This window comes from Paenibacillus marchantiophytorum (assembly GCF_014640555.1).
GTDB lineage: Bacteria > Bacillota > Bacilli > Paenibacillales > NBRC-103111 > Paenibacillus_E > Paenibacillus_E marchantiophytorum.
On sequence record NZ_BMHE01000051.1, the window covers coordinates 1 to 49,114 of the forward strand.

The 49,114-nt window shown below is 47.4% G+C and carries 47 protein-coding genes, 16 tRNA genes, 1 pseudogene and 1 riboswitch; of the genes and pseudogenes, 10 read left to right on the plus strand and 54 right to left on the minus strand.

The window, feature by feature from the left end; genetic code table 11:
• Position 1: 1 nt before the first annotated feature.
• A pseudogene (locus IEY34_RS38190) lies at positions 2-160 on the plus strand (IS4 family transposase); the annotation flags it as partial.
• Positions 161-936: 776 nt separating this feature from the next.
• Here the strand turns inward: IEY34_RS38190 and IEY34_RS29965 are convergent.
• Together IEY34_RS29965 and IEY34_RS29970 are read right to left on the minus strand one after the other, a co-directional pair.
• A complete protein-coding gene (locus IEY34_RS29965) occupies positions 937-1,728 on the minus strand; it encodes a TrmH family RNA methyltransferase (RefSeq protein WP_189019085.1) in 792 nt (263 codons plus the stop codon).
• A gap of 26 nt (positions 1,729-1,754) precedes the next feature.
• Positions 1,755-2,414, minus strand: coding sequence for a potassium channel family protein (locus IEY34_RS29970; protein ID WP_189019011.1), 660 nt, complete (start codon positions 2,412-2,414; stop codon positions 1,755-1,757).
• A gap of 159 nt (positions 2,415-2,573) precedes the next feature.
• Here IEY34_RS29970 and sspI point away from each other — a divergent pair, with 159 nt between their 5' ends.
• Positions 2,574-2,777: a small acid-soluble spore protein SspI gene (sspI, locus tag IEY34_RS29975; protein WP_189019013.1), complete on the plus strand. Its 204-nt coding sequence runs from the start codon at positions 2,574-2,576 to the stop codon at positions 2,775-2,777.
• A gap of 355 nt (positions 2,778-3,132) precedes the next feature.
• Here sspI and IEY34_RS29980 read toward each other — a convergent pair whose 3' ends face one another.
• Genes IEY34_RS29980 through IEY34_RS29995 form a run of 4 tightly spaced genes read right to left on the minus strand, consistent with a single transcriptional unit; the run spans position 3,133 to position 7,176 of the window.
• A complete protein-coding gene (locus IEY34_RS29980; protein ID WP_189019014.1) occupies positions 3,133-4,227 on the minus strand; it encodes a Gfo/Idh/MocA family protein in 1,095 nt (364 codons plus the stop codon).
• Positions 4,228-4,246: 19 nt separating this feature from the next.
• On the minus strand, positions 4,247-4,876 hold the full coding sequence (locus tag IEY34_RS29985; protein ID WP_189019015.1) for a ThuA domain-containing protein: 630 nt from the start codon (positions 4,874-4,876) through the stop codon (positions 4,247-4,249).
• A gap of 33 nt (positions 4,877-4,909) precedes the next feature.
• Complete coding sequence (locus tag IEY34_RS29990; RefSeq protein WP_189019016.1) at positions 4,910-6,076, minus strand: Gfo/Idh/MocA family protein; 1,167 nt, start codon at positions 6,074-6,076, stop codon at positions 4,910-4,912.
• Between the two features lie 53 nt (positions 6,077-6,129).
• Positions 6,130-7,176 (minus strand): LacI family DNA-binding transcriptional regulator, encoded by a 1,047-nt coding sequence (locus tag IEY34_RS29995; RefSeq protein ID WP_189019018.1) that lies wholly within the window; start codon positions 7,174-7,176, stop codon positions 6,130-6,132.
• Positions 7,177-7,438: 262 nt separating this feature from the next.
• Here IEY34_RS29995 and IEY34_RS30000 point away from each other — a divergent pair, with 262 nt between their 5' ends.
• Positions 7,439-8,800 (plus strand): putative bifunctional diguanylate cyclase/phosphodiesterase, encoded by a 1,362-nt coding sequence (locus IEY34_RS30000; protein ID WP_189019020.1) that lies wholly within the window; start codon positions 7,439-7,441, stop codon positions 8,798-8,800.
• Here the strand turns inward: IEY34_RS30000 and IEY34_RS30005 are convergent.
• The 5 genes from IEY34_RS30005 to zwf all read right to left on the minus strand — a co-directional run bounded on the left by IEY34_RS30005 (position 8,795) and on the right by zwf (position 15,220).
• A complete protein-coding gene (locus tag IEY34_RS30005; RefSeq protein WP_229757911.1) occupies positions 8,795-9,556 on the minus strand; it encodes a YheC/YheD family protein in 762 nt (253 codons plus the stop codon). The two genes, IEY34_RS30000 and IEY34_RS30005, sit on opposite strands and share 6 nt — an antisense overlap.
• Entirely contained in the window at positions 9,462-10,733 is a 1,272-nt protein-coding gene (locus IEY34_RS30010; protein ID WP_189019022.1) for a glycosyltransferase family 4 protein, read from the minus strand. The genes IEY34_RS30005 and IEY34_RS30010 overlap by 95 nt, the downstream gene beginning before the upstream one ends.
• Positions 10,734-10,883: 150 nt before the next feature.
• Complete coding sequence (locus tag IEY34_RS30015) at positions 10,884-12,467, minus strand: peptide chain release factor 3 (protein ID WP_189019023.1); 1,584 nt, start codon at positions 12,465-12,467, stop codon at positions 10,884-10,886.
• A gap of 43 nt (positions 12,468-12,510) precedes the next feature.
• A complete protein-coding gene (locus IEY34_RS30020; protein ID WP_189019025.1) occupies positions 12,511-13,581 on the minus strand; it encodes a metallophosphoesterase family protein in 1,071 nt (356 codons plus the stop codon).
• A 103-nt stretch (positions 13,582-13,684) separates the two neighbouring features.
• Positions 13,685-15,220, minus strand: a complete 1,536-nt coding sequence (zwf, locus tag IEY34_RS30025) for a glucose-6-phosphate dehydrogenase (RefSeq protein ID WP_189019027.1) — start codon at positions 15,218-15,220, stop codon at positions 13,685-13,687.
• Positions 15,221-15,412: 192 nt separating this feature from the next.
• Between zwf and IEY34_RS30030 the strand changes: the two genes are divergently transcribed.
• A complete protein-coding gene (locus tag IEY34_RS30030) occupies positions 15,413-15,769 on the plus strand; it encodes a hypothetical protein (RefSeq protein ID WP_189019029.1) in 357 nt (118 codons plus the stop codon).
• A gap of 53 nt (positions 15,770-15,822) precedes the next feature.
• Here IEY34_RS30030 and IEY34_RS30035 read toward each other — a convergent pair whose 3' ends face one another.
• Entirely contained in the window at positions 15,823-16,269 is a 447-nt protein-coding gene (locus IEY34_RS30035; RefSeq protein ID WP_189019031.1) for a GNAT family N-acetyltransferase, read from the minus strand.
• Between the two features lie 164 nt (positions 16,270-16,433).
• Here IEY34_RS30035 and IEY34_RS30040 point away from each other — a divergent pair, with 164 nt between their 5' ends.
• On the plus strand, positions 16,434-17,153 hold the full coding sequence (locus IEY34_RS30040; RefSeq protein ID WP_189019033.1) for a hypothetical protein: 720 nt from the start codon (positions 16,434-16,436) through the stop codon (positions 17,151-17,153).
• 62 nt (positions 17,154-17,215) lie between these two features.
• Here IEY34_RS30040 and lepB read toward each other — a convergent pair whose 3' ends face one another.
• The 6 genes from lepB to IEY34_RS30070 form a co-directional block, all read right to left on the minus strand.
• Positions 17,216-17,764, minus strand: coding sequence for a signal peptidase I (lepB, locus tag IEY34_RS30045; RefSeq protein WP_189019035.1), 549 nt, complete (start codon positions 17,762-17,764; stop codon positions 17,216-17,218).
• Between the two features lie 32 nt (positions 17,765-17,796).
• Positions 17,797-18,444: a response regulator transcription factor gene (locus IEY34_RS30050; RefSeq protein ID WP_189019037.1), complete on the minus strand. Its 648-nt coding sequence runs from the start codon at positions 18,442-18,444 to the stop codon at positions 17,797-17,799.
• 42 nt (positions 18,445-18,486) lie between these two features.
• Positions 18,487-19,548: a sensor histidine kinase gene (locus tag IEY34_RS30055; protein WP_189019039.1), complete on the minus strand. Its 1,062-nt coding sequence runs from the start codon at positions 19,546-19,548 to the stop codon at positions 18,487-18,489.
• Positions 19,549-19,573: 25 nt separating this feature from the next.
• Positions 19,574-20,236 carry a cell wall-active antibiotics response protein LiaF gene (gene liaF, locus IEY34_RS30060; RefSeq protein ID WP_189019041.1) on the minus strand — a complete coding sequence of 221 codons (663 nt, stop codon included), beginning with the start codon at positions 20,234-20,236 and terminating at the stop codon, positions 19,574-19,576.
• A gap of 166 nt (positions 20,237-20,402) precedes the next feature.
• A complete protein-coding gene (locus IEY34_RS30065; protein WP_189019042.1) occupies positions 20,403-21,047 on the minus strand; it encodes a PspA/IM30 family protein in 645 nt (214 codons plus the stop codon).
• A 28-nt stretch (positions 21,048-21,075) separates the two neighbouring features.
• Complete coding sequence (locus IEY34_RS30070; protein WP_189019045.1) at positions 21,076-21,372, minus strand: hypothetical protein; 297 nt, start codon at positions 21,370-21,372, stop codon at positions 21,076-21,078.
• A gap of 160 nt (positions 21,373-21,532) precedes the next feature.
• A riboswitch (cyclic di-AMP (ydaO/yuaA leader) is annotated at positions 21,533-21,684 on the plus strand.
• 4 nt (positions 21,685-21,688) lie between these two features.
• Between IEY34_RS30070 and IEY34_RS37615 the strand changes: the two genes are divergently transcribed.
• The gene (locus tag IEY34_RS37615) at positions 21,689-22,480 is read left to right on the plus strand and encodes a stalk domain-containing protein (protein ID WP_308423067.1); all 792 of its coding nucleotides are present in this window, start codon (positions 21,689-21,691) and stop codon (positions 22,478-22,480) included.
• Between the two features lie 130 nt (positions 22,481-22,610).
• Positions 22,611-22,937: a hypothetical protein gene (locus IEY34_RS30080; protein WP_189019047.1), complete on the plus strand. Its 327-nt coding sequence runs from the start codon at positions 22,611-22,613 to the stop codon at positions 22,935-22,937.
• A gap of 202 nt (positions 22,938-23,139) precedes the next feature.
• Here the strand turns inward: IEY34_RS30080 and IEY34_RS30085 are convergent, their stop codons facing one another.
• The 3 genes from IEY34_RS30085 to IEY34_RS30095 all read right to left on the minus strand — a co-directional run bounded on the left by IEY34_RS30085 (position 23,140) and on the right by IEY34_RS30095 (position 24,918).
• A complete protein-coding gene (locus tag IEY34_RS30085; RefSeq protein WP_189019049.1) occupies positions 23,140-23,355 on the minus strand; it encodes a hypothetical protein in 216 nt (71 codons plus the stop codon).
• Between the two features lie 196 nt (positions 23,356-23,551).
• Complete coding sequence (locus IEY34_RS30090) at positions 23,552-24,343, minus strand: anti-sigma factor (RefSeq protein ID WP_189019089.1); 792 nt, start codon at positions 24,341-24,343, stop codon at positions 23,552-23,554.
• On the minus strand, positions 24,340-24,918 hold the full coding sequence (locus tag IEY34_RS30095; RefSeq protein ID WP_189019051.1) for an RNA polymerase sigma factor: 579 nt from the start codon (positions 24,916-24,918) through the stop codon (positions 24,340-24,342). Before IEY34_RS30095 ends, IEY34_RS30090 begins: the two co-directional genes overlap by 4 nt.
• A gap of 178 nt (positions 24,919-25,096) precedes the next feature.
• Here IEY34_RS30095 and IEY34_RS30100 point away from each other — a divergent pair, with 178 nt between their 5' ends.
• Positions 25,097-26,698 (plus strand): copper amine oxidase N-terminal domain-containing protein, encoded by a 1,602-nt coding sequence (locus IEY34_RS30100; RefSeq protein WP_189019053.1) that lies wholly within the window; start codon positions 25,097-25,099, stop codon positions 26,696-26,698.
• A 68-nt stretch (positions 26,699-26,766) separates the two neighbouring features.
• On the opposite strand, the gene IEY34_RS30105 is transcribed toward IEY34_RS30100, so the two are convergent.
• The 10 genes from IEY34_RS30105 to IEY34_RS30150 all read right to left on the minus strand — a co-directional run bounded on the left by IEY34_RS30105 (position 26,767) and on the right by IEY34_RS30150 (position 36,654).
• Positions 26,767-28,029: a molybdopterin molybdotransferase MoeA gene (locus IEY34_RS30105; RefSeq protein ID WP_189019056.1), complete on the minus strand. Its 1,263-nt coding sequence runs from the start codon at positions 28,027-28,029 to the stop codon at positions 26,767-26,769.
• 25 nt (positions 28,030-28,054) lie between these two features.
• Positions 28,055-29,059, minus strand: coding sequence for a GTP 3',8-cyclase MoaA (gene moaA, locus IEY34_RS30110; RefSeq protein ID WP_189019058.1), 1,005 nt, complete (start codon positions 29,057-29,059; stop codon positions 28,055-28,057).
• Between the two features lie 82 nt (positions 29,060-29,141).
• A complete protein-coding gene (gene mobA, locus IEY34_RS30115) occupies positions 29,142-29,759 on the minus strand; it encodes a molybdenum cofactor guanylyltransferase (RefSeq protein ID WP_189019059.1) in 618 nt (205 codons plus the stop codon).
• Entirely contained in the window at positions 29,756-30,400 is a 645-nt protein-coding gene (locus IEY34_RS30120; RefSeq protein WP_189019061.1) for an MOSC domain-containing protein, read from the minus strand. The genes mobA and IEY34_RS30120 overlap by 4 nt, the downstream gene beginning before the upstream one ends.
• 96 nt (positions 30,401-30,496) lie before the next feature.
• Positions 30,497-31,807 (minus strand): molybdopterin-dependent oxidoreductase, encoded by a 1,311-nt coding sequence (locus tag IEY34_RS30125; protein ID WP_189019063.1) that lies wholly within the window; start codon positions 31,805-31,807, stop codon positions 30,497-30,499.
• Positions 31,808-32,825: 1,018 nt separating this feature from the next.
• A complete protein-coding gene (locus tag IEY34_RS30130) occupies positions 32,826-33,068 on the minus strand; it encodes a DUF2269 family protein (protein WP_189019065.1) in 243 nt (80 codons plus the stop codon).
• A 65-nt stretch (positions 33,069-33,133) separates the two neighbouring features.
• Positions 33,134-34,150, minus strand: coding sequence for a HAMP domain-containing sensor histidine kinase (locus IEY34_RS30135; protein ID WP_189019067.1), 1,017 nt, complete (start codon positions 34,148-34,150; stop codon positions 33,134-33,136).
• 14 nt (positions 34,151-34,164) lie between these two features.
• Positions 34,165-34,884 carry a response regulator transcription factor gene (locus tag IEY34_RS30140; protein ID WP_189019069.1) on the minus strand — a complete coding sequence of 240 codons (720 nt, stop codon included), beginning with the start codon at positions 34,882-34,884 and terminating at the stop codon, positions 34,165-34,167.
• A gap of 28 nt (positions 34,885-34,912) precedes the next feature.
• On the minus strand, positions 34,913-36,160 hold the full coding sequence (locus IEY34_RS30145) for an MDR family MFS transporter (RefSeq protein WP_189019070.1): 1,248 nt from the start codon (positions 36,158-36,160) through the stop codon (positions 34,913-34,915).
• 110 nt (positions 36,161-36,270) lie between these two features.
• Positions 36,271-36,654 carry a hypothetical protein gene (locus IEY34_RS30150; protein ID WP_189019072.1) on the minus strand — a complete coding sequence of 128 codons (384 nt, stop codon included), beginning with the start codon at positions 36,652-36,654 and terminating at the stop codon, positions 36,271-36,273.
• A 233-nt stretch (positions 36,655-36,887) separates the two neighbouring features.
• Between IEY34_RS30150 and IEY34_RS30155 the strand changes: the two genes are divergently transcribed.
• Entirely contained in the window at positions 36,888-37,682 is a 795-nt protein-coding gene (locus IEY34_RS30155; protein ID WP_189019074.1) for an alpha/beta fold hydrolase, read from the plus strand.
• On the opposite strand, the gene IEY34_RS30160 is transcribed toward IEY34_RS30155, so the two are convergent.
• Both IEY34_RS30160 and IEY34_RS30165 read right to left on the minus strand, forming a co-directional pair.
• Positions 37,672-38,886, minus strand: a complete 1,215-nt coding sequence (locus IEY34_RS30160) for an ROK family protein (protein ID WP_373291373.1) — start codon at positions 38,884-38,886, stop codon at positions 37,672-37,674. The genes IEY34_RS30155 and IEY34_RS30160 overlap by 11 nt on opposite strands.
• A gap of 74 nt (positions 38,887-38,960) precedes the next feature.
• Entirely contained in the window at positions 38,961-39,731 is a 771-nt protein-coding gene (locus IEY34_RS30165; RefSeq protein WP_194455271.1) for a class I SAM-dependent methyltransferase, read from the minus strand.
• A gap of 186 nt (positions 39,732-39,917) precedes the next feature.
• On the opposite strand from IEY34_RS30165, the gene IEY34_RS30170 reads away from it, so the two are divergent.
• The gene (locus tag IEY34_RS30170) at positions 39,918-40,028 is read left to right on the plus strand and encodes a YjcZ family sporulation protein (RefSeq protein WP_189019092.1); all 111 of its coding nucleotides are present in this window, start codon (positions 39,918-39,920) and stop codon (positions 40,026-40,028) included.
• Between the two features lie 83 nt (positions 40,029-40,111).
• Here the strand turns inward: IEY34_RS30170 and IEY34_RS30175 are convergent, their stop codons facing one another.
• From IEY34_RS30175 to IEY34_RS30275, 21 genes are all read right to left on the minus strand, one after another.
• On the minus strand, positions 40,112-41,680 hold the full coding sequence (locus IEY34_RS30175; protein ID WP_189019078.1) for an ABC transporter substrate-binding protein: 1,569 nt from the start codon (positions 41,678-41,680) through the stop codon (positions 40,112-40,114).
• Between the two features lie 69 nt (positions 41,681-41,749).
• Positions 41,750-42,661: a carbohydrate ABC transporter permease gene (locus tag IEY34_RS30180; protein ID WP_229757910.1), complete on the minus strand. Its 912-nt coding sequence runs from the start codon at positions 42,659-42,661 to the stop codon at positions 41,750-41,752.
• Positions 42,662-42,696: 35 nt separating this feature from the next.
• Positions 42,697-43,671, minus strand: coding sequence for an ABC transporter permease (locus tag IEY34_RS30185; protein WP_189019079.1), 975 nt, complete (start codon positions 43,669-43,671; stop codon positions 42,697-42,699).
• A gap of 194 nt (positions 43,672-43,865) precedes the next feature.
• Positions 43,866-45,482: a response regulator gene (locus IEY34_RS30190; protein ID WP_189019081.1), complete on the minus strand. Its 1,617-nt coding sequence runs from the start codon at positions 45,480-45,482 to the stop codon at positions 43,866-43,868.
• Positions 45,457-47,253: a sensor histidine kinase gene (locus tag IEY34_RS30195; RefSeq protein ID WP_189019083.1), complete on the minus strand. Its 1,797-nt coding sequence runs from the start codon at positions 47,251-47,253 to the stop codon at positions 45,457-45,459. Before IEY34_RS30195 ends, IEY34_RS30190 begins: the two co-directional genes overlap by 26 nt.
• Positions 47,254-47,383: 130 nt before the next feature.
• Positions 47,384-47,462 (minus strand) — tRNA-Leu (locus tag IEY34_RS30200).
• A gap of 18 nt (positions 47,463-47,480) precedes the next feature.
• Positions 47,481-47,569 (minus strand) — tRNA-Leu (locus IEY34_RS30205).
• A 13-nt stretch (positions 47,570-47,582) separates the two neighbouring features.
• Positions 47,583-47,656, minus strand: a tRNA-Cys gene (locus IEY34_RS30210).
• A 10-nt stretch (positions 47,657-47,666) separates the two neighbouring features.
• A tRNA-Gly gene (locus tag IEY34_RS30215) sits at positions 47,667-47,741 on the minus strand.
• 8 nt (positions 47,742-47,749) lie between these two features.
• Positions 47,750-47,821 (minus strand) — tRNA-Gln (locus IEY34_RS30220).
• A 24-nt stretch (positions 47,822-47,845) separates the two neighbouring features.
• Positions 47,846-47,918: transfer RNA gene (locus IEY34_RS30225), tRNA-His, on the minus strand.
• Between the two features lie 25 nt (positions 47,919-47,943).
• Positions 47,944-48,017 (minus strand) — tRNA-Trp (locus IEY34_RS30230).
• Between the two features lie 12 nt (positions 48,018-48,029).
• Positions 48,030-48,111: transfer RNA gene (locus IEY34_RS30235), tRNA-Tyr, on the minus strand.
• Between the two features lie 25 nt (positions 48,112-48,136).
• A tRNA-Thr gene (locus tag IEY34_RS30240) sits at positions 48,137-48,212 on the minus strand.
• A gap of 16 nt (positions 48,213-48,228) precedes the next feature.
• Positions 48,229-48,304 (minus strand) — tRNA-Phe (locus tag IEY34_RS30245).
• Positions 48,305-48,326: 22 nt separating this feature from the next.
• A tRNA-Asp gene (locus IEY34_RS30250) sits at positions 48,327-48,403 on the minus strand.
• A 35-nt stretch (positions 48,404-48,438) separates the two neighbouring features.
• Positions 48,439-48,515: transfer RNA gene (locus IEY34_RS30255), tRNA-Met, on the minus strand.
• Positions 48,516-48,574: 59 nt separating this feature from the next.
• Positions 48,575-48,647, minus strand: a tRNA-Val gene (locus IEY34_RS30260).
• 15 nt (positions 48,648-48,662) lie between these two features.
• Positions 48,663-48,737: transfer RNA gene (locus IEY34_RS30265), tRNA-Glu, on the minus strand.
• A 15-nt stretch (positions 48,738-48,752) separates the two neighbouring features.
• A tRNA-Ser gene (locus IEY34_RS30270) sits at positions 48,753-48,844 on the minus strand.
• A 3-nt stretch (positions 48,845-48,847) separates the two neighbouring features.
• A tRNA-Asn gene (locus IEY34_RS30275) sits at positions 48,848-48,923 on the minus strand.
• Between the last annotated feature and the right edge of the window lie 191 nt (positions 48,924-49,114).

Genomic DNA, 49,114 nt, shown 5'->3' on the forward strand with positions numbered 1-49,114 from the left:
TATGATAGAGCAAAAGCAGTCCTGCAATCAACTCCCCAAAGAAATTAAGCCCGCATTCGAAGAACTTCGTGTGCTAAAGCACTTAAAAGACGCGAAAATCAACAAGAAATTCGGTTATACGGCTGCCTATTTGTTTCAGCTTGTATTCGTGCTTTTGTTTATAAGCCCACAGTAATTCTCCACAACAATTCGTCCGTAACCAAAGATTCAAACCCATAAAAGTTCAGTTCCCCCATGTCCCAACTATTGGATCAGTCAAAACTCCACAACGTTTACATTGCATAATATAACCGAATTTCCCATCCACTCTTTTTAATCCTTTGGCACATTTCATACAATGAGGACACTCTATGAGAATGTCGTATTTGAATAGAAAGTCATATATTCTTTCACCTGTATCTCTAAATCTTGAAATAGTCATATTTTAAATTCCTTCATAATTCTTGATAAAATCATTCTTTCAAAGCCAATAATCACTACCGCCCTCATCTTAGTATATCAGAGCTAACAAACACACTCTCGAACAACAGGAACATATTGCCCCATTAATCCAGAAATCATCGAAATTGCTGAAGGATTTGAAAATCAAGTGGATGATACTGCTCAAGGTATTCTGTTGGAGTGGGAAGATGCCGTTCAGTATCTGCATTCGCCTGAAAAGGAAACGTAAAGTTGAGTTGGATTCCTAAGGTAATTTATAAGATAGAAGTCCATCAAGATGGGCTCTATCACATATGTGGAGTCGGTGACCCAATTAACTTAGCAAATTCAATTTGATTTAGATTATGTGTTTTCCTCAGTCTTTTTACATTTCCCCCTATGAATTTCAAAGAAATCCCTCGAAAATGATTATTTAAAAATTCAACTTCTAAAATATAAAAATCCCGATGTCTCATGGCTTTGAGCCACATCGGGACTGTCTTAGTTATAAAATATCTACATTCCACCCAACCGCTGCCGCGAAGCCTCAAACAGCAGCACCGTCGCAGCCATCGCAACGTTCAGCGACTCCGCCTTGCCCTGCATCGGGATGATCACCTGCACATCCGACTGCGCGGCAACCTCCGGCGACACGCCCTTGCCTTCGTTGCCGAGGATCAGCCACGTCGGCTGCCGCAGGTCCGTGTCGTAACACGAGCGCTCCGCTTGCAGGCTCGTGGTCACAAGCCGCACGCCGCGCTCATGCGCGAGCGGCAGCAGCACCCCCAGATCTGCCTCGACAATCGGCAGATGATACATCGATCCCATCGTCGAGCGGATTGTCTTGGGGTTGTACAGATCGACCGTGCCGCGGCCGAGCACAACAGCATTAGCCCCGACGGCATCCGCGCTGCGGATAATCGTGCCGAGGTTGCCTGGGTCCTGAACGCCGTCCAGGACCACAACCAGATCATGCTCGCCAGCGAGCAGCTCATCAATGCCGAGCTGCGGCCGAGCGACGATGGCCAGCACGCCTTGCGGGGTCTGCGTGTCCGAACATTTCTCCAGCACGGCTGGGCTGACGCCAACCCATTCCACTGAAGAAGCCTGGTCAAGGTCATCCCACCCAGCTGGCGCGCCCTTTTCCAAACTATACACGATCGTTTCCACCATAGCCCCAGCACGAAGTGCCTCTTCCACCAGATGATAGCCTTCAATCAGATATTTTCCTTGCTTGTCCCGGCCGCGACGCTCCAGAAGCTGCGCCCACTCTTTGACTCTGGCATTTTGGACAGACATGATTTGGATATGTATATTTTTCATTTTCATTCAACCTACTCCGCGAAAGTCACTTCAAAAGCTTGAAGATTCGAATTTTTACCAACTAATACGAGGATATCTTCTGATCGCAGGATTTCTTCCGCACTCGGTGGAATGATCAGTTTATCATTTTGTTTGATCGCGATGACATTGCAGCCATATTTGGCCCGAATATCAAGCTGTATAAGGCTTTTGCCAACCAATTGTTTCGAAACTTTAATTTCCACAATGCTGTAATCAGCAGATAATTCGATGTAATCAACAATATTAGATGAAATTAAATGATGGGCTACGCGCTGTCCCATATCTCTTTCGGGATATACGACTTTATCTGCGCCAATTTTCTTCAAAACTTTGCCATGCAGATCATTAACGGCTTTCACGACAACCGTAGGTATGCCCATTTCTTTAAGGATTAATGTAGTCAGAATACTCGCCTGAATATCTTCGCCAATCGCCACTACAACAACGTCAAAATTGCGAATACCCAGTGCTCTCAATGCTTCCTCATCGGTCGAATCGGCTTGTACGGCATGTGTGACAATCGAGGAAATTTCCTGTACAGTGTCTTCCCGAGAATCAATCGCCATCACTTCGAAACCTAGCTGTGACAACGTTCTTGCGACACTGGAGCCGAATCTTCCCATGCCAATAATGGCAAATTGCTTTCTCATCAGCTTATGTTTCCCCCAAATTCCAAGTTAATGTTCAAAGTATAACATAGAACTGTCCCCCATCTCACTCTCAGCCAAAGGTGGTGAAGTGTGGGAGGATGAACGGGCGGCATCTTGCACATATTAATAGCGATAACGACATGGAAGCGAGGTCCACATATGAATATTACTTTAAGACAGGCCATCGTCCAGCGAGTCCAGAATAAATCGAATGATGAACTTCAAGAAGTTATTGAAGATTCCATCGGCGGAGAGGAACGGGTATTGCCGGGGCTTGGTGTGCTTTTCGAAATCATATGGCAGCATAGTGAATCTAATATTCAAAACCAACTGGTCGAAACGCTTAAAGATCATCTCGAATGAAACGATGTCATTGGTTAGCCAGGGGACTGCTTAGGCAATCCCTTGGCTGCTTTATCCCAACACATCTGGGAATTGGCAAGCAGCCGGATATCTTCCACTCCATCTTCCCGCCGCAGTGCCATCTAGATAAGAAGGCCAGTTTGATTGAATTTGCTCCAGAATATCATGAAAAGTCTCAAACGGATAATAGGCCGTACCTTCCTCCTTCAATTACTTCGCCAAACTCGCTCAATGTTCCATCTTGAATCCAAGAAGCCCAAACTCATGTTAACCCTAGCCTTGCCAGATAGCAACAAAAAAGAGGTTATCCCCAGGTAGTGAACCTAAGTGGACAGCCTCGTCTTTGTACGACAACTTATAGAATAGCATCTATTTTCAGCGGAGATGGCCTCTCGCAGCTGCTTTGCATCACATAGTGCTTGCCTGAATCTGACGCATCATGGAAGCCATGCATCGCTTCCAGTACATGGTAAGCCAATTCGCCGTTGGCACGATGAGCCTCTTTCTCACCGGTAATCAAGGCTTCAGCCATAGCGGCAACGCCAAGGCCGCGACTATTCTCCGTGTAACCATGTGACAGCGGAATAGGTTCCCAATCAGAGCCATGCTTGCGAATCATGACTTGACCGCCGAACGTGTTCGGGTCCGGGATGCGCAGAGAGCCTTGACTGCCATACACTTCAAGGTTTGGCAGCTGAGTGCCTCCCATAATATCGAAACTTGTCACGAGTGTGGCAATCGCTCCGTTATGGAAATCGAGCACGCCAGCAATATGAGTAGGTGTTTCTACTACGATTTTTTGCCCACGCTTCTTCTCGCTCATGATCGTTCGCTCCGCGAAGCTAATATTCGTGGAGCCCGTCACTCGGCGAATCGGGCCCAGCAAAGCCACGAGGGCTGTCAGGTAGTAAGGACCCATGTCGAACATCGGGCCGCCGCCCTTGGCATAGTAGAATTCAGGATCCGGATGCCAATGCTCGTGCCCTTTTCCCATCATGAAGGCCGTTGCGGCGATTGGCGTACCGATCCAGCCGTCATTGATAAGCTTCACGCATGTTTGAATGCCACCGCCAAGGAACGTGTCCGGCGCACTGCCCACTAGCAATCCTCGAAGGCGGGCAACCTCCAGAATCTGTTGTCCTTCTTCACGCGTGACCGCTAACGGCTTCTCCACATAGACATGCTTGCCAGCTTCAAGCACTTGCAAACAGACTTCTGCATGCACAGCTGGGATCGTCAGGTTGATCACAATATCAATATTGGCATCCTGCAGAAGCTCTTGAACAGAGTAGGCATGCGGAATGTTGAATTCCTCAGCTCTGGCTCTGGCGCGGTCTACATCAATATCTGCACAGGCCAGCAGTTCCAAATGCGCAAAGTTAGGGATATTTTTCATATACGCTGCACTAATATTCCCACAACCGATAATACCGACTTTCTTCTTGCTCATTCCTTTGTTCCCCCTAATGTTATCTAGTCGCCCACAATAAACCGCGACGCATGAGTTCAAGTGTTTCCGGCATGCGGACAATATTGGCCTGATGCCCTAATGAATTATAATAAACTTTGCCCGCTCCATAGGTTTTGGTCCACACAACAGGCATCTCCACATCGCCGAAATCCGTTACCGCATGAACCTGAATGGCGGGGTCCACATGCATATAATACTTCTCAGACACGACCACGAAATCTGCCATTCCCGCTGTAAGAATATGTCCTGTATCCTTCATCCGAACCGTATAAGTCACACCGTCATTGCCAGGATGCGCTACCCACTGCCCACCTACCATGTATTGATACTCCACTTCATTACGGAAAGAATCGCCCATACCGCCGTGGCAGCCTGCGATGCCTGTTCCGCCTTCCTTGACCGCAGCGATCAAGGGTTTCAGTTGTTCGCTTTCAATTGTTCCCATCGTCCACACAGGCACAATGAGATCAACACCTGCAAGGCGTTCCGCATCTCTGAAGCTGTCCAGGGTATCGGAGACCTCGACCCCATACCCTTCGTTGCGCAGCACATCCGCCAATATCCCTGCTACCTCTTCCGGCTGATGGCCATCCCAGCCTCCCCAGACGATTAATGCCTGTTTACCCATACACAGCTTGCTCCTCTCATTTGCCTATCTCTCTTACACTTCACTTATGCTCACCCAACGACGTTCTGCAATCGATTGATCCACGGCTTCCAGCACTTCCTGGCATTTCACGCCATCATGGAAATTGGGAACCGGCTGGCGGTCCTCTGATATCGCAGTCATTAACTCCACAACCTCATGAACAAAGGTATGCTCATAGCCAATTGTATGTCCCGCAGGCCACCAAGCATCCATATAAGCATGAGGGGCATCTGTCGCCAGCACACGTCTGAAGCCCTGAACATCCTCGTCATCACTTGTAAAATACACCTGCAGTTCATTCAAACGCTCAAAATCAAACTTCACACTACCCTTACTGCCATTAATTTCAAAAGAATTCGTGCACCTGTGCCCTGGCGCAAACCGAGAAGCCTCGAAGCTGCCGAGCGCGCCATTCGCAAAACGCGCCATAAACAGCGTCGCATCATCCACCGTAACAGGACCGGTTGGAGCATCCTTGCTTCCCTTGGCGCTGAGACCGGTCATCTCGGTAGGCAGCGGGCGCTCTTTGACGAACGTTTCACTCATTCCGATCACTTCCTTCATGTCGCCAATCAAGAAATGAGCCAAATCGATCAGATGCGCACCCAAATCTCCATGCGCCCCGGAACCGGCGATTTCCTTCTGAAGGCGCCAAACCAAGGGGAATGTTGGATCTACGATCCAATCCTGCAAGAACCAGGCGCGGAAATGGTAGATATCGCCGAGGCGGCCGCTCTCGACCAACTTCTTCGCGAGCTGCACCGCTGGAGCGAACCGATAGTTGAAGCCCACCATGTGCTTCACCCCGGCTGCTTCCGCCGCCTCCAGCATTTCCCTCGCATCCGCAAGGGTCAACGCCAGCGGCTTCTCACAGAACAGATGCTTGCCGGCCTTGGCGGCGGCCAGCGCAATTTCCTTGTGCGCATCACTGGGCGCATTGATATCGACAATGTCGATCTCGGGATGCGAGACCAGATCGCGCCAATCGGTGACATACCCGTCCCAGCCGAATTTCTCGGCCGCTTCATTAACACCGTTAACATCTCTGCCGCAGATGAGCTTCATCTTCGGCACCGCTGTTTGTGGGAAGAACATAGGCGTATCTTTGTAGGCATGGCTATGCGCCTTCCCCATAAATTTATAGCCGACCATGCCAATATTGAATGATTTCGTAATCATGATTAAATGCCTCCTTATAATCGTGTTATTCCTTCACTCGCTATTACCCAATTTCAAGACTTTTGACTTCGATTGGCCTGATTTCCTTTGGATGATTGTCTGACAACCACTTGGGTCGGCAGCTTAATGCGCGCTGGATGAACCGCTTCTCCATGAAGAACGCCCGCCAATACGCCACGGGCGGCTTCCTTGCCCATTTCGAAGAAAGGAACGCTTATGCTGCTTAGCGGAGGATCACTAAGTTTGGCCGCATCGGAGTCATCGCAGCCAATCACGGCGAAGTCCCGTCCGCCTACCCAGCCTCGCTCTCGAAGCGCTTGCATCAAGCCGATAGCCATGCGATCATTGGCAGCGAATACCGCTTCAACTTGATCTCGCAGCTCCCATAAGCGCGAGGCTGCTTCATAGCCGCTTTTGCGGCTGTAATTACCTTCGAGCAGCAGTTCTGGAGCGACTTCCAGCTTCGCATCCTGCATGGCCTTCCTATATCCCTCAAGTCGATCGACGGAATTCGAGTATCCCAGCGAGCCGTTCAAGAAGGCAATCTTTCGGAAGCCCTCATCCTGCAAGTGCCGAACGGCTTGATAACTGCCTTCCACATGATCAGCATCTACCTCATGGAAAGACAACCCTTCGAATCGCTGATTAACCAAACAGAAGGGATATCCTTGTTCTTGCAAGTGCATAAGCGATTCCCGCTGACCTGGCGTGTCTCTGGCGCCCAGAATCACACAAGCGTCTACTTTCTGAGAACGATAAAGCGAGGCGTAGTCCAAGCTCTCATCCGGTTTCATTAGCGACAACAGCAGGTCATAGCCCAGTTCCCGCACTTGTTCGGCGATGCCGCTTAATATTTCGGAGAAATAATAAGCAGAGAACAGATGCACTTTAGGCATATACGGCAGCACTACGCCAAGATTCCCGCTGCGTCTTCTCGCGAAACTTTGGGCAATCGCGTTCGGATGATATTTCAACTGCTCGGCGGCTTCCAGAACTCGCGCCTTGGTAGTAGGCTTCATCGGTCCGATGCCATTAAATACACGAGAAACGGTCGCTTCAGATACCTTAGCCAGCTCTGCTACCTCTTTTCTTGTTACCATGAATAACCCTCCTTTCATTGCTATGTTCGTCCGTTATGTACACGCGTACATTTTCTCATTTTCCAGGCTTCATTGTCAACAACTAATGTTCGTCGATCTTTTTCGTCATAATTCGACATTTTCATTAAAGTTTCACAAAGGCATCTTGCGAATTATGCTATTTTTTGGAAAATAAACTAATTTATAATATTGTCTACAGCTTGCCTTTCGTTTTATGATAAAAGATAAATGAACAACTATGATGTGGGAATGAGTGATCGCAATGAAATCAGTCTGGCGCCTTTTTCACTTGGCCACAGCAACAACCTTAGGTACTCTGCGGAGTACCCATCAAGTCACTCGTATTCACCATCGCCATAATCTTCAAGACCTGATTCATAAAGCGATTCGCCCTCCCAGAAGTGTCTCTAGCGCATCGTCCTCCTGTGTCCTTCTCATGCTCGACATCGATCGTTTTCGACACATCAATGCCTCCTTCGGCTATCGATATGGTGACCTTCTGCTTCACCAAGTAGCGGAGAGGCTGCAAACCGTTCCACATTGTGACCTTGTTGTTCAAACAGGCGATGATGAATTCGGACTTCTTTTATGTACAGAATCGCAAGAACAGATGGCTTCACTTACCTATCAAGTCCAACACCTCTTTGATAAACCCTTTCTTTTTATGGAACAGATTTGCTATATTAACGTCAGCATAGGGACAAGCCAGATTAATCCCCCTGTTTCCATCGAACAAGCCATGCAACAGGCAGATCGAGCTTTGTTAGCGGCCAAACAGACAGGCAAAAACAAACTGGTTGCATACCACTCACTGCTTCAACAACCATTCACCAACCAAGTTCAAATGGAAACCGAACTGCGCCAGGCTATTATAGAAAATCAGCTCATGCTCTACTATCAGCCGCGTCTTGAGCTTTCGACAGGGAACATTATTTGCCTGGAAGCTTTGGTGCGCTGGAATCATCCTACACTCGGCCTGATTCCTCCGAACGAGTTTATTCCGCTTGCAGAAGAGAGCGGCTTAATTCTATCGCTTGGCGAGTGGGTCCTTCGGGAAGCTTGTCTACAGAAAGTGAGATGGCTAGAAGCAGGTATCCTGAACTACCAGATTGCCGTCAATATCTCTCCTTGTCAGTTTCAAGATGAAGGCTTCTCTGATAAAGCCATTCATATTATCGAAAAGACAGGCATTGATCCTTCTTACTTGGAATTCGAAATTACTGAAAGCTCCATTATGCAGAATATGGAGACAACCATTGCAGTCTTGGAAAAACTATGCAATAAAGGCATTTCCATTTCAATCGATGATTTCGGAATCGGCTACTCATCCCTCAATTACTTAAAGCATTTTCCTATTCATTGCTTGAAAATAGATCGATCCTTTGTCCAAAATATCCAATGCAACAAGGACGACTTGGCCATTACTAATGCCATTATCCATCTTGGACATGCCCTTAACGTACAAGTTGTTGCCGAAGGCGTAGAAGAATTAAGCCAGCTTGAAATATTGAAAGAAACGACCTGTACGACCATTCAAGGCTATTTGTTAAGCCCTCCCGTTTCTGTCTACGAAATCGAGCGAAGCTTTGACCAATACAACAACAGGCCGGTTATGATTTCATAACCGGCTGTAAGATCTGGAATAGCGTCTGATTTTGGCAAAAATGCGTTTGTCTGTTAAGCGACGGAAAATGAATGGATCTGGACTCGTATTGACTTCGAGAATCCAAGGATGCAGGTCATGATCCAGAGCGACATCGACTCCGATTTCCTTAACCCCTTTATATCGCGCATTCATTGCATTCGCTATTTGGACCCCGAGCGTACGCAGCTTCTTGATGTAACCCTTCCGTTGACTTCCTGGCAAATAACTGTGCAGCAGCGTTTCTACGGATTTCAAAGTGCCTCCGTTATGGAAATTCGTCACAATCTTGCTCGGATGCGCTACACGGCCAATAATCCCCGTTGTTTCCCACGTTTGAAGCGGCGTTTTCTGCACCATAACCCTCAGATCAAATCGGTTCCCTCTGTATTTGAGCAAATGAATCCCTTTTTGTGCCAAATAGGGTCGACTCTTCGTCACTCGGCTGATAGAAGCATACATCTCTTCGAACGTTTTAAACTTTCTTACCGTTACGCCGGACTGATACGAAAAAAGCTGCTCTTTTTCCTTCTCTTTTTCTTCTGCTTTCCCGGATTCAGCTTGTTCTACGCGGATAACACCATTTCCAAACATCCCGACATTCGGTTTGATATAAACCATTTTATACTGTGCGAGCATTTGTTTAAGTGTCTCTAACGTCATCCGTTTCGTCGTTGGCACATATTGCCTGAGCGATGCCCTCGCTTCCACAGCCTTCGTCTTGCCAATCTTGCTCATAATATACCGGGGATAACGGATCCCGCTCCGTTTCTTGGGAGTCTTCTTCATGTTCTGCCTCCAGCTTCAGTCTATACAAATCGGCCAATGATTGTGCTGTGGCCTGCCAGCTGAATTGCTTCACGACATCTTGCCGCGCCTGTCTGGCTAAGCATATCGCCCGTTCCTTTTGCTTCGCGATGGCCACAATTCCCTCTGCGAATGCCTTGGGACTTCGGAACGAACGTATCAATACACCGTTATGCTCATGCCGTATCACTTCTTTGATACCGCCATTGGCTGAGGCAATAACAGGCAGCCCAGATGCCATTGCTTCCACATTGACAAGTCCGAACGCCTCATGCTGTTGGGATGGACAGACGAAGCAATTCGCAAGCCCATAGACATGATGCATCCTGCGATGCGGGATATTCCCTAAGAACTTCGTGGGCACCGCAAGCTTCTTGGCCTTTTTCTGCAGCGCTGCTTTGAATCCTTTGCTTTGCTCTCCGCCTGCGATTAGCAGCTTCATGTCAGGAACGGATTTCCTGGCCAAATGGACAGCGCGAATCAGCAGAGAAATCCCCTTGCGCCTAATCAGTCTACCTGCGTACAAGACCTGAAAACCGCTGCCAACGCGGTATTTCTTCCTAAGTCGTCTGATCGCATCCGTCGATCTTGGACTAAACCTGTCTACATCGGTGCCCAGATAGATCTTGTGAACCTTGCCGCTTTGTTTAGGGTATAACCTTACTAACTCTTGTTCCAGTGAGCTGCTATTCGCTACAATCCAGTCCACTTTGTCTAAATGCTTGGCACACCTCGCCATTGACGCATAAGGCGGCTTCATGAAGGTCAAAGAGTGCATGAAGAGCGAGACCGGTATACGGGGAAAATGCTTCTTCACCATAGCCGCATAGTAGGGTCTATTATCAACTTGAATCCAATCATACGTCTTTCCGCGAGTGGCCTTGAGTACTTCATGCAAATACCGGTTTTTGCTCCCTGTTGGAACTCTAACGATCGTGAGCTGACCCTCCCGCGTCACATGAGCGTACTTCATATGCCGCCTTGAGATGACGGTTACATGGTGCTCTTTGGCAAGCTGGCGTGCGATAGCGTGTATGCATATTTCGACGGAACCACCCAAAACTGGGGGTACTGGAATCTGTTCAGGAGCAACAATCAAGACGTGCACGTCTGAGTTCACTTCCTTACCTGCCAGTGTAGGATTACTTGATTACCCGTACCTATTGTATGAAGCGAACCGACCATTGGCGACTAAAATGCAAGAAGAGGCCATCCCCCAGATGATCATCTGGGAAAGGCCTCTTCTTGCTATTCACGCTTATGGAGCACTCGTTAGAAACTTCGCGGTCGGATTCTTCTCAACGGAAGATCTGAGTGCATATTCACTCTCGAACAAACCTACATAGTTGCCCTTTTTGTCTTTCACCAACTGGGAGTTAATCCGGAACTTGCTTGGATCAATCTTCTCGTCCACAATCCAACGCGCGAACTGATAGTTCTGGCGCTGTAATAGGATGTCCACGCCATATTCCGATTTCATCCGGTGCTCAAGCACCTCGAATTGCAGTTGGCCGACAACACCAAGGATCATATCTTCGAACCCAAATGTCGTGAACACCTGGATCATACCTTCTTCTGTCAACTGATCAATCCCTTTGAGGAACTGCTTTTGCTTCAAAGCATTTTTGATCGAAACCTTACTGAAGAGCTCCGGCGAGAACGTTGGCAGCTCGTCGAAAACAATCTCTTCGCCTTCGCTGAGCGAATCTCCAATTTGGAAAATACCAGGGTCGAACAACCCGATAATATCTCCAGGATAAGCCGTCTCCACGATATCGCGATCTTGGGCCAAAAATTGCTGCGGCTGAGCGAGTTTAATATCTTTGCCGATACGAACATGCTTCACGGACATCCCGCGTTCGAACTTGCCGGAAACGATCCGCAAGAAGGCAACACGGTCGCGATGGGCCGGGTTCATATTTGCTTGAATTTTGAACACATAACCGGAAAACTTCTCTTTCGTAGGCTCAATTAAGCCTGCTGTACTGTTCCGCGGCTCCGGCTTGGGCGCAAGTTGCAAGAAATTCTCAAGGAACGTCTGAACACCGAAATTGTTCACCGCACTGCCGAAGAAGACAGGCGTAAGCTCACCCTTAAGCACTTTCTCCATGTCAAAAGGATCTCCCGCGACGTCGAGAAGCTCGATATCCTGGCTTAATTGCTTGTGCAGGAATTCACCGGCAATTTGTTTCACCAAGGGATCATCAACGCCATCCACTTTGCGAACTTGAATATCTTTGTGATCATCGCCTTGATACAGCTCCAATTGCGATTTGCCGCGATCGTACACGCCGCAGAACTGTTTGCCCGAACCAATCGGCCAGTTCATTGGGTAGGAACGAATACCGAGTACTTCCTCCAATTCTTCCAACAGCTCAAAAGGATCACGGCCTTCGCGATCCAATTTATTGATAAAGGTGAAAATCGGGATACCGCGCATCCGGCACACCTGAAACAGCTTCTTCGTCTGTGTCTCTACCCCTTTGGCCACGTCAATAAGCATCACTGCGCTATCCGCGGCAGTCAGTGTCCTATACGTATCCTCACTGAAATCTTGGTGACCAGGCGTATCCAGAATGTTGACTCGATGACCTTCATAATCAAACTGCATCACACTGGAAGTAACCGAGATACCACGCTGCTTCTCAATCTCCATCCAGTCTGATGTAGCATGTTTACTGGCTTTACGACCTTTGACCGTACCTGCCATCCGAATGGCTCCCCCGAATAGAAGGAGTTTCTCAGTCAGTGTTGTTTTCCCCGCATCCGGGTGAGAAATAATCGCGAACGTCCGTCGTTTAGCGACTTCCGTCTCGAGAAGTTTAGAGAGTTGCGTTGTCATTTGTTAGTTTATTCCCTTCTGCTTTTACATGAATACAATTTCTTCAGACCTGCGCTTTTTGCAAATCGATGCTCCAGTTCGCTTCATCAAGGAACGTACGATTGCTGAATTCTCGCCCTCGCACGACGACCTTATCCGCAAATACCTGCACATAGATACCTTGCGTTTTCATCTTGGCTTCCTGCTGATAGGCACGGTTTAACGTCCTTCCAACCGAAGCATTGTGGAAAAAATGAAACGTTTCTTGCACGTAATGAGGCGTTCCATTCTGGAAATCCTGATGACGATGTCCGCAGAACACGAATACATTTTTGTAGGGCTTTAGAATTTCGCGGAATTTAATAGCTCGGATTAATTGATGCGATCCCCCGTCTGCGCCGTTAGGCGGCAAAGGTTGATGCGTCATGACGAACAAGGGTCTTCCCGGCTGGTATAAACTTTGGACACGTTCTTTGAACCAAGCCAACTGTTCATCGGAATACCATGCGCCTTCCCCGACTTCCGGTTTCTCTTGCACATAGGCTTCTTGCGACAGCAGCAGGATCGAGTGCCCCTTGGTCGTGAAATCATTATAAACTTGCGAGTAGCCAAAAAATTTCTTGAACTGCTCTCTGCTCATCTGATCACTTTTGCCATTCGGAACGGCAGCTTGATCCCAGCTATTCGCTTTATTGATCCAGATCGTGTAGTAATCATGATTCCCCATATTCGCATGAACAGGCGGAAGTTTATATTCACTTACAATGGTACGCAGCTCTTTATAATCTCGTTCCGTCCCCGTATCCGTCAAGTCACCCGTCAACATAATCGCATCGACAGGACCGTCGAACTGCTTAATATCATCCAATGCTTGCCGCAGCTTCTTCCCCGTCGATGGATCACCGACACTGACATGCAGATCGCTTAATATAAAATAGGACATAAGCGGGCCTGTTGGCAGCGGCTCAGTCGTCGTTTGCGCCACTGGTTGCGCGGGTTCAGGCTTGATCGATGAGACAGCAGGCTGATTTGCCTGCATAAATTTGTTCTTCACCTTTTGACTGAAAAAGGCACTTAATCCAACCAATGCAGCCCCAATGGCAAGCAGCCATCTGATAAAAGCTCTCCGCGACATAAAAGCACCCCAAGTATACTAATAAGATTTACTCCGTACTTGCTATTATACCATAAAAAATCCAACAGGCAGAGTCGCCTGTTGGATTTTATGCAGTGTTGTCTTAGGTTAAAACCGTTGTCTTCTGTACGGCAGCCCAATCCACTTCCCCTTCATGTTGACCGTTAATCGGCCACCACTTGAAGCCATCCTGACTCAGCAGCTCAGTTGCTTCAACAGGACCCCACGATCCGGCTGAGTAATGCTTGAGATCAGCGGATTGCTCCGTCCAAGCTGCTGCGATACGATCAACATAAGACCAAGCGAGCGCAACTTCATCCCAACGGGTGAAATACGTCGAGTCACCGCGCGTAGCATCATGCAGCAAACGTTCATAAGCTTCCGGCGTGTTGATGCCGATCTGACAGCTTTGGCAGAAATCCATAGCAACCGGAACAATTACGCCTTCAGAACCTGGCTGTTTCGCATTCATCTTCAGATAAATGCCTTCCATCGGATTTACGCGGAATACCAGCAAATTCGGTTCAAGCTCGTGCTTTTTGGCTAAGTAAACATTATTCGGAATGTTCTTGAATTCGACCACGACTTCCGTCGTTTTGACCGGGAGCCTTTTCCCTGTTCGGATGTAGAATGGCACTCCCGCCCAGCGGAAGTTGTCCACATGCACTCTTGCAGCAAAATACGTTTCTGTCGTCGATTCCGGATTAACCGAATCTTCCTCACGGTAAGCCGGCAAATCCTTGCCGCGGCTCGTTCCGCTCGCATATTGCCCACGCACCACATTCGCACGCACGTCGTCACCGGATTCGAACAGACGCAAGGAGCGAAGCACCTTCACCTTCTCGTCGCGGATATCTTCCGGATGCAAGCGGCTAGGCGGCTCCATCGCCATCATCATCAGCATTTGCAGCATATGGTTTTGACCCATATCGCGCAAAGCTCCGGAGTGGTCATAGTAACCACCACGCTCTTCGACACCAACGGTTTCGCTGAGCGTAATTTGAATATTAGCTATGTATTTATTATTCCAAAGCGGTTCAAAGAAAGCATTCGCAAAACGTACGAATTCGATATTTTGCACCATTTCTTTGCCTAAGTAATGATCGATGCGGTAAATATCTTTTTCTTCGAACACTTGGCGAAGTTGTCCATTCAATCGTTCTGCGGACGGCAGATCGTAGCCAAATGGCTTTTCAATCACAAGACGGTGCCAACCTTTGGTTTCCAGCAAGCCGCCTTCGCTTAAATTGTAAGACACGTTGCCGAAGAGCTCTGGCGCCAAGGCCAGATAGAACAAACGATTGCCGCCTGTTTCGTATTTCTCATCCAGCTTGCTTGTGAGCACATTCAATTCGTGGAATCCAGCCACATTGTTAATGTCCAGCGACATATATTCAAAGCGCTCTGCAAAACGTTCCCACTCGGCCTCGTCTGCAATTTTGTAACGCGCAAAATCTTGAATCGAGTTTTTCACGTCATCGCGAAACTGCTCATTCGTGCGCGGTCTGCGGGCCAGACCTACAACTGCAAAATTTTCTCCTAATTTACCCTCGCGATAAAGGCTATAGAAGGCTGGAAACAGCTTTCTTTTCGCCAAATCACCCGTTGCTCCGAAAATATAGAATACAGCTCCACTCATCTATGCATCATTCTTTCTCTATTAGAATAAAGTCAATATGCTTAGCATACCTAAAATTGTCAAGCTATTCAACTTTTCTGAGTATTTTTACTAATAACATTTTCTTATACCAAACTAGACATTTGTCTATACCGATCGCACTAGCACCGAATAGGCTACAGTACACAATACTACGGAGGTGCCCTTAACCTTATGCAGCCCATTCATCCGATTACTGAAAAATCCTGCCGCAGCTTTTGCGGAAAGCCTGTTCTCATTTATTTGACCAATGGTTCCGAAATCTATGGTGTCCTAAGTCGTCTAGAAAAAAACAGCTTAATTCTCAATGAAGAAACTCGTCCCAAACTCAGCTCGACTGCCAAAAAAGTTAAACCGAGCAAGTCTGTAAAAACGAAACAAGCGAAATCAACAAGTCATAATCCGTCTCCGAATCCTATCCCTACCGGCTTTTCATCCTTCGGTCTTCCGCTCTTTGGGGGCGCAGCCCAGGCACCGTTGGGAGCCCTGAACATTCCGCTGAGCCAAGTTTCAGCCATCTTCAGCCCATAAAAAAAACGGCTGTTTTCAGGTAGATACGTCTACTTGAAGACAGCCCCTCTCACCTATCGGCCGATCCGTTTACTCATTCGGTAGCAGCTCAACTCTGCAAGGTATTCTTTGATCTCATATCCCTGTCTGGCATAGAAACCGATGGCGTTAGGGTTGCTGTCATCGACAAAAAGCTCCGCGGAATGGCAGCGCTCACTTTTCCCAAAGTCTTCAGCCATCTTCATCAGTTCGCGCCCCCTGCCTTTGCCCTGTTCACGGGCGTCAATGGCCAGCATATCCACGAACAAGACATGCGATTTGCGGGTTACCGAGATGAAACCGAAGGGCTGTTTCAGGCCTTTGGCAAGGACAAATGTTTTGTTGTGATTCAGCCGCTTGCGTATTTCCGCAAAAGTTATAGAAGCACCTGTGTCATATAACCTGGAAAAGGGTACTAACTGTTCAACAACCAATCGATGGATTGCCCGGTCGTCAACAGAAGGCAATCGTTTGCGAATCATAGGGCACCGCCTCCACAAGAAGCAATAATGCTATCTTATGTTGGTAATTCGTGAAATGACCCCCTCTGCAAACGCACATCTTAATTGTTCCATCGCAGCAAGTACCAATTTACCCCAGTGCCTGCGAATGGTATACTATACATAAGCGAAATGAGGTGTTTTGAATGATCAATGCCTATCCACCAATCACAGCGATAAGCAGCTATCAGACCCATAAGGATTATTACCGTGTCAGCGCCGTCCGGGCGACCTCCGGTGGGAAATCAACCACCATAAGGGAATCTCTGAACATGCCCTTCGAGGGACTGCCTTACAAGCAATTCGCCCAGAAAGCCGCCAAAGGGGTGGCCGGATTTGTTCAATCCGCCCAAGTGGTCAAACAGTCCGCACAATCCTTAATGAACGCTCGCCTATCCGCGGCTGCTTTCCCAGCTACTTCCAACCTTGCAGATGCCGATAGCGAAGCTATCCTAGAGCCTATCCGTCAATTTGTTGATACTTATAATGAATTTCAAAATAGCTTAAAGAGTTCACCTGAATACTTGAACCGTTCATTGCTGAACGGCTTTGAGCAAGCGGCTAAGCCTTATTCTTTGCAAGAGATCGGCATTACCAAGCTCGATGACGGCACCTTGCAGCTGGCGGAAGATGAGCTGCATAATCAGCTTATTAGCCCGTCAGGATCACTGCGCAGAAGCCTAGGCAGCATGACGAGCTTCGCAGCGTCCTTAGCGAACTCACTTGGCCAGCTGCAGCAGTTGCCTTCCGAGTCTCTCTTTCAGCTCTCCAGCTCGCCGCTGAAGCCCTACGGGCAATATCGCGCGCAGCTGCAGGCGTACTTGCCGGTACCGATGAGCGGATTGCTGCTCGACGCTCAGATGTAAACCAAATAACGGCCCTCGCGATGCTCATGCGCCTGCATGCTCACCTCGAGGGCCGTTTGCTGTTAAAATAACTTTTTGCCTAAAACATGATCCAGTGGAACAAAGCCGATCACACGGCTATCCATGCTGTTATTGCGATTATCTCCCATCACAAAAACATGATCATCCGGGACTTTCCATTGCTTGTTGCCGTTTGCCCGCATAGCCTCATTGATATAGGGCTCATCGAGAAGTTGCCCATTGCGATACATTTTATCATCTTTGAGCTCTAATTGATCTCCCGGCTTGCCAATTATGCGTTTGATCCAGACATGATTGTCATCGCCTTTGGTGAACAAACTAAGCAGCGGACTGTCGAGCAAATCGTTCTTGAACGTGCGTTTCATGTCAACACGCGAATCGATGATGACAATATCACCATAGTTGGGTTCATAATTAAACGTATGAGACAGCTTAGACACGTACACGCGCTGAGTGTCATGCAGCGTAGGGTCCATCGAATGACCCATAACCTTCGTGGATTGGAACACAAACACACCAAGAAACACGACTAGCACAAACGAAATGGCAATGGAACCGAACCAGCTCCAGATTTGCTTTAATAAATTCATCCTTATCGCTCCTTGTAACTTAGCTGCTACTGCTACTCTGCCAACCCATGCTTAAATGCGTAAATCGCCGCTTGCGTGCGATCTTCAACACCTAATTTGGCAAGTACATTCGTAACGTGAAATTTCACGGTCTTCACACCAATGAACAAATCGTCCGCCAACTCTTGGTTCGACTTGCCCTTCGCAATCAACCGCAGCACTTCCATCTCGCGATCCGTCAATTCCTCATGCGGCGCCGCGACAGGCTTTGGCTGGCGAAACCGATTCATGATCTTGGAGGCCACTTGCGACTCCAGAATCGACTGCCCCTTGGCGGCCGCTCTGATCGCTTGCGCGATCTCAGAAGCGCGTGACGTTTTGAGCAAATAGCTGAAAGCTCCTGCTTCTATGACTGGATACATTTTCTCATCATCCAGGAAGCTCGTCAACACGATGACTTTGCAATCCGGGTACAATTGCAGCAGCTTCCTCGTCGTTTCAATCCCGTCCATGCCTTCCATAACTAGATCCATCAGTACGACATCAGGTCGATATTCCTGAGCAAGCCGAATGCCGTCATGGCCATTGCTTGCCTCTCCGACCACTTCAATGCCATCCTCTGTTCCTAATACGGCTGCGAGTCCGATTCTTACCATTTCATGGTCATCGACAAGCAAAACTTTAATCAAAGCGTCGTCCATTTGCTTCTCCTCTCACTCCACAATGATTTCTTGACTCCTCAGCTAGCCTTCAACAACAAGTTCAGAAGCAAGTATAGGCACCCTGATTTCTATCCGTGTTCCACGATCCGGTGCCGTAATAATGTCTACGGAGCCGCCAATTTCGTTGACCCGCTCCTTCATCGATACGATGCCATAAGAAGTGAGCTTCTTCGCATCCAGTTCAAAGCCGACGCCATCATCACGAATTGCCAGACGAACACCGTCCGGACGATGCAGCAGCTTCACTTCCAGCTTGTTCGCTTTGGAATGACGCAGTGCATTCGAGAGAGCCTCCTGCACAATCCGGAATAAATGATCTTCAATTCCTTTATTTAAACGAATTTCTTCGTCCATATCCCACGTGATCGCCATCGGGACCTTCGCAGCGAGCTCCTTCAGCAGCTCCACAAGCCCTTCTGACAGCCGTTTGCCTTCCAGATGAATCGGTCTTAGATGGAGCAGCAAAGCCCTCATCTCGGACTGCGCCACAGAGGCCATTTCCTCAATCAAATGGATTTGGCGCTTGGCCTTCTCGAAATCCTTGTCCAACGTCCGCCCAACCGCCGTTGCCGTCATCGAGATCGCAAACAACTGCTGGCTCACCGCATCATGAAGCTCCCGCGCCAACCGCTGCCGCTCTTCAATAACCGCGGATAATTTGGCCTTCTCTGCGAGCTCGGCATTATCGTTGGACAATCGCTGCAAGGAAGTAACCTGTTCTTCCCAGCGCTTCATAATCCGCCCCAATTGCTCGCTGAGACGACCGATTTCATCTTCCCCATATTCGAAGCCTTCACGGGAAAATGTGCCTTTTTCCAATAGAATCATCGTTTCCATCATCGGCTCAAGCCGCCTTGTTATGCGACTGCTATTCCAATAGCCATAGCCTGCTCCTATGCTGCCGATGATCAAGATCGCCATAAAGGTAAACTTCACGCCTTCCTGCCAGTTCGCAAACGGCACGATCAAATTGCGTGATTGCAAAAAATAAATAATAGCGCCTAAGACAAAGAAACTAAAGATGATTGATTCAGCCATACTGCGCCATATCATGTTGGTTAATCGCCGTTTATAGCCGTCCAATAGGTACTGAACCTCCTCCACTACGTTACATTACTTTAATCTTGATATCTCCTACGATGTAAGAAAGAACTAGTTTCACACGATGATCACAGTGCTCATAGTTGGGTGATTGCCATGTTAATTTGTTCATTACGCCGGATTCCTTCTCATTGGCCACCTGAATTTGTCCAAAGGTCACGGAAGTAGCTACGGAGACACCGATATCATCAGGCACTTTAATGTCCACATCACCGACGACCCCTTGTAGAATCAGCGTGGTTTCTTTTTGTTCCAGGATCGCAAGGGAGAGATCAATATACGTTTCACCGATAATGTACCAGGTCGAGCTGTTGCGCAAAATCCACGGCTCGCGGCCCAAGCGGACGCTGTCCATCAGCTTTTGCTTTTGAATATACGTATCGTCCTTGTGCACTTGTTTCGATCGTATAAAAAACAGGCCTAGTGAAATTAAAACAATAGAAAACACAATTGTAATGTGATCTCCGAATAAGATGACCGCCCCGATGCCGATCAACACATAGCCCTTGCGTTCTTTACGTGAACGAACCCGATGAATACCAAGCAAGACGAGGATAATCGCAAGAATGGGGAAAAAGCCTATCGTATGATCTAGAAGCAAAAAAAGACCGGCTCCAATCAGCACAAGTGCTGTATTCCGGCTGCGGTTGTTTTTGGTTTCTTCGCCCATCGCTGCACCTCCTCTGGCTGCCTAATTTAAGTAGTTGATATAGAACCCTAGCATACCATAAGAATGGACGACCTCCAAGATGCAAATCCTTGATCGGCAAGGCTTTTTCGTGAATCTTGAAGGTCACGCCGTGCGCCGTGTCTCCGGCGCTGACGATGATTCGCGGCTATTTCTTGCCGCTCGAGTCCTTCTCATCGCTGAAGCTCTGATGCTGCCAATCCTGCTTGAGCTTGCCGCGCAGCGAGCGCAGCTCCTGCTGGAGATTGCCGCCGGCTTCCTTCAGCGTCTCACGCGACAGGCGGCCCGCGACGCGGAGGCCCTGCAGCGCTTCCCGGCCGAGCTCGCGGCCGGTCACTTCGAGCTCGCGCCATGTGTCGCGAGCCTCCTTCGGCGGCAGCCCGCCTTCCGGCTGCCGTTCACCTGCTGCGTGCCCGGCACGCAGCCCGCGCAATTCATCCGCAAGCGCCAGGCACAAGTCCTGGCTGCTTGCGTATTGCGCGCGGAACTGCTCGCTAGCGGCTTCCTCGCGCAGCTTCTCTTGCAGTGCCATCCGCGCGAGGTCCTCTTCGCCGGCGCGCATCGCCAGCTCGGCTTGCTCGCTCCGCAGCTGCGCCATCTCCTCGGCGTTCACACATAGCCGTCTCAGCTCTATCGTATGCTGCAGCGCCTCCTCATAGCGCTGCTCCAGCGCCTTGATCCCGCGCTGCCCCGATTCTGAGGCGCTGCCTCCCCGCTCATGCTTATCCAGCTTGCATGCAGCATCTTGCCAGGCCGTCTCAGCCATTTTACCAATCCGATTCAATATGCTCATTATGCCACACCTCCTATTTTCTCATCGATTAAAATTCATGATTAGACGAAACATCCTGTTTCTTCAGCATGCGGAAGCCATAAACCAACATCCACACAGCCAAACCGAGAATCAGGAGTCCAGACAATTTGAACGTCAAGATCAAAGCGCCTATGCCAAAAATCAACCATCCTATTTTCTTGTCATTCTTTATGCCGACATAGCCCAGCACCACCATGGACACCGGAACCAGCCATCCCATTAAATGACCAAATTGATGTAAACAAATCAGTAACCCTACTGTAATAAAAAGCAATGCAATACTTTTTGATCGATCCAACCTCATCTTGCCAACCGCCCTTCGTGTTTGCTTCATGTCTTCATTCTAGCTGAAACAAGTACCGCTCAAAACGGACTCGCGACTGTTTTGTTCCTAGACCTAAGTCCAGTATGGATTTGCGACCAACCATATTTTGGTCGTTGTTCCGCCTGAATGTTCGATGGTAAACTATTTAAAGCCGAGTCCGGTGCACAGACAAAGTGCCGGTACGGGGGACGATTTACTTGGGGTGAATATTTGCTCTTTCGCGGAGCAGACTAGGGAGAACCTTCTTCCCGAACCCGTCAACTAACCTCGAAGGCTCATGAAGGAGGCTCACCAATTGAATAAGCTTACAAAAGGGTTAACTAGCCTTGCTGTGTCTTTAACAGTCTTGGCAGGAGGCTTTCTTTCCCCATTTTCCGCCCATGCGGCCGAGATGGATGTGAAAGTGCAAGTCAATGATGATCTGGTCCAATTTCCGGATGCACAGCCCTATCTGGATGGCAATCATGCCACGCAAGTACCCGTGCGTTTCGTAACAGAGAAATTAGGTTATGACGTGCAATGGCACAAAGAAGGCAATCAAATCAAAGTCGTACTGAACAATGACAAGCACACCATCACTTTGGTTTCGGGTCAAAAAGAAGCTGAAATCGATAATAACACCGTCATGATGGATACCCATGCTGAATTCCAAGATGGCCGCGTTTATGTGCCTCTTCGTTTTCTTAGCAATGCTTCCGACATACCCGTTCAGTGGGACGCTAGCAGCAATATAGCGATACTTAGCAAGGATGGCAATAACCATGCACCCGATTATGAACTCTTTCAATCGACGGTCTATTCCGCAGATCCGGCTGAAAATGGCGGATATGCAGCTCTAGATTTTCTCGGCAATCCTCTTTCCGTTGGAACTGTAGCTGTTGATCCATCTGTAATCCCGCTTGGATCAAAGCTCTATATAGAAGGTTATACCTTCAATGGGTTACCAGCAGGCGGCATGTATGCCTACGCAACAGATACTGGCGGTTCTGTTAAAGGAAAGCACTTGGATATCTTTGTTCCTGGTTCCCAGACGACATTAAGAAAATTCGGCATCCAAACCATTAAAGTATATAAATTATCAAATTAAACAAATAAAAAGTTGGATTTGTGAGATCTTTTTTCACAAAATCCAACTTTTTTTATATATACCACTTGAATTTCTGATAATTCCTAGTATAATACTCGGTATAAGGTTTTAAAAAAAGGAGCTGTTCAAGATGTTCACCTACAAACACCCCATTGCCCAAACCTGGATTAATGATCATCTTGATCTATACAATTATGCTCTAGCACTAGGAGATACGGAATGGCAGCAACAAATCCTCCAAACATTAAAACAATTTGAGCTTCATTTGACTCGTCAATTTGAATTTCAACTATGGCAAATGTTTGATTCCATCAACCGAAATATGCTGAAACTATTTCAACAATTAAAAGATCACAAGCAGAACTCCACCGAAGAAGAGCAACTGCGGGAGAAAGTATGGGAGCTAAAGCTGAGACGACTTGAGATTGTGAAGTTAATTAAAGCAAATAAGGTTTAAGAATGTAGGATTGTGTTTAAATAGAAGATTCGGACGGTTAGAAACGAAGGAGAATATGGCATACAGAGGACTGCTTTGCCATGAAGTTTAACATTGTGTTCAGCCCCACTGGCATGGTTGGCTGATTACGTTCTAAGGCATGCAGATGACTGCTCTGCCGATTGGTTCTCATAAGAATTGGGAGATTCTTATGTCAATCCTTTTACATGGAAGTTTGTTTCATTTCACGCATCATATTCATCATCATCGTCATCATTTCATCGCACTCTTGCATGTTCATCATCATGTTGTCCATATCCATGCTTTCCATCATGTTCATGTCTTTCATTGTGCTCATCATCATTTTCATCGATTTCATACGGCTCATCATGTCGTCCATACACATATTCATCATCATTTGCATACACATTTTTTCCATTTGAATTCCTCCTCTGATTTTTACTCTTCTAAAAATTACTATACTTTTGACTATTATGCAATCTTTTTCTTGCAATCCCTTCTTCATCTATGCTATTATTTTTAATTACCCTATATTCCTATTAATCTTATCGGTTTATCCTGAAGTAAGGCTGCTCACTAGGTTTATAACCTTTTGAGACAGCCTTTATTTACATTTAGCTTTTTACTAGATTAGCAGCTAGTATCGGTTTCCCTCTCGGCTTATCCCCATGCGCATCAGGCTCAAGCGTAATGGCAATCGTGTCATAATTATTAGGATCGAAGGTATAATATAATCCGCCTGTTCCATTGTATGTCAGGAATGTTCCTGCATTGACAGGGGTATCTTTCCCTTTGATCAACCAGACTTGATAGGCCTCGTTATTGTTCAGTTCCGGCAATTTTTCTGCTTGGACGAGCAGGTGTGTGCCTTTTGCGTCAATCACGATCGTAGCTAAGCCCTTCGCTACAATATCTTGCGCGGTGCCGCTCAAGGTGACAACGTCATTGACTTTAACCGCTTCTGGCGGCCGATCCAGCAATGCGATGCGTAACTTCAAATCCCGGTTATCCTGCTGCAAATGATAACTATAAACACCGAGAATAAGCACGGCAGCTGAAAGTCCTCCATAAATCCAAGGCTTCCATGGACTTCTCTTGGTACCTCTTCGCTTTCGGCCTACAGCAAATCCACTCTCTACTTCTTTTGGCACCTCTACTTCTTTTGGCACCTCTACAGAATCATCACTGAAAATATGACCAAGCACGCGTTCCTTCATACCAACGGGAATTTGCACAGGTTCCGCGGCCATCGGCAAAAGGTCGACAAGTTCGATAAGCTCGGCCAGTTCAGCGGTACATGCCGCACATTCTTGCAAATGCCTTTCAAATTCAGCCCGCTCTTCCAGGTCTAGTCCACCTACTGCATACATCTCTAGATTTTCACATCCGTTTGCCGGCTTATTCATCCTTGAAGTTCCTCCTTTCCTACCCCTGCAAGCCGCCCCTTCAATTGCTTCAAGGCCAGCCTCACTCTGCTTTTCACCGTACCTAACGGAATTGCCTGATTATCGGACACTTCTTGCTGGGTGTAGCCTTGATAATAGATAAGCTCTAGCACTTGCTTTTGATCGGGATTAAGCTCATGCAGCGCCTCGCGTATTTCTTGCCCTCTCCAGCCATCCAGCGCTGCATCTTCCGTACTTTTGCCCATGTCGGGAATGCGGCTTAATTGTTCCATATCCGCTGTTTGCCCTGTGGTTCGATTTTGCTTTTTGCGCAGCAAATCGATGGCGATGTTGCGAGATAGCGTAAACATCCAACTGGTTAGCTTCCCCTGTTCGGCATCGTACCGCTCAGCAGCCTTCCAGATACGCAGGAATAATTCCTGCACCACTTCTTCTGCCATCATCGTATCTTGAACAATGCGGTAAGCAAATGCATAGATCGGTTTTTCATACTTCTCATATAGAAATTTGAGCGCATCGGCATCTTTAGCCACGATTTGCCTCATTAGTTCTTGGTCGGTATTCGTACCATTCATGAAGGATCCCCTTTCCCAAAGTCTCCTGTCTATTATATACTTCGCAAAATCTCTTGTATTGGATGATATGAAAAAAAACAAAAATTTGTTTGTGATCCTTGTGATCCATATCTGTTTATCCCTCGTTCTATTAACCGAGAGCAACAAACAATCCCCCAATTCAAAGGAGCGAACGATTATGAAACCTATGATCAAAACATTAGCAACAGCTGCACTGGGCCTTACCCTTATCTTCCCAACAATGGCGAGCGCTCATTCGATTACTGTGAAAAGCGGCGCTGCCGATTTACGTGTCACTCTGGAAAGCCTGCTCGGTGAGCATGCTGAACTAGCCGTCATCGCGATGCAAAAAGGCATCGACGGCGCTGCTGACTTCAATGATGTGGCGGCCGCACTAATCGCTAATGGCGATGATTTATCCAAAGCCGTTGGTTCCGTCTACGGAGCCGATGCCGGCAAGGCGTTCAGCGGACTATGGAACACGCACATCGGATTTTTCGTAGATTATGTTACTGCTACTGCCAAAAAGGATGAAGCAGGTCGTGCCGCAGCCTTAGATAAGCTAGCCAAATATGGCCCTGATTTCGGTGCGTTCCTCGAAAGCGCTAATCCAAACCTCAAAGCAGCTGACGTCGCTGAAGGCTTGAAAGCTCATGTCAGTCAGTTAATCACCGCCTTTGATGACTATGTGAACAAAGACTACACGGGTGCTTACAAAAGCGAACGCGAAGCTTATGCCCATATGGTGCATTTCGGACAAATTCTAGCAGACGCAATTGTGAAACAGTACCCGGACAAATTCACGAATGTAGGAGCTTCCGCTGCTTCCGTCAATCTCCGCTCAGGTTTGGACCGCTTGCTAAGCGAGCATGGGGGTTTAGCCGTTCTAGCTATGCAGAAGGGAATCAATGGAGCTCCTGATTTTGATGCGGCAGCTGGCGCACTTCTTGCGAACAGCGATGATTTAAGTGCGGCCATCACGTCTATCTATGGAGATGACGCAGGCAAAGCATTCAAAGGTTTGTGGAACACACACATTGGCTTTTTCGTGGATTATGTGAAAGCAACAGCAGCCAAAGATGAAACCAAACGCAAAGAAACCCTGGATAAACTAAACCAATACGGAACCGATTTCGGTGCCTTCCTAGAGGGAGCCAATCCGAATAACTTCAAAACAGCTGATATCGCAGCTGCCCTGAAGCCTCACGTCGCTCAATTAATTAGTGCGTTCGATAATTACGTCAATAAAGACTACGCCAAAACCTATGCAAGCACGCGTGAAGCCTACGCGCATATGGCCCATACTGGCGATTATTTAGCTGGAGGAATCGTCGCTCAATTCCAAGATAAATTCCATGACCCTAAAGCGCCTGCCGCGATGGATATGAAAATATGGATGAAAATTGGCAGCAGCGATTTTACGATTAACGACAAAATAACAAAAATGGATACTGCGCCATTCATGTGGGAAAGCAACACCTATGTACCTCTGCGCTTCCTGGCTGAAGGCATCGGCGCTGTCGTAACTTGGGATCAAGCCTCCCAAACAGCATGGGTCAAAGCAGGAAACGATACCTTAACATTCTGGGTTGGCAAAGACTATATGGAAGTGAATGGCGTGAAAAAGGAAATCGGCGCTGGTGTCGTCCTGAAAGACGGCCGCACACAAGTTCCGCTTCGCTTCATCACTGAATTATTGGGATGGAATGTTCAATGGAGTGAAGCAGACTGGTCCATCACATTGACCAAGGCTATGGCTATGAGCACACACACGCATTAAATGATCAAAAAGCCGCAACCGAGTTGAACTCTGGTTGCGGCTTTTTGCTGTGAAGAACGATCAGCCCTTCACACAATAGGGTAAACAATAACGGGCTCTTCGCGATGGAACCCTTTGCCGCCTGCCGGCAAATAGATCAAGCAATCCGCGTCTTTAATCGATACCATAATACTCGATTTATCAATACCGGAAGGCTTAACCCGCAAGCAGCCGTTCTCAACATGCGTAATCCCTCTGACATATCGAGGATAGGCAGAACCTTTGTCGTAATCCACGTCTAGAAAGGCTGATATGGCTTCTGGGTAAGGTTCCCTTGAGCCTGCCATCGCTTTGATCAGCGGTTTGGCGAACAGCTCAAAGCCAACGAAAGATGCGCCTGGATTCCCCGATAAAGCAAGCAGCAGCCGATTGTTCCACACAGCCGCGCTCGTTGGCGTACCTGGCCGCATTGCGACTTTATTGAAGAGCAATTTGCCATCGAACCGCCCAAAAACATCTACTAGCACGTCGTAGTCCCCTACAGAAACACCACCGGAAGTTAAGACCAAATCCACATCGGCAAGGGCGTCCCGCAGAGCGGATTCCACCTCTCCTGCGTCATCAGAGAGAGCTTGCATAATAACGGGGCTTCCGCCTGCCGCTTCCACTTGCGCGGCTAACATATAACTGTTGCTGTTGCGAATACGTCCCGGCTGCAGCTGATCCCCCACATTCAACAACTCTGATCCTGTCGAGAAAATGCCCACTCGCGGCCTTCGATAAACAGCTACAACGGAGTAGCCGAAAGTTGCCAATATCGCGGCTTCTCCTGGACCTATTCTTGTTCCTTGCGCTAGCAATAAGTCTCCAAAACCGATTTCACCTGCGATTGGCGTAATATTACTGCCTGCTGGAACGTTCTTTTTGATACAGACAGATGTATGATGCCCGCCTTCCTCTCGACATGAATCCGTCATCTCCAGCATGACTACCGCATCAGCTCCGCCTGGAACAGGAGCCCCTGTCATGATCCGTGAGGCCAGTCCAGATTGAATCGTTAGCTTGGGTATGGTACCACTGGGGATTCGCTCTATGACCCGCAAGCTGATAGGATTCTCTGGCGATGCTTGTTGGATATCCGCTGAGCACACCGCGTAGCCATCAACACCTGATCGACGAAAATGTGGAACAGCATGATCTGCGTAGATATCAAGTGCCAGCCTTCTCCCAAAAGATGAAGACAGTGGAACAGACTCCGGATTCGTGAGAATCACATGCTCATACAGCAGGCTTCGAGCTTCATCTACAGCAATAACCTTTCGCCCGAACTTTAGCTTCGTATCGCTGTTCACGACCTTCTGTTCCTCCTAGGCTAGATTAGCCACCAATTTGCGACATCCGGCGAAGTGTTGGGGTATGCGACTGTTCCTCATTCATCAACGCCTGCGCCATCTCATGATTTTGCGGTTTAATATCGAGCGCTCGGAAAAATAGTTCTTCCACCGCTTCATCATTGCCAATATATTTGCGAACATTAAATTCATCAGACCAATACAAACATGGTTTCACATTGCCATCTGCCGTTATCCGCAGACGATTGCAGGTCTCACAGAAATGATCGCTGATCGGATGAATGAGACCAAATGAACCAAGAGCGCCTTCAATGCGGTAATTCTGAGCAGGTCCATTCCCATAAACAGCATCGGATGCTGCAGCATGCCAGCCTTTTTCCTTGCAGCGATCCAAAACCGTGGTCAAGGACAAATAACGACTTTTCCAATTCTCATCCTGATGACCGATCGGCATGTATTCAATGAAACGAACCTGAATAGGACGATCTATTGTCATTTGTAAGAAATCTTCAATTTCATCATCATTAATGCCCTTCATCAAGACAACATTTAGCTTAATCGGCGTAATTCCAACACGGTATGCCTCCTCAATACTAGCAAGGACGCGGCGAATATCGCCACCTCTGGTAATTAAGGAGAACCGATCCGCTTTCAATGAATCCAAACTAATATTTACACGGGTTAAACCTGCAGCGCGCAGCTTCTCAGCTCGTGAAGCAAAGTATATCCCATTCGTAGTCAACGCAATATCTTCAATACCGGGAATTGGAGAAAGCATGCCGATCAGTTGCTCCAGGTTTTTACGCACGAGCGGCTCGCCACCCGTCAACCTCAGTTTGCGAACACCCAGTCCTGCAAGCACGCGGACAACATCGGTAATCTCCTCAAAAGTCATAAGCTTCTCATCAGGTTCAAATTCCATACCTTCTTCAGGCATACAGTAGACACAACGAAGATTGCAGCGATCTGTGACAGAAATACGCAAGTAATCATGCATGCGTCCGAACCGATCCATTAGCTGCTTAGGCATAGGAGTTCACCTTCTCTCTTTAACCATTATGGCATATTTCCTAACAAAAACCTAGATTCCATCATAGATTCATCTTTTGTATTCATGGTGATGATAGATTAACTAACATATTCTCATATTCTTCAGGTGTGTTTATATTCGCAGCAAAATGAGGCGCTATATGATGCGAATCAAAAAATTCCTCTTCCACAGGCTGCCAGTCAATATGATCCAACAAGCCCATCAAACGAAACTTCTCCTGCTTCAGCAGCAGTTCCGCCTCTGATCCAATCAATCGTGTATATACAGCGTGAAGCGGATGAGTACGTCCTTCAATAACTGGAACGACGGCATCCACGTTCGCTTCCTGACATAATTTCCCCATAGCTTGAGCCGCTTGAGCTGAAATAAAAGGCATATCACAGCCAACAATCCACATAAGAGGTTCCGTCGCCGCAAGCGAAGCTGCATGAATACCGCTTAAAGGGCCCTGTTGAACATAAAAGTCCTTGATGCACTGCACATCCACATCGGGACTCTTCTCGATCCAAGGTAGCAGCTTCTCAGGCTCATTAGAGACAAGAATGATCTGCTTGCAAATTTTCTTCATTTCATTCAATTGCTTAATGATGAGGGGCTGACCTTGTATGGGCAAAAGAGCTTTGAGCTTCCCACCCATCCGGCGATTGAGTCCTCCTGCGAGAATAACGCCTGTAATCATGCTTGGAGCTCCACCAGCCTTTTGAGAAAAGATTGCTTCCAACTTGCTGATAGAGCAGGCAGCTCCGCTATACGTCCAATCGCTTCTGCGTTTGTCTTTTCTTTATATTTGATTTGATTGGCATATGCAATGGTAATTCCTTCTTTATCCTTACTAATCAGTTTTACTGCCGAATCTTTGTCCAGCCTGCCTTCAACTAATACTCTGAAATAGTAGCCGGTGTAGCCAGTCTCTTGCATCTGCAAAGGTGCAGTGCCCAAATCAAGCCGTTTGGCCAGTTTATGACAAGGTTGACGAGGCTGCGTAATCTGAACGACAACTTCACCGATCGCGAACGTGTCACCAATACAGACTTCCGTTTCGAGCAAACCTCGTACCGTTAAGTTTTCGCCGAACGTGCCCGCTTCCAGCTTCTTGCCCAGCTCCTGCTCCCAGAACGCATAATGTTCTTCAGGATATGCGCATAGCGCTTTATCAGGCCCGCCATGCACAGACAAATCAGCCTGTCCATCGCCCTCTGCTTGCACTTTGGATACAAACAAAGATGAGCTGACCGGGGATTTGAAAATACCCGTGATCAGCTCTTTTCCTTGCACCTGTATGACTTGGGGTAAACCAACATTTAACGATACAATTTCCATGACCAATTCCCCTCATTTCCAAGCTAGCTTCTTAGTCTTACTATACCAAAAAGCGCTCGGAAAGTCAGGCCTATCCTTACTTCTATCGCAGCCTTGCTAAGCCTTCGAAGCATCTACCCATGCGTCGTTATCGTAACCTCTAACTTCCCAATATCCCATATGTTCCTTCTCAATCAGCTCGATGGCTTGCAGCCATTTGACCGATTTATAGGCATACATCTGAGGAACAATGAGTCTGACAGGACCGCCCAGTTTCTGAGGAATGGGTTTCCCGTCCATCATCACAGCAACCATGATATCATCTCCGTTTGCTTGATCCAGAGATAGAGCATCCGTATACACCTTGTCTCCGGAGTAGAACTTCACAAATTTCGCTTTGGATTGGACCCCCGCTGCGGCCAGCAATTGTTTGAGCGGAATACCTTCCCATGTACACTTATATACGGACCATCCCGTTACACAATGGAAATCGCTCACTTGTACCGTTCGTTTCATCTTCAGGAACTCTTCCCAATTCCACGTATTGGGCTGATCAACAAGACCGGATATGGCAAATTTCCACGAATCCGAGGAAAAAGCCGGAATTTCCGTCACCGTATAAATACGGAAATTCCCCTTCGCCCCTCCGCCGACCACAGCGGCGGAGTCCGGCAATGGCGCAGGCGGCGGCAGCATCTTATTGCCGTCGCTGGCGATATACTCGGCGGTCGTTGACCCGCCGGTATCAAATGCGCCTTTTATCCACCGATAAAAGGCGGGGCCTACCGCGATCACGAGCAGCACCCCTGCGACTAGTCGCAGGAACGATGCGCGTGTGATCGGCGACTCCTTCAGCGCGGCGATCACCGCCTGCGCTGCAGAGCGCTTCTCCGTGGCGTCCTCCGCCGCCGCGGGTGTGGGCTTCGCCGCTGGGGGCGGCGCGGCTTTGGCAGCGGCTTGGTCCAGCCGCTGTTGGCGCTTAAGCCATCGGCTTCGCGAGATGGCGTGGTACAGGGCATACGGCACTCCGACCCAGGTGAGCAGGTCATGCACGAAGAGTGCCGTATTGTTCAGAGCTGGTGGCAGATGCCGGAACTGCCACAGAATCACACCGGAAGCAGCCCAGCCAACCAGCAGCGCGAGCACGAACACCAGATTCGCGCGTTGATTGCGCCGCGCGCGAATCTGGTGCCAATGCTTCCGAATCATTGGCGCATACAGCGCGATGAGTACAATCGAAGCGACGCCCAAATAAATATGAAGCTGCTTCAACGTCACCCGCAGACTCCCGAGTTCTCCCCGAACAGCCCCAATACTCAGCACAATGCCTGTAACCGTCAGAAGCAGCACAATCCAAGCATTCCAGCTATGTATCGAATTTAATCGCTTTCCAAAAGATTGCTTCAACCAGCCTCTTTTCGTATCCACACGCTCACATCCTTTATCCAAACTGCCTGTTTACTCTAATCATAACGTATAAATATTAAAAAAGGCTTACAAACCTACGAATATTTAAGTTCTTAAATATGATTGGAAATTTCGATAGCAGTTCTACTGGATATTTTCCAGTTGCCCGCTTCATCTATAAGCTGGAATGAACAACCTACTGTTCGGATTCCAATAGGTTAAATTATATTACTTCACTATTGCCACTATCCCCTTGACTCAGAACCCTCACAGCATCTCCTATCCTAGGGTATAGTTTGCCCCAAAACGGATTGATCACAACCTTGTTCCCCCAACCTCTGAGCCCTACGGGATAACGCCCACTACTTACTGTTCCCCCAGCCTCTGAGCCTACGGGATAACGCCCACTACTTACTGTTCCCTCAACCCACTGAGCCCATGGGATAGCGCCCACCACTTACTGTTCCCTCAACCTCTGAGCCTACGGGATAGCTCCCACTACTTACTGTTCCCTCAACCTCTGATCCTACGGGATAGCTCCCACCACTTACTGTTCCCTCAACCTCTGAGCCTAAGGAATAGCGCCCACTACTTACTGTTCCCCCAGCCTCTGAGCCAAGGGGATAGCGCCCACCTCAACGCAAGAAAAACCTAGTCTCTGCGACTAGATCACCCAGTCAAGGTACCATGGCAAGCCTCCTTACAAACTCAATAACCTTTATTTAGCCAAAATCGCTCATTCTGAAAATCTAATGAATTCCAGATGCGCTATTTCCAGCAAATGATCACTATTCGTCCAATAAGTCCAATAAAGTGCCGGGTAGCGCCATCTCAGTTCATTAAATTTCCTAAGTAGCCATTTTCTCGTCTATAAGCAGCATACAGTTCATTAGATGCCCTTTAAGACCGAAAACCTCCAAAGCAAAGAAGTCAGTGTGGACACCAATAAAAAAAGCCCGACATCCTTAGATGTCAGACTTCCAAGAACCGTCCCTATAGTTCCGAGGATATCCCACTTTTTTGATACACGCCGATAAGCTTATGTCTGTTGTCCAAGCCTCAGGGACTCTTCGCTGTAGAGGATCATTTTACGCTGGAGGGGGAGTAAGAAAGCTAGCCATAAGATGCCAGATAGAGAGAATAACAATAAGGATGCGGTTACCCAGTTCCACTCTGCCAAGGAGTAACCCTGTTTAGCAGCCATCAAATGCCCAGGTATCAGAAGCAGCACAATACCGGGAACTGTGAAAATATAGTCAGCAAGCATGATGTTTTTTGACAATATTTCCCCTCACTCCTTCTCCTAACTCGATGGTGACCTTAGTCACAACCATGGGAAGCAGCACCTTAATAAATAGGCAGCGTGAACCAAAATCTGCTACCCTGACCCTCTTCAACATTCACGCCAATTGATCCTCCATGCAGCTCCACGATGGATTTGGCAATCGCAAGTCCTAAACCTGCGCCACCGCTCGTTCGTGTTCTCGAAGGATCGGCACGATAGAAACGATCAAATATTTTATCGCTATCAGCTCCACGAATACCCTCACCTTCATCCTGAATGCACAGCTGAACAAACGGATCCGAAAGCTTATTTGCTTTAATTCGAATGGTTCCACCAACGGGTGAATGACGTATCGCATTATCCAAAATATTAGAAATCACTCGTTTCATTTCGCTAGGCATCGTAGCGACAGCAGGCAAGTGATCCGGAAGATCAACTTGCACTTGCAATTTCTTTTCTTCGAGCTGAAAAGACAAACTTTGCAGACTATCGAGCAATAGATGATCCACATGATATCGTTCAGGAGTAAATTCGGTACCGCCGGCATCAAGCTGAGACAGCTTAAATAATTCCTGAATCAGTCCATCAAGACGTCCTGTTTCAAGACGAATGGTTTGGAGATAGCGATTGAAGGTCGTTTTATCTTGGATAACGTCGTCCTGGAGCGCCTCAACAAACGCTAGGATAGAAGCCATCGGTGTTCGTAAATCATGTGATACGTTCGCCACAAGCTCTTTGCGCGAAACTTCAGCCGAACGCAGCTTCTGGAAGCTTTTGTTCAGCTTGCTCGTCATATGGTTGAATTGTCCAGCCAGTTTTTGAAATTCTACAGGGCCGATTAGCGGAACTTGTCCCTCAAACTGTCCTTCGGAAATACGCGCGGTTTCTTCTGTAATGGCATGAATGGATTTCTCCAAAGGTCTTGTCATGACATAGTGAATGAGCATGGAAACCACTGCCGCGATTAAAGTTACTGTCGATAGCAACACGACATCCTTCCAGTGGAGCAGCATAAAGTGGTAGCAAATAAACAGGGTAAGCAGAGTAATACCTGTACTCACACCGCTGGCAATAAGCAAATATAGGCGAAGCTTCAGGTTAGCTCCCTCCCTTCGAATTTATAGCCAATGCCCCAAACTGTCTTGATATATCGCGGCTCCGATGGGTTCGCCTCAATTTTCTCCCTTAGTCTACGGATATGAACCGTCACGGTCGTTGTGTCCCCATCATAATCCGTATCCCATACTTTGCTAAGCAGTTGGTTCCTTGAAAATACCTGTTCCGGATGTCCTACGAACACATGTAGAAGTTCAAATTCCTTCAAGGTCAGCTCAATTTCCTTGCCGTTCACACGAACACTTCGGTGCAGTACATTGATTTCGAGCCCAGGAAATTTCAGGAGATGCGCTGGCAGCTTCACATCTGCATTCCTAGCCTCAGGCTTGCTGCGCTGCATCCTGCGCATGATGCCATTGGCTCGCAACACCAGCTCCCGCGGCGAAAACGGCTTCGTCAGATAGTCATCTGCGCCCATGGTCAGTCCCATAAGCCGGTCCGTTTCATCGCCTAAAGCCGTCAGCATGATGATGGGCACGTCCTGTTCATTGCGAATTTCTTCGCAAACCTGCCAACCGGTCTTGCCCGGCATCATGAGATCCAGAATGATCAGCTGCGGGTGATGCAGCCGCCATAAGCGGATGGCTTCCTCGCCATTTCCCGCTGATATGACCTGATAGCCCTCCCGCTCCAGATAAACGGTACACACATCTATAATATTCGTTTCATCATCAACAACGAGAACGAGTGAACCCATGAGATTTTCCCTCCTCACCTTGTTCCCTTCAAGCTTGCACTTGCAGATCAGGTTTAGACACAAGTGCAAGTTCATCCTGTTTGCGGTTTAAGTTTCGTACATACATCGTTTGGGCGAAGCCAGCGAACAAAAGGAGCACGCCAAGCAGGATGAACATCATTTTTCCACCGTAGTGGGTGAAGAGGAATCCTCCCAAAACAGGTCCAATTGCGCGCGATAGTTGCCAATTCATGCCGAAAATAGAGAAGTACCAGCCTCTTTGATCCTCGGGAGCAATAATGGAGATGACCTTTTGAATATGAGGACCATTCAACATTTCACCTATGGTAAATAAAAATTCAACAAAAAGTAGTAAAGCGAAAAATGGAACCACCCCATAGCCAACGGAGACTACGGCAAATAGTACATAAGATACAGCGATGATCAAATAAGGAGCTACGCGTTCGGTTCGTTTGGCGATCCAGAGCTGCAAGGCGATCACAACACACCCGTTAAATGTAATGATCGCAGCAAAGACCGTTTTATAATTTTCAAAATGCTGCTGCAAATGCAGAGGGAACGTTGTTTCTACTTGGGCATAGAGCATAGTTACCGGCATCATCAAAAGCGTTATCCAGAGCAATGGCTTGTGATCACGCCATCTAATTTTCTGCTTATTTTTTGCCGCTGCTTGTTGCGCCGCACTTTTCATGGGCAAGGTCTCTGGCACCTTCCAAACGACCAAACCTGCGTATGCGAGGAGTGCAACTGAGCACGTTAGAAAAATAATGGTGGGATTCCAGGTGAAAAGCAGTAACCCTAGCAGCGGTCCAAACGCCGATCCCATATTCAAAGCTGTATGCAGCAATGCAAAAACTTCCGCCCGTTTCTCTTCCGGGACCACATCAGAGATCTGCGCATTGGCGGCTGGCTGATACATCGCATGTCCAATCCCGTTTATAATCGAAATTAAGGCAAATTCCCATACATGGCTGGCAAACATATATCCGCCAACAGCGAACGCCTGGATGACAAGCGCCGCCAGTATCATCGGCTTTCGCCCATACCGATCGCTTAGACTGCCTGCGTACAAATTTACGAAAATGCCGACTAACGGCTGTAAGCCTACGATTAACATGGATAGCAGAATGGAGCCATCGAGTTTGTCGTACAAATAATAGACAAGATAAGGTCTCATCATAAATCCGGCTAATGATGTTAAAATAGTTCCGACCACCCGTACCCAGATTGCGGTGTCGTACTTACTGATTAATGAAAAGAGCGGAATTCTGTGCATAAATCCTCCTGGCTGTCGTGGTCTTCTCATTTTAGAAGGAAGCAGGCAAAAGAAAAAGGTAAAATCTCGTTATAACGGATTTCACCTTTTATGAAGTCATTACAAAGCTATTATCCGCCAATACGAATCTTACGGTATGTATCAATGAAGGAAAGGACATCCACTTTCTTCCCCCTCTTTTTTGCTACTCTGGCCATTTTCACTAATGTTGTCCAGAACTCATCGAGCACAGGGGAATCAAACTCATTTTCTTTGGAAGATTGGGTCAGTTTATGTTTATGGTTATACGAAATGCCTTCATCCGAAATGAGGTATTGAATCTGACTCTTTTTCCATTGTTCCCCGGTCACATAACTTATACCAATTTCACGCATTTTCTTGCGCACTGATGTTACAGGACGAGATAATTCTCTTGCAATAACAACAGGCGGGCATTCAGACGATAAGCGGACTAACTTGTCCAATTCTTGTGTAGACCAGGGCTTTTTAGTCATATCAATAACCTCACTTTAGAATGAATGTTTCGTTCTTACTTTATATGGTTACTAACAAAGGGTATAATCAGAGGATACCAACGAAATGTTAAAGAAGTATGAGTTAACCATAATGAAAGTATGAAGACATAACTTTTTCGCTAATTTACTTCATTTTTGATCCTCCAGAACTACTTTTCGGGTATGAACCAGGACTTTATAAGCGATATTTGACGACAATGGAGGGTGAGAACGTGAAACATCATATTATCGGAGCAGAACAGTTCGTAGAGGAAGAAGGACAGGGTGCGCCTGTTATCTTATTGCACGGCTTTCCATTGGACCATCGCATGTGGGCCTCTCAGGTCCAAGCCTTAGCGGCTAATTATCGCGTAATCACTCCTGATTTGCGGGGAATGGGCCAATCTGATGTTCCTGTAACGAACATTTCCATTAACCAATATGCGGACGACATTTTAACTTTAATGGACAAAATGGACATACAAAAAGCCGCACTAGGCGGCTTTTCAATGGGTGGTTATGTGGCTTTTGCGCTGCTTCGCAAAGCGCCTTCCCGCTTCACTTCCCTGATCCTCGCGAATACGCGTCCGGAGGCTGACGGGGCGGAAGCACGCAAAAATCGGATGAACATGGCTGTTTCGCTATATGACAAAGGCGCTGCTGCGGCAAAGGATGCCATGCTTCCTAAACTGCTCACGGAACAAACCAGGAAAGATCAACCTGGACTTGTCGAATCGTTAAGCCTTGTGATGGAATCGATGGCTGCCGAAGGGCTTGTCCATGCAAGTCTGGCTATGGCGTTCCGTGAGGACGCTACCGACTTGTTAAGCACCATCTCGGTCCCAACACTCGTCATCGCAGGGGAACACGATGCAATCGCTCCGCCTGATGTCATGAAGAAGATGGCTGACCAAATCAGTGGCTCCAGCTTTCAAGTGATCCCGGCTGCTTCGCACTTGACGCCGATGGAGAACCCGGAAGCATTCAACGCGCTGCTTATTGAGTTCTTAAAGAACGCTACAGCCTAACCAGTTGGTTCATGACCAATACGGCTGCTCCTATAGCAAGGGCTTCTTCACCAAGCTGCCCTTTGCTGAATACAACCTGATAAGCGGGGTAGTAGTACGTTTTCCGAATGGCTACCTGGGTAGCCGTTTGGAAAAATAACTCCCCTCCCGCCACGAGCGGCCCCCCCAGAATAACTTTCTCGGGGTGCAAAATATTTAACAAATTGGCGAGTCCGATGCCAAAATAGGTTGCAGCTTCCGTAATGATCTCCACAACCAGGGGATCATTTTTTTTGAGTGCATCCAGAACGTGCTGATAAGTCAGCTGTTCGGGATCCTCCACGTAATGGGACAATATCGTCGATCGTCCCTGTTTAAGTGCAGATCTTGCCGCCTTCTCGATTGCATATAAGGAGGCGTAGGACTCCAGAGCCCCGTAATTGCCCGAGGCATTACGATGGGCGACCCCGTCGGTTTGAATAATCATTTGCCCGACGGAGCCTTCCATATCCACTGCTCCGTAGATGACCTTTCCTTCGGAGACCATGGAAGAACGCAAACCTACCCCAGCATGTATATACAGCAGATGCTTGAAACTCCGCGTTCTTTGATGCCATGATTCAGCCAGAATGGCGGTATTCGCGCCATTATCCAAGAGCGCCGGAATGCCTAACGCTTCCGTTAGCAGCCTGCCGATCTCTACATGCTTCCATCCTTTCGCCAGAAAGTACGAGGGCTCCAGAATTGTGCCCGTTAGTCGATCGACAGGACCGACTGCGCCAATCCCTATCCCTAACAACGCAGCTTTCGGTATGTGATGCTGCTCCAGCATCCTGTTCGCTGCTTCCACAATCTGGCGAATCAGCACGTCTGGCGTCATCTCAGCCGTCATCGTCCAGCTGTACGTATCCAGCTTATTCATCCCCAGATCAACGAGGACAAGCTTCGATAAGGTTCTTGATATCTCCAAGCCAAATATATACGCATAGGCCGGATTCTTCTCATACAGAATCGGCCTGCGCCCACCTGTTGAAGCACCGAATCCAGATTCCAGAATGAGTCCCTGGCTCGTCAATTCCTCCAAAAGCCGCGTCAGCGTAGAAACGGTCATCCCGCTTTGCTCTAACAGCTCGGTTTTGGATACCGTCGATTGACGGCAAATGCGATCATAGATTTCCTTCGCCTTCCAATTCGATATTCGCTCTGTAATGACATCTACATTCAAAAGAAGCAGCCCCCAATGATAATCTTTCTCATCTAATTCGCCATAGGGAGCCCAAAATCCTGCCGTCAACTTACTTATTCCTTCGATCCAATCATTAGGGTATATCCCATATATTGATGATACTTACTGACAAGCTCATCATATCTGGCTGTGATTTGCCAAATGCGAGGATCCATAAATGACTGTTTATCAGACAAATGAACCGGGTCCGGATGTTGGACTTGATCTTCAAACATCGTTAAAGGGAACGGATGAATCCCCGAGAAATCTACAGGATTGAATTGGCTGTTCACCAGCAGCTCTCGCCATTCTTCCACGCTGTAGATTTTACTCACACCATAGAAGCTGCAAAGCGCACGATGAACGCCGGCTGACATGTCTTTGACACGGATGACTTCTCGATCATAGAGCCTGCCTCCCGGCTTTAGAACCCTGAAATACTCCGAGACTGCCTTCTGTGCTTCAGCGAAATTCGTAACAGACTCCACCAGCACGACATCGAAGCTAAGGTCTTCGAAAGGCAGCTCACAGACATCCGCTACCTGCAAGTCAACCTGGGCCCCTTGCTTCTCAGCCCTAATCTTCGCTTTCGCGATCATCTCCGGCCGAATATCAATGGCCGTCACTTCACAGCCTTGTTCGGCCAAATAACATGCTGTCCTCCCGGTCCCACAACCAACTTCCAGCACGCGCTTGCCTTTCTCTATGGGATACTTCTTCAATTGTTCCACCGTCTCGCCGAATCCCCCAGGATGTGCATTACCCACCCCAAGTTTAGCTAACATATCCAAGTATTCGATAGCACTTGCACCTCCATAATGGCATATCATTCTCTTTTCTACCATATGGAGGGCAGGTACCTCTGGTTCAGCTTCCTAGACCAATTTCGCAAAAAAGGCTCCTGCCTAACTCTCCATTTTTAAGCAGTTAATGGGCTTATTACCCAATCAATTCCGTACATCCGACCATAGGATGTATAGACTCTCATCCAAATACACAGAGAGCATTATTGAGGAATGGGGGTGACATCAATGGGTGTTGCTGCCGGTGCTGCTGTAGGTTACGGACATGGAACTTCTTCTGCTGCTATTCTGGTATTATTCATTTTGCTCGTAATCGTTACAATGACTTACGCTTGGTAATTTGGTGAATTTACTGGCCTCTCGGCCACAAAAAATAAGGAGCTCAGGTTCATTGAACCTGGCTCCTTCTACATAGACACTATTTACTTCTTGGCAGCTGCCAAGAACGCATCTAATTGTTTTTGCTTTTCAGCGATGATTTTATCCACGCCGGCAGCTTTTAATTTTTCCAGAAACTTCGGAATGACTTCATCCGGATCCACCGTCCCCGCCGAAAGTGCTGGACCATATTGGTTCGCAATATTCGCGCAAGCGGCAATTTCATTTTTGACCGGCTCACTGTTAAATGCAAAACCAAGTGCAGGCGATTTGATGCCTTTGGCATTGAAATCTTTGAACTTTTGCCATTTGTTCGGATCTTCATTTGTCCACAGGTAGTTCAAGAACTGGTTGCCAAGCTCCCATTGTGCGCCTGGGTTGTAGCCTGTGTCTTGCGCAGTTTTACCTGCTGGCAGATCAATGATCGTCTCGGATTTCTTCACATAATGCTTGCCTTCGATCCCGAAGTTAACTAAATTATTGAATGTTTTGTCCGAGTGCAGCAAATTAATGACTTTCATAGCCAAATCAGGGTGTTTGGATGTTTTGGAAATAGCGAGCATCGCCCCTGATGCATCACCTGTAGAGATTGTAGGAACAGTCAAATCAAGCTGAGTTAATTTGAAGCCTACATAGCCTTCCGTTTCAGCATCTTTGCCAGGTTTCAAGCCATCCGTCCACATGAACACTTTGCCGGCTTTCGCTTGATCTTTGGGGAATACCGTTGTAGTTGCAGCATCTTTATTGACGTAGCCTGCCTTGTAGTAGGTACGGATCAACTTGGCAGCTTCTTTGTATTCCGGTGTTTCCAGCGCATTCAATACTTTGGTATCTTTCCCCGTTTTGGAAATAACGCCAGGAACAGAAGCATCGCCGAGGTAATCCCAGTCCAAATTATCCAGAATACCGCTGCTGCCGCCGTTACCTTGATTGGCGATAAACCATGGGGTTATGCCCGGTTCCTTCTCTTTCACGGTTTTCAGCAAGGGCTCGAGGTCTTTCCATGTTTTCACGTTCGTCAGATCCATTTTATATTTGTCTACCAGATCTTTGCGCAACAGTACGCCACGTGTAGCTGCTAATTCTTTATTGGTCGGGATTCCGTAGTTTTTACCATTGACTTTGGAACCTTCAAGGAATGCCGGATCCAAGTTTTTTACAATGTCTTGACCATTTTTAGCTAGCAAATCGTTAAGCGGCAAGAACGCGCCCTTCGCTACATTTACCGTATAGTTCTGCCATGCGGCTGTGAAAATAATATCGGCTTCTTCTCCGGAAGCGATCATCAGATTCAATTTATCGTTCCATTGGCCAAAATCAATCGCATTGATTTTAATCGTTGCATTTAATTTATCTTTCAAATATTTGTTCGCTTCTTCTTCAACGGATTTCACATCCTTCTGCTCCGCGCCAGGGTAGTACAGCGTTACTAGCTCTGTTTTCGCGCTTGGTTTGGCTTCCGGTGTCGCTGTTGCTGCCGTTGTTGCTGCTGCCGTCGAAGCAGGCGCTGGTGTCGTTTCTGATGTAGTGGACTTTGCGCACCCAGCCATAACCATGCTAACTGCGATCATGCCTGAAAGCGTTGTTAACATTGTTTTATTCACTCTCTTCATTTAGAACCCTCCTAAAATATGTTTTTATAAATGAATACTAACCTCTATCGTAACCGGTGTCACCCGGGGCTAGCCTTTTACCGCGCCGATCGTTAAACCTCTCACAAAATATCGCTGGAAGAACGGATAGGCGATCACAACAGGTCCGATGCCTACAACAGCCATTGCCATTTGGAGAGTTCGGGAAGGCAGGTCGATTTGACCCCCACCGCTTGAAATCCCGTTAAGGACAGCTGAGTTCGAAGTAATGTACTGGATGTTGAGCAATGTTTTGTACATGAGATATTGCAAGCTAATGTTGTGACTATCACTAATAAACACCAAGCTGAGAAACCAGTCGTTCCAGTAATTGACGGTATTAAACAAAGCGATCGTGCCCAGCACTGGCAAGGACAGTGGAATGACGATTCGAATGAACGTCTTGAGCTCGCTGGCTCCATCTATTTTGGCGGATTCAAGCAGGGCTGTAGGGATTGTCGTGGCAAAAAAAGTTCGCATCACGATAACGAAGAACGGTGTCATTAAGAGCGGCAAAATCAGGGACCAGATTGTATTTTTCAAATGCAGAATATTCACATACACGAGGTACCACGGGACCAAACCGCCATTGAACAGCATCGTGAAGAAGATAAAGAAGGCAAAGGCATTGCGGTATTTCAAATCTTCCCTGGACAGTGGATACGCATATAAAGCAATCAAAATTAGGCTTAAAACGGAGCCTGCAATCGTTACGAAAAGCGAGATCCCGTAGGAGCGCAGAATCTGCTCAAAATCTTTGAACAGGATCTCATAGGCTTTTAGACTGAACACTTCAGGATAAAACTTAAACCCGTTGGCGATAATCGATGTTTCATCGGAAAAGGAAACCGATATCACCAAGATGAGAGGCGCGATACACAAGATAGAGATGACGATGAAGAGAAGATGGACGAATATGTCGAGTCCGCTGACCTTTTTATTTTGCACAGATGCTTGTGACAACTTGTTTACCCCCTAGAACTGAGCTCGAGTATGGTTTAAAATAAGGCGTTTTCTTTGCTGACCCTGCGGACAAGCATATTGCTGGCAAGGATGAGAATAAAACCAACGATCGCTTGATACAGCCCAGCAGCAGATGACATGCCGATATCACCGTTAATTAAGAACGTTCGATATACGTAGGTGTCGATAACATTCGTTGTCGGAAACAACGTACCTGAGTTCAAGGGAACTTGATAGAATAGTCCAAAGTCCGAGTAGAATATCCGGCCGATGGCCAGTAACGTCGTAATAATGATGAGCGGATACAACAGCGGGATCGTAATGTAGCGGAACTGCTGCATCTTGCTTGCTCCATCAAGTGTAGCTGCTTCATATAGCTCCTGATCAAAGCCGACAATCGCCGCCAAGTAAATAACCGATGAGTAACCGACATATTTCCAGGTATTAACGATTGGCAGAATGAGTGTCCAATAACTCGCTTCCGAGTACCAATCAATCCCCTCGAAACCTAACGGTTCCAGAATGGATTTGTTGATAAATCCCGTTTCCATACTCAGAAATCCAAGAACCACATAACCGACAACTACCATGGATAAGAAATAAGGCAGAAACACGACCGACTGATAAAATTTAGATAAAAGCTTTTGTTTCACTTCATTCAGCAATATCGCAATGGCGACACCGAAAACCAAATTTAACACAATAAATACGGCGTTGTAGAGCAAGGTATTTCTGGTAATCGTCCATGCGTCTGCCGTTGCGAACAAATATTTGAAATTCTCGAATCCAGCCCATGGGCTTCCAAAAATACCATCCGTATAATTGATTTTCTTGAAAGCAATGAGAATGCCGAACATCGGCAAATAATTGTTAAGCAGTAAATACAGCACGCCTGGAATAAGCATAAAGTACAAAGCCTTCTTCTGAGAAAAATAGCTGACTTTCTTTGGTCTGACTTGCGCGGGATCGCTGATCTTCGCAGATAATTGCTCGGTTGCTGCTTTGCTCATTGATCTTCCCCCTATCTGCTCTGAGTTCGTATGGTCTTGTGTTTCTCTCTCTTATGTCTTTATTATAGAAGTGAATGAACGTCTGCTCTATAACCGATTGTGACCTCATTTCTGCTACTTTTGTTACTTTTCGCATCCGATTTCTTCCTTTTGTGCAAAAAAAAGAGCCACTTCCTATTGAAATGGCCCCTTGCTTATGTGGAAGTAGATCGTTCCTTGCGATACTCTCTTGGCGTTCGACCGGTTGATTTCTTGAACATCTTGGTAAAATAAGGGATGTTCTCGTATCCCACAATATCTGCTATATCACCAATCTTGAGCTGGGAGGAGATCAATAATTCCTTCGACTTTTCCATCCGTTTGACCAAGATATAATCCGTTAGCGAGCTGCCCGTTTCCTTCTTAAACAATCGTGACAAATACGCCGGGTTAAAATGAACATACTCGGCAATTTGCTCACGCGTAATATCTTCACGCATATGATCGTCAATATAGGAGGAAATCTTCTGAATGACCGAAGCCTCGCCTTTTTCATTATTAATAACGAAATCCATCCCATTCAGAATGACGCGGTAGCACCATACCTTGAACTGCAATAATGAACGTGTCACCGAGGCACTGTCGGACAGATCGCGTGGCGCAAAGACATCCTGAAGGGTGAGACCACGTTTATGAAACACTTGAAAGATCATGTGCAGTAAAGCGTGATACGACGATTCCAACGTTTCGATCGTTAGACTTGGCTCTGCCTCCAACATGGAAAAAATTTCATCCAGCTTGCGCAAGACATCTTCCCTGCTGCCGAGATCAAATAGAACGGAAATTCCTGATATCCAAGGAATCATAAGCGCCTGTCGAGACGACTCGCGTTGTTCGTCAAATGGAATAACACTATTAGACTCAGTAACATTGCTTCGTTCAGCTTCCAACAACTGCACGTACATTTCCAATAGACTGCTAAACTCCGTAGCTTCTCCGACATAGCAGCTTAAATCACAAAAGAAATATTCGTTGCAGGAACGAATATAATGTTCACAACGCTCGGCAAGATCGCCCCGATCGAATGATTGTTCCGGTGGCAGGTAGAACAGCACCAGGTTATTGCCGCTGCGGTCCTGCAGGACTGCCCCAGCGTCACTGCCTAAGATCAGTTCCCCTGCGGCGTTGCGGAGCGCATACTCCATAATGTCTTCGTCGCGTGCGCTCAACTCTTTCTTCCACAGCTCCACAGAGATCAGCACAGGCAGTACGCGGCTCTCTGGCGCAAAACTCAGCTCATACAAAGCAATGAGCGATTCTAACGACGAGCGGGATGGCGGAATCCGCCTGGCCAAGAGATCCTGCCAAAACTTTTCCTCCAGCAACGGTTTATGCGTTTGAAATAAAGCATAGTATCTTTGCTGAATCTCATGAAAGCCTTGCGCTTCCCTAGTTTCCTGAATCTTCTCGAGCGCTCGCCTGACAACATCTTTCAATTCCTCATAGTCAAAAGGCTTCAACATATAATCAAAAGATCCCGATTGCAGCGCAGTTCGCGTATACGAAAAATCCGCATGCCCCGTCAGGAATATGGTTTCCGTCCATGGGGAATGTTCCTTCACCCATTTAATAAGCTCAAGCCCGTTCATGTTCGGCATCTCAATATCGCAAATCATAACATCGATATGAGACTGTATGAGCCTCATCTTCGCTTCTTCTGCATCTAACGCCTCATAGACTTGTTCGATCCCCAGGAAAGCCCATTCAATCCCCTGAGTAACTCCTTGGACGGCATAAAACTCATCATCAACGACCAATATCTGGTATGTCATCGTTCATCTCAGCCTCATCTTCTACATAGATTGCGGGAATAGCGATTTGGACAGTTGCGCCCTTGTCAGCCTCGTCATTACTAAATACCAATTGCGCACGATCCCCATAGCGCATCTGCAGTCTTAATAACACATTCTGAAGACCTAGATGTCCTTCTTCACCCGCATGTTCATGCCAGCGGTTCATTCGCAGCTTGTCGAGGATCTCCGGCTTAAAACCGATGCCATTATCCTTCACTTGCACCCAAATGGTCTTCGCTTCAACGCCGTCTTTCACGAGCACGACTTCTCTCACTTCAATCTTGATCATAAAAAGCTCACGGCGATTCATGAAACCATGAATAATTGAATTCTCTACCAACGTTTGAATCGTGAGCGGAAGAATCGAACAGTGACCTAGCTCATCTGGAAGATTGATCTCATAAGTAAGCTTGCCTGGGAAGCGAAGCTTCTGAATTTCCAAGTAATTCTGAATATGCCTGATCTCCGCCTCCATGGTCACCGTTCTTCTTGATGTTGTGATATTAAACCGGAAGTATTCAGCCAAGTAGCGGGCCATTTTCTGAATAACATCGTATTGCTTAGTTGCCGCGAGACTCGTGATAATGTTCAACGTATTCAAGTAAAAATGCGGTTTAATCTGTACCTGCAAATGTTTAAATTCGGCCTCTTTCGTAAGCAACTGCTGCTCATAGATATCAATTTTCAGATTGGAAATTTCTCCGACCATATTATTGAACGTACGTATTACAAAAGCAAACTCCGTCGTATTGTCCGGTTCAAGTTGAACATCCCAGTCCCCACGGGTAATCCGCTGCATTCCTCGGATGAGCTTCTTCATCGGAGTAAGCAATACTTTTCTAACAAATATGAAGTAAAAGGATAAAATCAGCAGCCCGCCAAGTGGAATCATATAGATTGCCAATCGGAAAAAGGGTAAATTCCTCAGCATACTGGCTTCCGGAATAAGAACAACATACTTGATCGGTACCATCGTTGCTGGAATAGCAACCAGTAAATACGACAGTTCATTCGTGTAATCGGTTACAGATTGATACGGCTTTGCTTGAGGCTCCGGCATTTTGGCTGCCATTGCGATTTGCTGCTCCGTCAATTTGGTGCCCGATGCCACCTCGCCATCCAAACTCATCAGTGCAGCCCCGCCGCCGCTGTTCTCCACATCCAAAAACTTCAAAGGCTCAGCCACGGTGTTCGCCTTAATCCAACATCCAACCACTAAATTATTGTTGCGGATTAGTTTGAGGAACGCAGTCTCATCGCCCACCTTAATGAGCTGCCAAGAACCAATCTTCTGCATCTCGTCGTCTTTGGGATGCGCTTCTATGTAATCTGCGATCACTTTCTCGTTCAAGTAATAGTCGGATCGTGTATTCAGCACAATATCTTTATCCTTGATATTATATAAAAAAATGGTGTCGATCACTTGGAAGTATCCCAAATCCACCTGAAACCGCGTGAAAATCTTTTGCTTCGTCAGCATATAATCATCCGTGCCGTATTCCATGAAATTCAAGAGATTCACGTCAGGCTCACGATCGTTGACCAAATTCAAATAATTATTGATTTCCTTCATCTGCTTATCCACTTGCTTCACATAATCCGCCAATAGGTTCCTGTTGGCTCCTGAGACTTGCTCCCTTACGACAGTAATCGCGTAATGGTTATTATAGTACAAGAAAATAATAAGTGGAGAAATAATAATCACAAATCCGGCCACAAATTTAAAAGTCAGAGATTTTCTCCAGTTCAATCACGATCGCATCCCTTTGTCGTTGACATGTTCTCCCAAATAATCACTTATAGGGTAACCTTCGTGATGGACAACCGTCAAGACAAATAAAAAAGCTCATGAAATCAATTGATTTCATGAGCTTCTTCTATACCGGCAAGAGGACTCGAACCTCCACCCTTTCGGACTCGATTTTGAGTCGAGCGCGTCTGCCATTCCGCCATGCCGGCATATACGTTGTAAAACAATGGTGCCGAAGACCAGACTTGAACTGGTACGGTAGTCACCTACCGCAGGATTTTAAGTCCTGTGCGTCTGCCGATTCCGCCACTCCGGCTTATAAAGTAATGTGGAGGCGCCACCCAGATTCGAACTGGGGGTAAAGCTTTTGCAGAGCTCTGCCTTACCACTTGGCTATGGCGCCTTAGTAATAATGGAGCGGAAGACGGGGATCGAACCCGCGACCCTCGCCTTGGCAAGGCGATGCTCTACCGCTGAGCCACTTCCGCATATAAAACTGGGGATCAAGGATTTGAACCTTGGCATGACGGAGTCAAAGTCCGTTGCCTTACCGCTTGGCTAATCCCCATTATCTTGCATGTTGGTAATAATGGGCGGACGACGGGACTTGAACCCGCGAATGCTGGATCCACAAACCAGTGCGTTAACCCCTTCGCCACGACCGCCACAATATTAAGTTGTTTACTTTTTTGGCAGGGGCAGCAGGAATTGAACCCACACCAAAGGTTTTGGAGACCTTTGTTCTACCCTTAAACTATGCCCCTAGAAAAAGTAAATGGAGGCTGATGGATTCGAACCACCGAACTCGGAGAGAGCAGATTTACAGTCTGCCGTGTTTAGCCACTTCACTAAGCCTCCATGATGTAAATCCTTTGATCCTTTGTGGTGCCGTCGAGAGGACTTGAACCCCCAACCTACTGATTACAAGTCAGTTGCTCTACCAGTTGAGCTACAACGGCTTATTTAATTAAGAAATGGTGGCTTTGGACGGAATCGAACCGCCGACACGAGGATTTTCAGTCCTCTGCTCTACCGACTGAGCTACAAAGCCTTGCTGAATATTTGAAGAAAAATGGCGGAGCTGACGGGATTCGAACCCGCGGTCTCCTGCGTGACAGGCAGGCATGTTAGGCCACTACACCACAGCTCCATGCTAAGTACAATATCTTCTACAAGAAGATGAATTGGTTGCGGGGGCAGGATTTGAACCTGCGGCCTTCGGGTTATGAGCCCGACGAGCTACCGGGCTGCTCCACCCCGCGTCGTTAATTATAATTCACGTCTCCGTGCTTTGCAAGTCTCACTTTAAAAGGAAACTTGATGGAGGCTGACGGGATCGAACCGCCGACCCTCTGCTTGTAAGGCAGATGCTCTCCCAGCTGAGCTAAGCCTCCATGGGAAGTAATGAATGGTGACCCGTAGGGGACTCGAACCCCTGTTACCTCCGTGAAAGGGAGGTGTCTTAACCACTTGACCAACGGGCCTTGCTAGAAAGATAGTGGCGGAGAGAGAGGGATTCGAACCCTCGAGACGCTTGTGACGCCTACACGATTTCCAATCGTGCTCCTTCGGCCAGCTCGGACACCTCTCCATATGGCTCCCCGAACAGGACTCGAACCTGTGACAACTCGATTAACAGTCGAGTGCTCTACCAACTGAGCTATCAGGGAATAGAAAACTTATTACAAGGATTTATTCCTTGAAAACTAGATACGAAACGTGCGTAAAGTAACATTTAGGTTTGAAACTGAGAGACTTTAATCTACGATTAAAGATCCCTATATTAGGTTAAGCCCTCGACCGATTAGTATTCGTCAGCTGCATACGTTGCCGCACTTCCACCTCGAACCTATCAACCTCG

Coding starts and splice junctions, on each gene's coding strand:
- IEY34_RS29970 (WP_189019011.1), bottom strand. CDS start 2,414: ATGAGAAAGCAATTTGCCATTATTGGCATGGGAAGATTCGGCTCCAGT.
- sspI (WP_189019013.1), top strand. CDS start 2,574: ATGAATATTACTTTAAGACAGGCCATCGTCCAGCGAGTCCAGAATAAA.
- IEY34_RS29980 (WP_189019014.1), bottom strand. CDS start 4,227: ATGAGCAAGAAGAAAGTCGGTATTATCGGTTGTGGGAATATTAGTGCA.
- IEY34_RS29985 (WP_189019015.1), bottom strand. CDS start 4,876: ATGGGTAAACAGGCATTAATCGTCTGGGGAGGCTGGGATGGCCATCAG.
- IEY34_RS29990 (WP_189019016.1), bottom strand. CDS start 6,076: ATGATTACGAAATCATTCAATATTGGCATGGTCGGCTATAAATTTATG.
- IEY34_RS29995 (WP_189019018.1), bottom strand. CDS start 7,176: ATGGTAACAAGAAAAGAGGTAGCAGAGCTGGCTAAGGTATCTGAAGCG.
- IEY34_RS30000 (WP_189019020.1), top strand. CDS start 7,439: ATGAAATCAGTCTGGCGCCTTTTTCACTTGGCCACAGCAACAACCTTA.
- IEY34_RS30005 (WP_229757911.1), bottom strand. CDS start 9,556: ATGAGCAAGATTGGCAAGACGAAGGCTGTGGAAGCGAGGGCATCGCTC.
- IEY34_RS30015 (WP_189019023.1), bottom strand. CDS start 12,467: ATGACAACGCAACTCTCTAAACTTCTCGAGACGGAAGTCGCTAAACGA.
- IEY34_RS30020 (WP_189019025.1), bottom strand. CDS start 13,581: ATGTCGCGGAGAGCTTTTATCAGATGGCTGCTTGCCATTGGGGCTGCA.
- zwf (WP_189019027.1), bottom strand. CDS start 15,220: ATGAGTGGAGCTGTATTCTATATTTTCGGAGCAACGGGTGATTTGGCG.
- IEY34_RS30030 (WP_189019029.1), top strand. CDS start 15,413: ATGCAGCCCATTCATCCGATTACTGAAAAATCCTGCCGCAGCTTTTGC.
- IEY34_RS30035 (WP_189019031.1), bottom strand. CDS start 16,269: ATGATTCGCAAACGATTGCCTTCTGTTGACGACCGGGCAATCCATCGA.
- IEY34_RS30040 (WP_189019033.1), top strand. CDS start 16,434: ATGATCAATGCCTATCCACCAATCACAGCGATAAGCAGCTATCAGACC.
- lepB (WP_189019035.1), bottom strand. CDS start 17,764: ATGAATTTATTAAAGCAAATCTGGAGCTGGTTCGGTTCCATTGCCATT.
- IEY34_RS30050 (WP_189019037.1), bottom strand. CDS start 18,444: ATGGACGACGCTTTGATTAAAGTTTTGCTTGTCGATGACCATGAAATG.
- liaF (WP_189019041.1), bottom strand. CDS start 20,236: ATGGGCGAAGAAACCAAAAACAACCGCAGCCGGAATACAGCACTTGTG.
- IEY34_RS30065 (WP_189019042.1), bottom strand. CDS start 21,047: ATGAGCATATTGAATCGGATTGGTAAAATGGCTGAGACGGCCTGGCAA.
- IEY34_RS30070 (WP_189019045.1), bottom strand. CDS start 21,372: ATGAGGTTGGATCGATCAAAAAGTATTGCATTGCTTTTTATTACAGTA.
- IEY34_RS30080 (WP_189019047.1), top strand. CDS start 22,611: ATGTTCACCTACAAACACCCCATTGCCCAAACCTGGATTAATGATCAT.
- IEY34_RS30085 (WP_189019049.1), bottom strand. CDS start 23,355: ATGGAAAAAATGTGTATGCAAATGATGATGAATATGTGTATGGACGAC.
- IEY34_RS30090 (WP_189019089.1), bottom strand. CDS start 24,343: ATGAATAAGCCGGCAAACGGATGTGAAAATCTAGAGATGTATGCAGTA.
- IEY34_RS30095 (WP_189019051.1), bottom strand. CDS start 24,918: ATGAATGGTACGAATACCGACCAAGAACTAATGAGGCAAATCGTGGCT.
- IEY34_RS30100 (WP_189019053.1), top strand. CDS start 25,097: ATGAAACCTATGATCAAAACATTAGCAACAGCTGCACTGGGCCTTACC.
- moaA (WP_189019058.1), bottom strand. CDS start 29,059: ATGCCTAAGCAGCTAATGGATCGGTTCGGACGCATGCATGATTACTTG.
- mobA (WP_189019059.1), bottom strand. CDS start 29,759: ATGATTACAGGCGTTATTCTCGCAGGAGGACTCAATCGCCGGATGGGT.
- IEY34_RS30120 (WP_189019061.1), bottom strand. CDS start 30,400: ATGGAAATTGTATCGTTAAATGTTGGTTTACCCCAAGTCATACAGGTG.
- IEY34_RS30140 (WP_189019069.1), bottom strand. CDS start 34,884: ATGGGTTCACTCGTTCTCGTTGTTGATGATGAAACGAATATTATAGAT.
- IEY34_RS30145 (WP_189019070.1), bottom strand. CDS start 36,160: ATGCACAGAATTCCGCTCTTTTCATTAATCAGTAAGTACGACACCGCA.
- IEY34_RS30150 (WP_189019072.1), bottom strand. CDS start 36,654: ATGACTAAAAAGCCCTGGTCTACACAAGAATTGGACAAGTTAGTCCGC.
- IEY34_RS30165 (WP_194455271.1), bottom strand. CDS start 39,731: ATGGTAGAAAAGAGAATGATATGCCATTATGGAGGTGCAAGTGCTATC.
- IEY34_RS30170 (WP_189019092.1), top strand. CDS start 39,918: ATGGGTGTTGCTGCCGGTGCTGCTGTAGGTTACGGACATGGAACTTCT.
- IEY34_RS30175 (WP_189019078.1), bottom strand. CDS start 41,680: ATGAAGAGAGTGAATAAAACAATGTTAACAACGCTTTCAGGCATGATC.
- IEY34_RS30185 (WP_189019079.1), bottom strand. CDS start 43,671: ATGAGCAAAGCAGCAACCGAGCAATTATCTGCGAAGATCAGCGATCCC.
- IEY34_RS30190 (WP_189019081.1), bottom strand. CDS start 45,482: ATGACATACCAGATATTGGTCGTTGATGATGAGTTTTATGCCGTCCAA.